The organism is Microbulbifer sp. CAU 1566 (assembly GCF_023156515.1).
Lineage (GTDB): Bacteria > Pseudomonadota > Gammaproteobacteria > Pseudomonadales > Cellvibrionaceae > Microbulbifer.
Genome location: NZ_JALNMG010000010.1, coordinates 1 through 46,221, shown reverse-complemented (window position 1 = coordinate 46,221; position 46,221 = coordinate 1). Strand labels below are relative to the sequence as shown.

General features: G+C 56.9%; 41 protein-coding genes and 1 tRNA gene. 9 read left to right on the top strand and 33 right to left on the bottom strand.

Translation table 11 applies throughout. From position 1 onward, the window contains the following. Nucleotides 1–261 precede the first annotated feature (261 nt). From M0G74_RS18070 to M0G74_RS18060, 3 genes are all read right to left on the bottom strand, one after another. On the bottom strand, nucleotides 262–531 hold the full coding sequence (locus M0G74_RS18070; RefSeq protein ID WP_248220173.1) for a hypothetical protein: 270 nt from the start codon (nucleotides 529–531) through the stop codon (nucleotides 262–264). 175 nt (nucleotides 532–706) lie between these two features. Next, on the bottom strand, nucleotides 707–1,105 hold the full coding sequence (locus tag M0G74_RS18065; RefSeq protein WP_248220172.1) for a GFA family protein: 399 nt from the start codon (nucleotides 1,103–1,105) through the stop codon (nucleotides 707–709). A gap of 142 nt (nucleotides 1,106–1,247) precedes the next feature. Next, the gene (locus M0G74_RS18060) at nucleotides 1,248–1,529 is read right to left on the bottom strand and encodes a hypothetical protein (protein WP_248220170.1); all 282 of its coding nucleotides are present in this window, start codon (nucleotides 1,527–1,529) and stop codon (nucleotides 1,248–1,250) included. Between the two features lie 350 nt (nucleotides 1,530–1,879). On the opposite strand from M0G74_RS18060, the gene M0G74_RS18055 reads away from it, so the two are divergent. Beyond that, on the top strand, nucleotides 1,880–2,923 hold the full coding sequence (locus tag M0G74_RS18055) for an integron integrase (protein WP_282450333.1): 1,044 nt from the start codon (nucleotides 1,880–1,882) through the stop codon (nucleotides 2,921–2,923). Nucleotides 2,924–2,996: 73 nt separating this feature from the next. Here the strand turns inward: M0G74_RS18055 and groL are convergent, their stop codons facing one another. The 3 genes from groL to M0G74_RS18040 form a co-directional block, all read right to left on the bottom strand. Beyond that, complete coding sequence (gene groL, locus M0G74_RS18050) at nucleotides 2,997–4,637, bottom strand: chaperonin GroEL (protein ID WP_160153102.1); 1,641 nt, start codon at nucleotides 4,635–4,637, stop codon at nucleotides 2,997–2,999. A 58-nt stretch (nucleotides 4,638–4,695) separates the two neighbouring features. Continuing rightward, nucleotides 4,696–4,989, bottom strand: a complete 294-nt coding sequence (locus M0G74_RS18045) for a co-chaperone GroES (protein ID WP_160153101.1) — start codon at nucleotides 4,987–4,989, stop codon at nucleotides 4,696–4,698. Between the two features lie 219 nt (nucleotides 4,990–5,208). Next, entirely contained in the window at nucleotides 5,209–5,781 is a 573-nt protein-coding gene (locus M0G74_RS18040) for an FxsA family protein (protein WP_248220168.1), read from the bottom strand. 189 nt (nucleotides 5,782–5,970) lie between these two features. Here M0G74_RS18040 and cfa point away from each other — a divergent pair, with 189 nt between their 5' ends. Continuing rightward, nucleotides 5,971–7,113 carry a cyclopropane fatty acyl phospholipid synthase gene (gene cfa / locus M0G74_RS18035; protein ID WP_248220166.1) on the top strand — a complete coding sequence of 381 codons (1,143 nt, stop codon included), beginning with the start codon at nucleotides 5,971–5,973 and terminating at the stop codon, nucleotides 7,111–7,113. A 63-nt stretch (nucleotides 7,114–7,176) separates the two neighbouring features. On the opposite strand, the gene M0G74_RS18030 is transcribed toward cfa, so the two are convergent. After that, entirely contained in the window at nucleotides 7,177–7,938 is a 762-nt protein-coding gene (locus tag M0G74_RS18030) for an SDR family oxidoreductase (protein ID WP_248220163.1), read from the bottom strand. A gap of 56 nt (nucleotides 7,939–7,994) precedes the next feature. Continuing rightward, nucleotides 7,995–8,981 carry a DUF481 domain-containing protein gene (locus M0G74_RS18025; RefSeq protein WP_248220162.1) on the bottom strand — a complete coding sequence of 329 codons (987 nt, stop codon included), beginning with the start codon at nucleotides 8,979–8,981 and terminating at the stop codon, nucleotides 7,995–7,997. A 116-nt stretch (nucleotides 8,982–9,097) separates the two neighbouring features. Between M0G74_RS18025 and M0G74_RS18020 the strand changes: the two genes are divergently transcribed. Next, on the top strand, nucleotides 9,098–9,484 hold the full coding sequence (locus M0G74_RS18020; protein WP_348983722.1) for an MGMT family protein: 387 nt from the start codon (nucleotides 9,098–9,100) through the stop codon (nucleotides 9,482–9,484). Nucleotides 9,485–9,601: 117 nt separating this feature from the next. Here the strand turns inward: M0G74_RS18020 and M0G74_RS18015 are convergent, their stop codons facing one another. The 7 genes from M0G74_RS18015 to M0G74_RS17985 all read right to left on the bottom strand — a co-directional run bounded on the left by M0G74_RS18015 (nucleotide 9,602) and on the right by M0G74_RS17985 (nucleotide 19,892). Further along, nucleotides 9,602–10,963, bottom strand: a complete 1,362-nt coding sequence (locus M0G74_RS18015; protein ID WP_248220161.1) for an MFS transporter — start codon at nucleotides 10,961–10,963, stop codon at nucleotides 9,602–9,604. Between the two features lie 69 nt (nucleotides 10,964–11,032). Continuing rightward, on the bottom strand, nucleotides 11,033–11,563 hold the full coding sequence (locus M0G74_RS18010; RefSeq protein WP_248220158.1) for a YbhB/YbcL family Raf kinase inhibitor-like protein: 531 nt from the start codon (nucleotides 11,561–11,563) through the stop codon (nucleotides 11,033–11,035). Nucleotides 11,564–11,724: 161 nt separating this feature from the next. Further along, nucleotides 11,725–12,732 carry a threonine/serine dehydratase gene (locus M0G74_RS18005; protein ID WP_248220157.1) on the bottom strand — a complete coding sequence of 336 codons (1,008 nt, stop codon included), beginning with the start codon at nucleotides 12,730–12,732 and terminating at the stop codon, nucleotides 11,725–11,727. A 15-nt stretch (nucleotides 12,733–12,747) separates the two neighbouring features. Further along, the gene (ampE, locus tag M0G74_RS18000; protein ID WP_248220154.1) at nucleotides 12,748–13,668 is read right to left on the bottom strand and encodes a regulatory signaling modulator protein AmpE; all 921 of its coding nucleotides are present in this window, start codon (nucleotides 13,666–13,668) and stop codon (nucleotides 12,748–12,750) included. A gap of 92 nt (nucleotides 13,669–13,760) precedes the next feature. Beyond that, nucleotides 13,761–14,336, bottom strand: a complete 576-nt coding sequence (gene ampD, locus M0G74_RS17995) for a 1,6-anhydro-N-acetylmuramyl-L-alanine amidase AmpD (protein WP_248220152.1) — start codon at nucleotides 14,334–14,336, stop codon at nucleotides 13,761–13,763. Between the two features lie 236 nt (nucleotides 14,337–14,572). Then, nucleotides 14,573–17,008 (bottom strand): DUF1631 domain-containing protein, encoded by a 2,436-nt coding sequence (locus tag M0G74_RS17990; protein ID WP_248220149.1) that lies wholly within the window; start codon nucleotides 17,006–17,008, stop codon nucleotides 14,573–14,575. A gap of 565 nt (nucleotides 17,009–17,573) precedes the next feature. Beyond that, nucleotides 17,574–19,892 carry a DUF1631 domain-containing protein gene (locus M0G74_RS17985; protein WP_248220148.1) on the bottom strand — a complete coding sequence of 773 codons (2,319 nt, stop codon included), beginning with the start codon at nucleotides 19,890–19,892 and terminating at the stop codon, nucleotides 17,574–17,576. 413 nt (nucleotides 19,893–20,305) lie between these two features. Between M0G74_RS17985 and nadC the strand changes: the two genes are divergently transcribed. Then, nucleotides 20,306–21,163: a carboxylating nicotinate-nucleotide diphosphorylase gene (nadC, locus tag M0G74_RS17980; RefSeq protein WP_248220147.1), complete on the top strand. Its 858-nt coding sequence runs from the start codon at nucleotides 20,306–20,308 to the stop codon at nucleotides 21,161–21,163. A 51-nt stretch (nucleotides 21,164–21,214) separates the two neighbouring features. On the opposite strand, the gene M0G74_RS17975 is transcribed toward nadC, so the two are convergent. The 14 genes from M0G74_RS17975 to M0G74_RS17910 form a co-directional block, all read right to left on the bottom strand. Next, the gene (locus M0G74_RS17975) at nucleotides 21,215–22,330 is read right to left on the bottom strand and encodes a glycosyltransferase family 2 protein (protein ID WP_248220146.1); all 1,116 of its coding nucleotides are present in this window, start codon (nucleotides 22,328–22,330) and stop codon (nucleotides 21,215–21,217) included. Further along, nucleotides 22,318–22,734, bottom strand: coding sequence for a GtrA family protein (locus tag M0G74_RS17970; RefSeq protein WP_248220144.1), 417 nt, complete (start codon nucleotides 22,732–22,734; stop codon nucleotides 22,318–22,320). The genes M0G74_RS17975 and M0G74_RS17970 overlap by 13 nt, the downstream gene beginning before the upstream one ends. Beyond that, entirely contained in the window at nucleotides 22,721–24,253 is a 1,533-nt protein-coding gene (locus M0G74_RS17965) for a hypothetical protein (RefSeq protein WP_248220143.1), read from the bottom strand. Before M0G74_RS17965 ends, M0G74_RS17970 begins: the two co-directional genes overlap by 14 nt. A gap of 38 nt (nucleotides 24,254–24,291) precedes the next feature. Beyond that, nucleotides 24,292–25,779, bottom strand: coding sequence for an isoprenylcysteine carboxylmethyltransferase family protein (locus tag M0G74_RS17960; protein WP_248220141.1), 1,488 nt, complete (start codon nucleotides 25,777–25,779; stop codon nucleotides 24,292–24,294). Between the two features lie 183 nt (nucleotides 25,780–25,962). After that, the gene (locus M0G74_RS17955; protein WP_248220177.1) at nucleotides 25,963–26,856 is read right to left on the bottom strand and encodes a sulfite exporter TauE/SafE family protein; all 894 of its coding nucleotides are present in this window, start codon (nucleotides 26,854–26,856) and stop codon (nucleotides 25,963–25,965) included. Continuing rightward, nucleotides 26,856–27,110, bottom strand: coding sequence for a cbb3-type cytochrome oxidase assembly protein CcoS (gene ccoS, locus M0G74_RS17950; RefSeq protein WP_248220139.1), 255 nt, complete (start codon nucleotides 27,108–27,110; stop codon nucleotides 26,856–26,858). The genes M0G74_RS17955 and ccoS overlap by 1 nt, the downstream gene beginning before the upstream one ends. Nucleotides 27,111–27,194: 84 nt before the next feature. After that, nucleotides 27,195–29,714 (bottom strand): heavy metal translocating P-type ATPase, encoded by a 2,520-nt coding sequence (locus M0G74_RS17945; protein ID WP_248220136.1) that lies wholly within the window; start codon nucleotides 29,712–29,714, stop codon nucleotides 27,195–27,197. Nucleotides 29,715–29,719: 5 nt separating this feature from the next. Continuing rightward, nucleotides 29,720–30,277, bottom strand: coding sequence for a FixH family protein (locus M0G74_RS17940; protein WP_248220135.1), 558 nt, complete (start codon nucleotides 30,275–30,277; stop codon nucleotides 29,720–29,722). 55 nt (nucleotides 30,278–30,332) lie between these two features. Next, nucleotides 30,333–31,748: a cytochrome c oxidase accessory protein CcoG gene (gene ccoG / locus M0G74_RS17935; RefSeq protein ID WP_248220133.1), complete on the bottom strand. Its 1,416-nt coding sequence runs from the start codon at nucleotides 31,746–31,748 to the stop codon at nucleotides 30,333–30,335. A 170-nt stretch (nucleotides 31,749–31,918) separates the two neighbouring features. Continuing rightward, nucleotides 31,919–32,827 (bottom strand): cytochrome-c oxidase, cbb3-type subunit III, encoded by a 909-nt coding sequence (ccoP, locus tag M0G74_RS17930; RefSeq protein ID WP_201276948.1) that lies wholly within the window; start codon nucleotides 32,825–32,827, stop codon nucleotides 31,919–31,921. Beyond that, on the bottom strand, nucleotides 32,824–33,048 hold the full coding sequence (locus tag M0G74_RS17925) for a cbb3-type cytochrome c oxidase subunit 3 (protein ID WP_160153083.1): 225 nt from the start codon (nucleotides 33,046–33,048) through the stop codon (nucleotides 32,824–32,826). The genes ccoP and M0G74_RS17925 overlap by 4 nt, the downstream gene beginning before the upstream one ends. A 13-nt stretch (nucleotides 33,049–33,061) precedes the next feature. Beyond that, nucleotides 33,062–33,679 (bottom strand): cytochrome-c oxidase, cbb3-type subunit II, encoded by a 618-nt coding sequence (gene ccoO, locus M0G74_RS17920; RefSeq protein WP_248220130.1) that lies wholly within the window; start codon nucleotides 33,677–33,679, stop codon nucleotides 33,062–33,064. A gap of 12 nt (nucleotides 33,680–33,691) precedes the next feature. Then, the gene (gene ccoN, locus M0G74_RS17915; protein ID WP_160153081.1) at nucleotides 33,692–35,152 is read right to left on the bottom strand and encodes a cytochrome-c oxidase, cbb3-type subunit I; all 1,461 of its coding nucleotides are present in this window, start codon (nucleotides 35,150–35,152) and stop codon (nucleotides 33,692–33,694) included. A gap of 144 nt (nucleotides 35,153–35,296) precedes the next feature. Beyond that, a complete protein-coding gene (locus tag M0G74_RS17910; protein ID WP_248220128.1) occupies nucleotides 35,297–36,517 on the bottom strand; it encodes an argininosuccinate synthase in 1,221 nt (406 codons plus the stop codon). Nucleotides 36,518–36,877: 360 nt separating this feature from the next. Here M0G74_RS17910 and pyrC point away from each other — a divergent pair, with 360 nt between their 5' ends. From pyrC to M0G74_RS17890, 4 genes are all read left to right on the top strand, one after another. Next, nucleotides 36,878–37,906, top strand: coding sequence for a dihydroorotase (gene pyrC, locus M0G74_RS17905; RefSeq protein WP_248220174.1), 1,029 nt, complete (start codon nucleotides 36,878–36,880; stop codon nucleotides 37,904–37,906). A gap of 98 nt (nucleotides 37,907–38,004) precedes the next feature. Further along, a complete protein-coding gene (gene rnt, locus M0G74_RS17900) occupies nucleotides 38,005–38,670 on the top strand; it encodes a ribonuclease T (RefSeq protein WP_160153078.1) in 666 nt (221 codons plus the stop codon). A gap of 106 nt (nucleotides 38,671–38,776) precedes the next feature. Next, complete coding sequence (locus M0G74_RS17895) at nucleotides 38,777–39,727, top strand: PHB depolymerase family esterase (protein ID WP_248220126.1); 951 nt, start codon at nucleotides 38,777–38,779, stop codon at nucleotides 39,725–39,727. A gap of 221 nt (nucleotides 39,728–39,948) precedes the next feature. Next, nucleotides 39,949–40,146 (top strand): hypothetical protein, encoded by a 198-nt coding sequence (locus M0G74_RS17890; protein ID WP_160153076.1) that lies wholly within the window; start codon nucleotides 39,949–39,951, stop codon nucleotides 40,144–40,146. Between the two features lie 254 nt (nucleotides 40,147–40,400). On the opposite strand, the gene secF is transcribed toward M0G74_RS17890, so the two are convergent. The 4 genes from secF to queA form a co-directional block, all read right to left on the bottom strand. Further along, complete coding sequence (gene secF / locus M0G74_RS17885) at nucleotides 40,401–41,402, bottom strand: protein translocase subunit SecF (RefSeq protein ID WP_248220125.1); 1,002 nt, start codon at nucleotides 41,400–41,402, stop codon at nucleotides 40,401–40,403. A 10-nt stretch (nucleotides 41,403–41,412) separates the two neighbouring features. Continuing rightward, nucleotides 41,413–43,281: a protein translocase subunit SecD gene (secD, locus tag M0G74_RS17880; protein ID WP_248220123.1), complete on the bottom strand. Its 1,869-nt coding sequence runs from the start codon at nucleotides 43,279–43,281 to the stop codon at nucleotides 41,413–41,415. A gap of 167 nt (nucleotides 43,282–43,448) precedes the next feature. Further along, the gene (gene tgt / locus M0G74_RS17875) at nucleotides 43,449–44,582 is read right to left on the bottom strand and encodes a tRNA guanosine(34) transglycosylase Tgt (protein WP_248220121.1); all 1,134 of its coding nucleotides are present in this window, start codon (nucleotides 44,580–44,582) and stop codon (nucleotides 43,449–43,451) included. Between the two features lie 43 nt (nucleotides 44,583–44,625). After that, nucleotides 44,626–45,681, bottom strand: coding sequence for a tRNA preQ1(34) S-adenosylmethionine ribosyltransferase-isomerase QueA (gene queA, locus M0G74_RS17870; RefSeq protein WP_248220120.1), 1,056 nt, complete (start codon nucleotides 45,679–45,681; stop codon nucleotides 44,626–44,628). A gap of 140 nt (nucleotides 45,682–45,821) precedes the next feature. Here queA and M0G74_RS17865 point away from each other — a divergent pair. Beyond that, a tRNA-Leu gene (locus tag M0G74_RS17865) sits at nucleotides 45,822–45,908 on the top strand. Nucleotides 45,909–46,221: the final 313 nt, after the last annotated feature.

Here is a 46,221-nt window from a genome sequence, read left to right as displayed (position 1 = left end):
CGAACCGCCTCCCGGCGGAATTCCTCCGTATATGCCGCAACCTTCTTCTTACTCATGATGCACCTCCGTGTTAGGCCGAAACCTAACTATACAGGGTGTCTACTTTTTGTGGGTAACTCGGACGCATAACGCCCGCAACAGGGGCGGCCAACGCTATGCACATTTTGTGCGAAGTTGGGAGCGTAGCGACCCGCACAAAATGTGCATAGCGTTGGGCGTCCCGCGGAGGGCCGAAGGCTCGGAGCATTCTGCTTGCGTTTGTTATGTGTATTTTCTGCCAATTTTGGCCAACTCCTCAAGAACTAGAGGCTTAATACTTGAATTTACTTGTTCATCAATTTCAAATGCTTCACTTAATTTTTTATGAAGACTCAATAACTCTTCCTTCTCACAGCGCAAGCGCCACATATCAGCTTTTACTGGCGCCGAAGCTATTTGGGACTTTAGGAGATACGAAATTTTTACATGCTTCTCCAAAATAAGCGCTGTCATTTGGGAAATATAGAACTCAATCAATTTGGTACTCGCCATCTAAATATTCACTTCAAGTCGAGCAACGATAACCCCGGACTGAAGACACATAACGCCCAGCGCAGGCGCAGCCAGCGCGGAGCTCCTTTTGTGTTAATGTTTGAGCGACAGCGAGTAACACAAAAGGTGCGTAGCGTTGGCTGTCGCTCTGCCGCTGTTTGTTATGTGCTACGGGCTACCGGCCTGGCTGCCACTCTGGGTGCGCGTGAATATGCTCACCGTATTCCAACCAAGAAACCTCATGAGATTTCCAGATACCAAACTCGGCTTTAACCCCAGGATCATCATCTAAAGTAGCCACACGAAGAACGTAATTTGGACTACCTTCTTTCTCAGCGATTAGCTGAGATCCGCAATTTGAGCAAAAGTACCGAACTTTTCCAGGCGAAGATTCATAACCTGATATTTTATCCTCACCCTTTGCCCACTTAAAATTCTTCTTTGAAACTGCAGCAGCTGTATTAAATGCAGCTGAATGCGCTTTTCTACAGGTTTTGCAGGAGCAGTGTTGAATTGGGCTTTCTAGCTTTTCTATTTGATACTGAACCTGACCACACAAACAGCTTCCTTTCATACGAATAATGTTCCTTCAGTGCTCTGGCACATAACGCCCAGCGCAGGCGTAGCCAGCGCGGAGCGCATTTTGTGTTAATGTTTGAGCGCCAGCGAGTAACACAAAAGGTGCGTAGCGTTGGCTGTCGCTCTGCCGCTGCTTGTTATGGATTGCGGGCCTCGCGTTGATCCAATAGGAATGATGCATAGGCTGCTCTAGCTTCACCATTGACCTTTTTCCCGTGCTGGTTGCACCATTCTGCAAGGTCTTTAGCTTTTACTGAGACCTTTTTAACCGACATACCCTTCTCTCTTAGAGAGGTGATTGTCTCATGTGCATTTTTCTTCCAACTCTCATAATCATCATCTAGTTTCTCAGGATCTACAGATAGGGATCTCATTTTCTCCCACTCATCTTTCTGATACCAACAAACACCAATATTCATTTTCTAGAACTTATTAAGTTGAAATACTTAAGATCCATAACAGTTTATTCAAAAGCCCGGGTCATATATCACGCTGCCACATATCCAAGTTGGCATCATTGTTTATGTTTTACAGAAAAACCCAGTTAATTCAGCAGGTTATATCACAATAAACTCTTTGGGTAGCGTAAATATATGGCAGCCGTGCTATATATCTTTCTCAGGTGGCCTGACGCGCCAGAAATTAATCTTTTAAAAATCAATCAGTTAGCACCTTAATCCTATCGACGTGAGCTGAAGCTATTGATCTACGCCTTGACACCGGGGACGCCTCAAAAATACTGTATGTATGCACAGTTAAAAGCGAGAACATGACAATGGATGATGTGCGCCACACGATACCAGACACACCCGTGCGATTTATGGACCAACTGCGGTTCCACATTCGCCAGAAGGGTCTTTCCTATCGTACCGAGCAGACTTATGTTCACTGGATAAAGCGGTTTATCCATTTCCATAAACTGACGCACCCCAAGGACATGGGTAGATCTGAAGTTCAGGCGTTCCTGACGCATATTTCTGTCAATAGACGCTGCTCGGTAAACACCCAGCGAGTTGCGCTCAATGCGCTTGTTTACCTGTATAGGCAGTTTTTTGGGCTAGACACAGCGGACCTGGATTTCAAGACGGCAAGACAGCCTCGTCGGCTACCGGTAGTGTATAGCCGGGACGAAGTTGCCAGGATTCTCGCTCAGTTAGACGGCACCTATCGACTACAAGTCGCGCTAATGTACGGTAGCGGTTTGCGTATTGCCGAATTACTTTCCCTCAGGGTGAAAGATATTGATTTTGACAGCAACAATATTGTGGTGCGGAGCGGGAAAGGTAATAAAGATCGAACAACCCTGCTGCCGCAAGATCTGAAGGAGGAGCTAAAACTACAAGTTCGTAAAGTACTGAAGCTCCACCAAAGAGATATTGAAGACGGTTTTGGCGAAGTCTATTTGCCTGATGCACTTGAGCGAAAATATCCGAAGGGGGGCCGACAGGCGGCCTGGCAGTACCTGTTTCCTGCGGGAGGATTTAGCAAAGACCCGAGGAGCGGTGTGGAACGCAGGCATCATATGCATCCATCCACCGTTTCCCGGCATATTCGTGAGGCGGTAAAGTTGGCCAAGGTACTGAAACCGGCGAAGGCGCACGCCTTCCGACACAGCTTTGCAACCCACTTATTAGAGGCAGGATACGACCTTCGCACCATTCAAGAGCTACTCGGGCACTCAGATATCAGTATCACTGAGATATACACCCACGTGGTGAACCGGGGTAACAAGGGGGTGCTCAGCCCCATGGACCGACTCATACCCGGTACCCAGATAAATGAGCCTACGCCCAGATACCTCTTTGCCGCCTGAGATATCGGAACAGGCGGACATAAAAAAACCCCGCATAAGCGGGGTTTTTTATAGGTTTGGCTGGAAGGCCGGCTTACATCATGCCGCCCATACCACCCATACCGCCCATGCCGCCCATATCAGGCATTGCAGGCTTGTCTTCCGGGATGTCAGCAACCATGGCTTCGGTGGTGATCATCAGGCCGGCGATAGAGGCAGCCGCTTGCAGTGCAGAGCGGGTTACCTTGGCCGGGTCGAGGATACCCATTTCCAGCATGTCGCCGTATACACCGGTACCAGCGTTGTAGCCGAAGTTGCCTTCGCCCTGCTTAACTTTATCAACTACGACGGAAGCTTCGTCACCAGCATTGGTTACGATCTGACGCAGCGGCATTTCCATAGCGCGCAGTGCAGCAGCGATACCGTGGTTCTGGTCTTCGTTGTCGCCTTGAACAGAGATCGCCTGGATAGCGCGAACCAGAGCGGTACCACCGCCAGGAACAACACCCTCTTCTACTGCAGCGCGGGTTGCGTGCAGGGCGTCTTCAACGCGGGCTTTCTTCTCTTTCATTTCGACTTCGGTGGCAGCGCCAACCTTGATCACCGCAACGCCGCCAGCCAGTTTGGCTACGCGCTCTTGCAGCTTCTCTTTGTCGTAATCGGAAGAAGATTCTTCGATCTGGGCACGAATTTGCTTCACACGCGCTTCGATGTCGCCAACATTGCCGGCGCCGTCAACGATCACGGTGTTTTCTTTGGACAGGGTTACGCGCTTGGCGGTGCCCAGGTGCTCCAGAGTGGCGCTTTCCAGCTCCAGACCAACTTCTTCAGAAATCACGGTGCCGCCAGTCAGGATGGCAATGTCTTGCAGCATGGCTTTGCGACGGTCGCCGAAGCCCGGTGCTTTCACCGCTGCAACTTTAACGATACCGCGCATGCTGTTTACAACCAGAGTCGCCAGCGCTTCGCCTTCTACGTCTTCGGCGATGATCAGCAGCGGCTTGGAAGCCTTGGCTACTTGCTCCAGCAGCGGCAGCAGGTCGCGGATGTTGGAGATTTTCTTGTCAACCAGCAGGATGAACGGGCTGTCCAGCTCGGCAGTCATGTTTTCCTGGTTGGTGATGAAGTAAGGAGACAGGTAGCCGCGGTCGAACTGCATACCTTCTACCACGTCCAGCTCGTTCTCGAGACCGGAGCCTTCTTCAACGGTGATTACACCTTCTTTGCCCACTTTTTCCATCGCTTCCGCGATGATGGTGCCCACGTGCTCGTCGCTGTTGGCGGAGATGGTACCTACCTGAGCGATGGACTTGCTGTCTTCACAGGGAGTGGCCAGGCTGGCGATGTGCTCAACGGCTGCCGCAACGGCTTTGTCGATACCGCGCTTCAGGTCCATCGGGTTGAAGCCTGCAGCTACGGACTTGAGGCCTTCGGTCACGATGGCTTGGGCCAGTACGGTAGCGGTAGTGGTGCCGTCACCAGCGGTGTCGGAGGCTTTGGAAGCAACTTCCTTCACCATCTGCGCGCCCATGTTTTCGAACTTGTCTTTCAGTTCGATTTCTTTGGCTACGGATACACCGTCTTTGGTTACGGTAGGAGCGCCGAAGGACTTGTCCAGTACCACGTTGCGGCCTTTCGGGCCCAGGGTGGTTTTTACGGCGTCAGCCAGGATGTTTACGCCGTTCAGCATTTTCTGGCGAGCGTCATCACCAAATTTAACGTCTTTTGCTGCCATGGTCTTAATTCCTCAATTCTGTTCGTGGTTTTCCGGTACCGGGGCTATTAACCGAGTCTTAGCCTTCCAGTACGCCGTAGATGTCGCCTTCGCTCATGATGATCAGCTCTTCGCCGTCCACCTTGAGGGTGTTGCTGTCGGCATAACGGCCGAATACTACGGTGTCACCCACTTTTACAGACAGAGCGCGCACGTCGCCGTTATCCAGCAGCTTGCCTTCGCCTACTGCGACCACTTCGCCCTGGTTCGGCTTTTCTTTCGCGGCACCCGGCAGCACGATACCACCGGCAGATTTGGCTTCTTCTTCCTTACGGCGTACGACGACGCGATCGTGCAAAGGACGAATTTTCATGGATTTGCTCTCCATTGAGTTATTTAGGGTTGCAATGTCAAGTGCCCTGGGCACGTTTGGCCCCGGGCAGGTCCGCCCCCTTTGGGGTGCAGGACAAAAACTTGGGGTGGAGCCTATCTGAGGGCTGGGAGGAGGATTTCAACAGTGGCAGAGAAAAAAAATGACGGGGCCCGGAAATCCGGGCAAAACACAGGAAATGCGCGCAATTTTTGACCAGATCTAGCGAGATTCACCCCGGTCATTGTGATCTTTGCCCTGATCTTCTCGCTGATCTTCTCGCTGATCTTCTCGCTGATCTTCTCGCTGGTCTTCTCGTTGGTCTTCTCGTTGGTCTTCCCGCCGATAGTCCCCCTCGATCACATCGTGAGAACCCTGCCCTCTCGGCCCATTGCCGGCGCCCGGGCCTGGCCGGGAGTATGGACCGTAGCTGCTGCTCTGAACGACCACGATTCGACTGAGCAACTTGCCCAGTACCAGCTGCCGCAATCCAGGCACCAGGCAGGCGAAGCCGATCGCATCGGTAATAAAACCCGGGGTCAGCAATAAAGCCCCGCCCACCGCCAGGAAAATCCCCTCCGCCATTTCCCGTGCGGGCATCTCCCCCGCCTGCATCTTCTGCTGGGCGCGCATAACCGTGGAAATTCCCTGATGGCGCAATAAAGCCAGGCCCACCACCGCCGTCAGTAACACCAGGCCGATGGTAGGCAGTGCCCCTATCTCCTGGCCGACGCTGATCAGCACCCACATTTCCAGAATCGGCATCACAATAAACAGGATCAACAATGGACGCATGGGGCTCTCCGCGGCTGGGAACAAGTCAGGTTCCTGTGGCACAGGCGAACTTGGGCTTTTCCGATATGCTTAAGGGTCTAGTAGTCGACTTTCCTGGGGCGGGAATGACCGTCATCAGGATACAGGCTCGCAGTTTAGCCACTGACCCTTGTGACGCGCAAATCGCCTCCAGCGACTATGGAGTCCACCATGGAAAGCGAAAGTAATCCAATGGCCCCAACGATCGACCGCCGCCGCCATTTTCTCGATGAGCTGCTCGCCCTGGCCGATATCCGGATTAACGGTGACCGGCCCTGGGACATGCAGCTTCACCGCAGTGCCGCACTGGATGAAATCGTTGCCAGGCACAGCCTCGGTCTCGGTGAGACCTATATGCGCGGCGACTGGAGCAGTCCAGCGCTGGACCAGTTTTTCCACAAGCTCCTGCGCGCCGACCTGCACAGAAAAGCCAAGCCGTTCCGCAATTTGTGGCGAATCGCCCGCGCCTATCTGGTCAATCTGCAAAGCCGCGGTCGCGCTTTCCAGGTCGGTGAGCGGCACTACGATCTCGGCAATGATTTCTACCAGGCAATGCTCGACAGCCGCATGACCTACAGCTGTGGCTACTGGCGGGAAGCGCAGAATCTGGAAGACGCGCAGACAGCCAAACTGGACCTGATCTGCCGGAAACTGGGGTTACAACCCGGCATGCGCCTGCTGGATATCGGTTGTGGCTGGGGCAGTCTCCTCGGGTATGCCGCGGAGAAATACGGCGTCGAATGTGTCGGGGTCAGCGTTTCACGGGAACAATGTCATTACATTGAGCAAACCTACGCCGAGCTCCCCATTGAGGTACACCTGCAGGACTACCGATCGCTCAACCGGCAATTTGACCGCGTTGCCAGCGTCGGTATGTTCGAGCATGTCGGTCGCAAGAATCATCGGGCCTTTATGCAGGTTGCCCGGCGCTGCCTGAACAAAGACGGGTTGCTGCTGTTACACACCATTGGCAAAAATCAGCGTTTTTCCACCACCGATGCCTGGATCGATAAATATATCTTCCCCAATGGCGACCTGCCCTCTTCCGGCCAGATCTGCGACAGCGCGGAAGACCTTTTTATTGAGGAGGATCTGCACAACTTTGGGAGTGACTACGACAAAACCCTGATGGCCTGGCACCGGAATTTTGAAGCCCGCTGGGACAACTTTGCAGATACCTTCGACCAGACGTTTTACCGCATGTGGCGCTATTACCTGCTGTCTTGCGCCGGCGCTTTTCGAGCGCGCCACATACAGCTCTGGCAGTGGATATTTTCCAACAAGCGGGAGGGTGGTGTGCCTCGCGTTGTCTAACGTTCAAAAACAAAAAAAGGCGAGCTGAAAGACTCGCCTTTTCCACTGACATCCAGTATGCATTTACATGCGTGCACCGCCATCAATCTCGATCACGCGACCGGTCAGGTAGTCATTTTCAACAATGAACGACACGGTGCTCGCAATTTCATCCGGCTCGCCGATACGACGCAGGGGCACCTGCTTGACCAGGCCTTCGAGAATTTCCGGTCGCATCTGCGCCACCATATCGGTACCGATGAAACCGGGCGCAATAGCTGCAACCCGCACCCCATAGCGTGCCAACTCTCTTGCCCAGGTGACGGTCATGGTGGCGACACCCGCTTTCGACGCGGAATAGTTGGTCTGCCCCATATTCCCCGCGCGGGACACGCTGGAAATATTGACAATCACACCCCCATTTCCGCTTTCCGCCATAATCGCGCCGGCAGCGCGGGTACAGAGAAAAACCCCGGTCAGGTTGACATCAATGACGGACTGCCACTGCGCCAGCGACATACGCTCGATCACTTTGCCATCTTTTACCTTGAGCAACATGCCATCGCGCATGATGCCGGCATTGTTCACCAGCACATCCAGTCCGCCAAAGTCCGCGGCGATGGCAGCAAAGCACTGATCAACCGCCGTCTCATCGGCGACATTGACCACATAGCTCCGCACCTCGACATCATGGGCCTGGCACGCCGCCACACTCTCATCCAGCCCCTGCTGGTTAACATCCAGCAACGCCAGGCGCGCACCGCGCTCTGCCAGATAAACCGCCATGGAACGGCCGAGCCCCTGCCCGGCGCCAGTAATGGCAATAATGCTATTTGCTACTTGCATGTGTACCTCAAAATTCAATCTTCATTGGCGATACGAGCCAATAAAAGCGTTACCCTTTACCAGGAATAGCCCACGCCAACGGTCATCTTGGTGTCTTCTTTTGCACTTTCGAGCGACGGGGTATTGTCGTACTGCCAAGCGTACTTCACTTCCATCAGAATGCCCTTCACCAGCGGTGTACGCACGCCAATTTCCGCATTGCTCTGGTAGTCCTCACTGCTATCCAGAGACTGCAGTAGCTCCTGGTTGTAATAAACTTCCGGACCCAGGTCGAACTTGTAACGGAAATCCCAGGCCGTACGACCCGCGGCATAGCGCTTGCCGGATTTATCATTCAGGCTCGGGTCAATAAAGTCTTCCCGCAGGCTGTTCACACCACCCTGAATGGAAAATGCAGATTTATCTGTATCAAAAAACAGAAAACCGAGACCGAGACCCATCGTTGAGCTGAGGTCAATGTTTCGCGCTTCTTCATGCAGGAAAGCGCTGTTACCCGCGGCAAACCATTTTTCGGCAAAGATCCAGCGCAGATCGTAGCTGAGCCGGTACTTCTCCAGGTTGGTCACATCCGCACTGTTCTGATTCTGGTACTGGGTACCGATCAGGTGATGGAAGTCACCATTGCGCACATCGAAATTGGCACTCACATCCCAGTCTTCACGCTCCCGGTTACCATCTTCGAAGACACCGGAAGCCGCCACGTTACCGCGAAAGATAATCGGGTCACCGACAAAATTGATATAGGGTTCCGCGTGATCGATCGCCGGGAAGTCCATCACCCAGCCCGAGCCTTCATCACAGTACAGTTCCCACTGCTGACGACGGTGGCCGGCCAGTGCACAGGGCTCCTCGCGGCCGGCAATCTTCAAGTCTTTATCGGTTTCCAGAGACAGGATTTTGCCTTTTTCTACGGTAATATCACCGAAGGTTTCGGACTTCCAGACCACATGGTCCCGCTCCACCACCACCAGCTCGCCGTGTACCCGGTCCCCGTTGGTCAGGCTGAGAACACCGGCATCAGCCAGCGGCGCAACCAATGCCACTACTGCGCACAGTGCGTTTCGGGCAGGAGGTGCGGTAAAGCAGAAAGAGGAAACAAGTCGGGATACAACAGAAAACACGAAACAACCTTTCGATAGCCTGGAGTTATTAAGTAAAAGTGCGCAATAAGACCAAAAAAAATGGAAATAGTGCAACTTCAGGGCCTGACAAGGCGCAGGAGACCGTAACAGGCGGCCATGATGCCACAAGTCGCATCTGCCTTGCACTGGCACAGGTCCCGTCTGGGCGGGTAGTCACCTATGGTGGACTGGCGGAATTGGCCGGGCTACCGCGAGCGGCAAGGCTGGTGGGCCAGACATTGCGCAAGCTGCCCAAAGACACCCGCCTGCCCTGGCACCGGGTGCTGAACGCACAGGGGCGAATTTCATTGCCGGAACCCGGCGCCCAACGGCAGATACGGCGGCTTGAATCTGAGGGTATTGTGCTGATTAAAGGAAGAGTGGATCTGGTTCACTATCGCTGGCCGCAGCCGGGAGAGCTCTGACAACCTCGACCAAGTAACCCCGCCAAAGCAGCCCCGACGAGTCCCCCGATAAACTGGAACAGTCGGAGCCCAACGGCGCCCCCCGACAATTTGCCGGCCAGGGCTTGAAAAGCATGATCAGGAAGTGGACGCAGCCCCCGCCTCCTCAGCCTCCTCCTTGCGGCTTCGCAACCACAGGTATACCGCCAGGATGATGGCTGGCAGTCCCAGTATCGCGGCATAGACAAAGAAGTGGGTGTATCCCTGCGCATCGACCACAACACCAGAAAAACCGGCCACAATTTTCCCCGGCAACTTCATGATTGAGCTGAACAAAGCGTACTGTGTAGCGGTATAGGACTGATTCACCAGGCTCGAGAGGTAGGCAATAAAGACCGAGTTCGCAAGGCCACCACTAATGTTGTCGGCGCTAATGACAAATGCCAACCACATTTTGTCGGGTCCTTGCTGCGCCATATAGGCAAACAGGAGGTTGGTGACCGTGAGCATGCAGGCCCCCAGGATCAGCGGGCGCATGATTCCGTAACGGACCACTAGCGCCCCGCCGAGAAAGGCGCCAGCGATGGTACAGAAGAAGCCAAATACCTTGGTAATCTGCGCGATATCGGTCTTGGAAAAGCCCAGATCCAGATAGAAAGGATTGGCCATGATCCCCATGACGATATCGCTCAGAAGGTAAATACTGACAAAAAACAGCAGCAGTATCGAAAAGCGGCCATTGCGCTGAAAAAATTCCAGGAAAGGACTGGCGACAGCGCGCACAAACCACTCTTTTACCCGGCTGTGTTGACCACTACCCAACACCTTCTCGACCCATTCGTGCTCGAACGTTTCGGCCTCCTCCTGCATCTTCCGGTGATCCGGCTCCTTGATGATGAATGTGGTAATAATGCCCACACACATGAATGCCGCCATGGTGGTATAGGAAACGTACCAGTTGAGCTGGTCGGCGATCACCAGGGCACCGGCACCGGAGATAAGCACGGCCACCCGATAGCCGAACACATAATTCGCCGCCATAGCTCCCTGGAATTCCTGCTCAACCGCTTCAATCCGGTAGGCATCCACCACCACATCTTGTGATGCGGAGAAAAATGCGACCGCCAGTGAAACAAGTGCCACTTGCAGGATCGCCAGCTGCGGATTCAGATTCGCCATCCCGTAAAGCCCAATCGCCAGGCCTATTTGAGAAACCAGCATCCAACTACGACGTTTACCCATCTTCCGGGTAAGCCAGGGGATCGGCACCGCATCGATAAAGGGAGCGATGACAAATTTGAACGCAAAAATGACCCCAACCCAGGCAAAAAAACCGATGGCGGTACGGCTGATACCGAAATCGCGCAGCCAGGCGGCAAGTGTGGAAAACACCAGGGCATAAGGCAGGCCGGAGGAAAACCCGAGGAAAAACATCGCCAACACCCGGGGCTTAAAGTACACCAGGAATGCTTCCAGCCAACCGACTTGTTGCTTCACCATCTAGAGCGATTCCTTATTGTCCGTTTTTGAGTGAGCGATTCTAAAAGAGCAGGACAGCAATGCCGCTTGTCAGCGGCCAAACTTCGCTTCCAGTGTTGCTTCCGCCAGTTTACTGCTGTTGATGAGAGCAATGACCTCTGCAACCGAGCTGTCATTGCCCAATGGCAATTGCTCGATATTGAGCGCATACACCTTGAACTGGTAGCGGTGGTCGCCGTGACCTTCCGGTGGGCAGGCACCACCGTATCCGGGACTGCCAAAGTCTGTGCGGCTCTGCGTAGCCTCGGGAATCAGGCCGGCCTTGAGTTCCCCGGCACCCTCGGGCAAATCAGTAACACCCGCTGGAATGTTGAATACAATCCAGTGCCACCAGCCGCCCTCTTTGGGCGCATCCGGGTCATGCATCACCAGCGCATAACTTCGGGTTCCTTCCGGTGCCCCCCGCCAGCTCAGTTGCGGCGAAATATTCTCACCGCCACAATCAGGGCCGGAGTAAAGCTGGGCCCGACGCAAGCGTTCGCCTTCGGCGATGGTCGTCGATGACAAGGTAAATTCACCTGCGACGACCAATTCCGAGCCCCCGAACAGCGCAATCATCATCAAGGCTTGCAAGAGTTTAGCAGTCCCATTACTGCGAATAAGCCCGCCTCTGAATCCGGATTTGGTACTACTGAACATAGAGATAAATCCCTGGTGCTAAATACGGAGGTAAAGCCGGAGATAAACCCTCGAAGTAAGCCCCCCCGGGCCGAGAGCGGTGCTCACCGCATAAGATCGCCAACGGTCGCCAGATCCATATTCCCGCCGGTCAGTACCAACACCACCCGCTTGTTTTTGAAGCGTGCCGGATGCGCCAGTACCGCCGCCAGGCTTACTGCGGCCGAAGGTTCCACCAGCTGCTTGGTACGACGCCAAATCAACTTCATCGCCGCCAGGATATCCGCCTCGGAAACCGTCACCACATCGTTTATGGTTCTGCGAATCAGGACAAAGTTCCGCAGCCCCAGAGTGGTACGCAGGCCATCGGCCATGGTATCCGGGCTCTGCTCCGTGACCCGCTGCCCGCTGCGAAACGAACGCTGGGCGTCATCTGCCCCCGCTGGTTCCGCACCCAGTACTTTGACTTCCGGCGCCAGCGCAGAAATAGCCAGGCCTACCCCCGCCAGCAGCCCGCCGCCGCCCACTGGCGCCACGACCAGATCCGGCGTAAAACACTGCTCCCGGCACTGCCCGATGATTTCCTGCGCTACCGTTCCCTGGCCAGCGATAATACGGCGGTCGTCGAACGGAGGTACCACGTGGGCCCCCGTGCGCGCCACTACATCGGCCAGGGTGCTTTCCCGCGCTTCCAGTGTCGGCGCACAATAAATGATCTCCGCACCATAAGCCGCGACGGCCTCGCGCTTCGCGAGCGGGGCATTGTCCGGCATAACGACCGTACACTTCATCCCTCGCTCCGCCGCAGCCCAAGCTAGCGCCGCGCCATGATTACCTGAACTATGGGTCGCGACCAGCGCAGTGCCCGCCGGTAAAAGCGCAACCGCATTGGCAGCCCCGCGCGCCTTAAAGGCGCCTACTTTTTGCAGGTGCTCACATTTAAAAAAGATTTCCGCGCCGGCCGCCGCATTAATAGCGCGACTGGTCATCAGGGGCGTACGATGTATTATCCCCGTCAGCCGCTGCGCAGCGGCAAACACTTCCGCCGCTTCGGGAATATCGGCCACGATAGAAGTATTCGTGTCGGCATCGAAAGCTGGAATCTCTGACATCAATCAATACCACTCTCAGCTAACAAAAATCACGTAAAGCGCAATCACCGTCAGCCACATCAGTAGCGCCCGGGATAACAGGCTTTGCAGCGCTTCCAGTTCCGCGCCACAGAGTCGCTGCCCCTCACTGACCGCCACTCCGGCGCTGCACTCACTACTTTCAATTCCGCCCAACGCGCCTTCGAGATAGTATTCGAGCACGTCCGCCGAACCGCTCTCTTTACAGGTCAGGTGCTCCCGCCAGGCCCGGTAGCAACCGGCAAAATTGCCCACGATCGCCAGCGTAAAGCCCAGTACCCGCACCGGAAGCCACTCAAGTAACCACAGCCACTTTTGTGCCAGCTGGCCATCAACCCCGACGCCGGCCACAGCCTCATCCGGTTCCGCTGGGGACGGTGCAGCGGTTGTGTCCACATAGAGCTGACTCACCCGGTACAACACGGCCCCGGGAACACCCAGTAGCAGGAACCAGAACAACACCGCAAACAGCCGCTCGAAGGCCCGGTAGGCTGCGGCGCGAAACACAATCCGGTGCAGCGACTGAGCGTCGCTGGGCGCCTCTTTCTGCACCCCTTTCAACAGGGGCTCCGCTTCGATATACGCGCCTTCCAGATCATTCCGGTACCAGGCACGCAGATAGCTGGAAAGTGCATCGTTGAAGTTACCGCGACCAAAGCTATACAGCAGCAGTGGCACACTCACCAGTAACACCCCCAGACCACCGAGCATGGATTCAGCAAACGCCAAAACGACCGCCGCCAGTAATACAGGCAGAAGGACGACAATACCGAACTCAAGTCCCTGCTTTTGGGCAAAGGTCTGCTGCCGCGCCACCGCTTGTCGCCAGCGCAAAAACCAGCCATCCCGATGGAGTGGGCCTCCAGAGCCCCAGATCTGCACCAGCCCCAATGCAAACAGCACAATCAAAAGCGCCATAGCACTCCCCAAATGTAGTTTTAATTTTCAAATAAACACAGGCAAACGCAGGTTTCGCCCTAATGCCTCACCGGACGCTCAAACCGCAGGTCTCAGACAAGTGGCGTATCGCCCGTCAACTGATCCAACTGCTCAAAATACAACGTCCAGTCAAATCCAGGCCCCGGATCCAGCTTGCGGCCCGGGGCAATTTCCGAGTGACCAGTAATGCGCGACTTATCGATGGTCGGGTAGGCTTCCATGATCGCGATCGACACCTCCGCCAGTGACGCATACTGCGCGGGTGTATAAATATCGGTGTCCAAGCCCTCCAGCTCGATACCGATGGAGAAATCATTGCAGTTTTCCCGGCCACAAAACGTCGATTGCCCCGCATGCCAGGCGCGATCATCAAACGGGACATATTGCGTGACCCGTCCATTGCGATCGATCAACAGATGCGCAGAAACCTGCAGGGTGCCAATTTCCGAGAAATAAGGATGCGCATCTATATCCAGATGGCCGAGGAAAAACTCATCGATGTAGGAGCCGCCGTACTGTCCCGGCGGCAAGCTGATACTGTGAATTACCAACAGGTCTATTTCTGCATTGTCCGGGCGACTATTGCAGTGCGGACTCGGCACCCGGCGAACACCGGACAACCAACCTGACTGGACCTGATATTTCACAAACGCGACTCCGCTGAGCTAAAGCAGAGGGTTATTCTATGGAAGCGACGAAGTAACTGCCAATAGCTGACACCCATTCCCGGCAACAAGGTGGGTATTCCCAAGCTTAGCTGAGAAAAACGAACAAAAATCAAACAAAAAAACCGGGGAAGCCCCGGTTCTTTCGTGAATCGATCCCTTGCACCGTACTTTGCAAGCGAAGTCGCCGCACGCTGCGCTAACTAGCCCTGCGAGTATCACACGGTAATGGCTATTTTACTCTCGCCGAAATTGCCCACCACATACTCGAGCGCTCGCTCAAACAGTGGTCCCTGCTCCAGCGGCAACAACTCTTCACTGCGCAGCGCGTGGGCCAGTTCCAGCCGGGAGTAGACGCCAACCTTGGCCCCCTGGCGATTAACAAACATGAACTGATCCAGGTCGCTGATGATCGCCGCAAGTCGACAGCGCACCGGTAACTTTTCCGGATGACGCAGCAAAAACCAGCTGTCTTTCAGGTGGTACGTCTGCTGCCAGTGGCTGTCTCCCTGAGGTAGTGGCTGCAGTTTCTCTGGCTTCGGCACCACGGCGGCGGTTACCACCTGTTGAATTTGCTCCACTTCGGGCAGCGCAGGCTGTGAGGCATACAGCTCGCGAGACTCATCTGCTGCTGTATCAACAACGTCGGTATCAACAGCCCCGGTATCAACAACCTCGGTCACAGGTGCGGCGGTTGCAGCCACTTCCGCCTCGGGAATCGCCAGGACACTGTCCGCCTCCCGTCGCAACTCCTGAACCAGACGCTCACGAGTGCGACGCTCGCGTTCACACTCCACCCGTTCTCCGAGCCTCTGCCGCTCACGGTACAACACTTCCAATCCACCCAGTAGGCGCTGGCAGTCACCGTTACTCAAAGACAGGGATTGCGCCCCCTCTTCCAGTCGTTTTTTCAGTACCGGAAGCAGGCGCTGCATTTTGACGCTGCTTTCGGGCATAGGAGCCACCACGCTCCAGATCAGATCCCGTGCGGTCAGCACGTGTTGGCGCCAGACGCCGCTGTCAGTCCCCTCTTTCAGGCAGGTCCTGAAAAGCACGCTGCTCCACACGCGGTTCAACCACTCGTACACAATTTTTGGCAACTTCCGCTCAGCGGTAAGCGCATCAAATACCGCGGCTACCCGTGCCTTCGCCGCTTCCACGCGCGCAGTGCCCTGCGCCTCATCAATGGTCCGCCGCTCCATCACCGCGGCACGCTTGCGCTCCCGTACGGAGAATTCCCGGAACGTTTCCAGCAGGCGCACAAATACCGATTCGTCTTCATTGTATTCCGCAAGCACACCTTCAACGATGGTGCAGACTTCACGATACAGCGGATCGTTCAGGAAATTTTCCCCGGGCTGCCAGCCGATGGCCGCATCGGCCAGTTCATTCAGCAATCGCCGCGCTGGGTGCCCGCCCTTGCTGAAAAAGGCTTTGTCTGCCACCGCCAATTTCAACATCGGCAACTGCAATCGGATCAACTGTACCTTGATGGGCTCAGCCAGGTTGCGGTCTTCCAGCATGAAGGAAAACAGCATATCCACCAGCCGAATGACTTCACTGTCCAGCTCGTGCAGTGAAGCGCTCTGCTTGGCCGCAACCAGGCGCTCTTCCAGCATGCTGGACACATCAACCAGTTGCCCGGTTACCCCCGATTGGGCAGGCAGCGCCATTTGTAGCTGTCCCAGGTGTTGCAACAGGGTTGGCGTGGCCATTGGGGCAACCCCCATACCCGCGGGCATCAGCCCCGGTGCAAAGTGGCCGCCGGTGGTACCGCGATCCAATGGGTTACCAGTCAATCCGCTGCCTGCAAACCCCGACATGGCTCCGGCAAACCCCATACCCGCCTGAGGTGGCACCGCGGCCGAGGTCGCTGGGGTTGCAGAGGTCGCTGAGATCATAGGCGCGAACGGAGTATCGGAGCCGGCCAGCGACTCTTCGCCCGGCGCGCCAGACGGTGTACCTGGCACGCGACCAGCAGCCTGAATGGGCGAATTATTGCGGCCCTTGTGGTGGCGCAGTGGGTCCTCAATGGTCGGCAGCACACCCTGCTCAATCAGGAGGGCGTTGCACGCCTCATACAACTCACCCAGCCGGCCCACCAGGTGCTGTTCAAATTTCTTGAACACCGTCATGCGTACCCGCAGTGACACGTCCAGATCCGCCAGCACCTCAGCAAAGGCCGCGCACACGGTGCCCGGTCCGAGCGGCAGGTTTTCATCGTAAATTTTGTGCGGCAGCAGGGTATCCAGGCGCAAAGAAAGCGCGGCAATGGCTTCCGCATGATCCCGTTTGACATTGGAGATCATGGTGCGGATAACCACCTGCTGCTCCAGCTCATCATTATTGAGCAACGACAGGCTTTTCAGCGACGCGGGTGACTGGGTTGGATCTTCACCGGGGGCATCATTGCGCGGGGTGTGAAATCGGTCTTCAACGCCATCGCAAAAACCGTCGATCAAATCGCCAAGCTCAACCCGCAGTACTCGAATTGCCTGAAAAAGGCGATCCTGTTCCTCTTGCTGGTGTGCCTTTTCGGCCATAGCAAACAGTGAGTCATCGACTTGCGCAAAAACCTCTTGAGCGCGCGACTCCAGCCATTGTGCAGTTTTCTGATTAACAAGACTTACGGTCTTGGAAAGCTGCCGGGGCATGCTATTTCGGCTATCCGCTCGAAACCTGGTGCCGGTACTTGGGCCTGACTCACCGCCACCGCCAGTGATGACAAATAATTCGTTATTCTTTCTATCCATATCGTCCATGCTCACTCGAATATGCCCTCCTGGCAGCAGCTCAGAGTGCACCTATTGCAGAGTCAGCCCCTCTTAATCTCAATACTCCGCAACAAAGTACTTTCTTGGTTTGCTGAAATTTGGCGTTCGCCTATCACCACAACAACCTCTACCCACCACTGCAAATCCATCAGCAACTGGCACTCGAACGTATACATCGGGAAATTCAGGCGCCATTTGGCAGGTAAGCCCAATAGAATTGGAACTATTTCTCAATATCCTGCAAACCTAAGCGACACGCAAGTGCCAAATAGGGCCAATTTTCGTGTTTTTCCTTGAAAATAGCAGGGATTTAACAGCAAGACAGGAGAGTCATGGTAGGAAATGTGGCGGCCAAAGGAAAAGGCCGCCAGCGGTGGTCTGAGCGCAAGGTTTTGCTACAAAATCATGACACTGTGCAATTCGTCATCCGCCGGTTGCACAGCGTTTATTTCATTTCACCCCGGGACTTGCGCACGGTACCGATTACAGACTGCAGCGCCCGCTCGAACAACATGCCGTCGTCCAGAGGCATCAACTGGGCATTGCGCAAGGCGTGTGCCAGCTCCAGGCGGGTAAATTCTGCCACCTTGGCACCATTGCGATTAACAAAAATAAATTGATCAATATCCTTGATCACCGCCGCCAGGCGACAGCGGAACTGCTCTTCATCGCCGCGCTTGAGTTCAAACCAGCTGCCCTGAGCCAGCCGGTAAGTCTGCTGCCAGTAAGAGTCGGACTCTGGCATGGCTTCAATACCGGCTTTCTCCTCAGCGTGAAGCTCTGCCGCTGCAACCACCTGTTCCAGCTCTTCCATTTGTGGAAGCTCGACGACCGGCTCAACGACTTCAGGGGCTGCCACAGCAGCAACCTCCGGCGCCTCCTCTACAGGCGTCGCCAACGGGGTGTGCGTTTCGGCTTCTTTGCGCGCCTGCTCAAGGGCTTTCTGACTGCGCTCCTCGGCGATACGCTGCGCCAACGCGAAGCGCTCCCGGTAAACCTCTTTCAGGCCAGTGAACATGCGTCGCGCATCAAAGGTATTCAGGGAAACCGCTTCGACGCCCGCTTTCAGGCGCTCCTGCAGGGTCGGCAACAGACCCAGCAACTGTTTGCGACTGTCCGGCATGGGCGCATGTACACTCCAGACCAGGTCGCGCGCGGTGCGTACATCGCGGCTCCAGCTCTCGCTGTCGGTACCTTCTTTGATACAGGTCAGGAACAGCATGTTGGCCCAGACTTTTTCCAACCACTCCGATACGACTGGCGGCAAATCCCGCTCGGCCATCAGGGCGTCCATCACCGCGGCCACGCGTGCGCGCGCTGCCTGGGTTTTCGCCTTGCCGTCGGCCTCGTCGACGATGCGCTGCTCAAGTCGCTCCGCGCGCTTGCGCTCCCGCTGGATAAATTCGCGGAAGGATTCCAGTAACAGGGAAAAAATATTGATATCGCGGTCGAACTCGGCCAATACCCGGGCCACCACTTCGCTGATTTTTTTGAACAGCGGATCGGATTCGTAATTGTCTTTTGCCTGCCAACCGGTGCTGGCGTCCGCCAGTTCATTCAGCAGTTTGCGCGCGGGGTGTCCCCCCTTGCTGAAAAACGAGCGATCGCCAATCGCCACCTTCAGCAGGGGCAATTGCAGGCGTCCCAGCTGGGACTTGATCGGCTCAGCAAGATTGCGATCTTCCAGAATAAAGGAGAACAGCATTTCCACCAGCTTGATGACGTCGCTATCCATCTTCGCCAGCGCCGCTGATTGACGCACCTCCACGAGGCGCTCCTGCAGCAGGCTGTTCACATTCAACAGCTGGATTTCACCATCCGTGTAACCCTGGGGCACATGAGACTGCAGCGCACCCAGGTGAGAAAGCAGGTCCTGTGCGCCCATTGGCGCAACCCCGGAGCCCAGTGGCACCAGGCCATGGCCGCCGGAAACGCCGGCCGCGTGACCGGCACCGACGTGTCCTTCGACGTACTGCCCAGCGGTCGGGCTGGTGGTACTTTGATACTGACCCTGCCCGGGTACGCCCCCGGACAGCGGACGCGAGGCCGGCGCTACCGGGCGCTGACGTGCCGCTCGGCGCTGTTGTTTCAGGGAAGGCAGCACGCCCTGCTCTACAAACAGGTCATTGCACTGCTCGTACAGCTTGCCAAGATTCACCATCACCAGCTGCTCAAATTTTTTCAGCAGGGTGAGGCGGGCGCGAATATGCAGATCCAGGCCACGAGACGCTTCGACAAATGCGTCGCAGATGCTGTCAGGACCCAGGGGGTTGTTCTTGTCGTAGATTTTTACGGAAAGCAGGGTATTCAGGCGCAGGGAAATTTCGGTCAGCGGCTCGGCAAAGTCGCGCTTGGCACTGGCAACCATGGTATCGATCGCCACCAGTTGCTCCAGGTCGTCGTTGTGCACCAGCGACAGGCTATCTGCCGAATAGGGATCATCCCCATCAATAGAGGACTCCCGTACGTGGAAAGCCTGGGCAACATTATCCGCAAACTGCTCCACCACTTTGCGCCGTTCTACACGCAACAGGCGCAGCGCCTGGAAGAGACCGTCCTGCTCATTCTGCCCATGCGCTTTTTCGGCCATGGCAAACAGGGAGTCATCCACTTTGGCAAACACCAACTTGGCCTGCTCTAGCAGCAGTGCCCGCGACCGGTCTCGCACCGCAACAACCGCTGCTGGCAGTTGAGAGCTTCGTTTCATCTCCCGCTGCTCACGCTGCGCACCTTGCATGGATACCACGTTGTTGGAATCTTTCATTGCCACATAGCCCTGGCCGGCGGCCTCGCGAGATCGCCGTATGATGCAACCGCAACGGCCCTGGGAAGCCGCCTGCGAACCTGATTGTATTTCTTTTATAAGTGCGCCTATATAGATATAGGTCGACCGCCGATTCTACGGACTTAGGCGCCAGTAGCACAACTGAGGCCGAAGTGGCACGGGCGTTTTTGCGACCATTGTCACAGGGATCTTCCACTGGACCCGAGAAAAATGCGCTGTCTTGCCTGATTGGCCCTGCCGAGAGGTGCCCACGGCCGCACAGAAAGCCGATTCCAGCTGACACACGCCATTGATTTGCTAGTATTGGCGCCCCTGATTGAGCTCCCCGCCCTCAACTACGCGAAAACTACGCGAGAGCTAAGCGAGGAGCACCACACAAACCGAGATTTACCATGACGCCAGCCAGCACCCGCATCCCCAATTTGATTCAGGATATCGAGCGCGCCGTCGCGAATGCCCTGGCGGAAGATGTCGGTGACGGCGACATTACCGCCCAGCTGATCCCGGCAGAGCGCCAGGCCAGGGCGCGGGTAATTACCCGGGAAGACTGCGTCTTCTGCGGCAAAGCCTGGGTTGAAGAAGTGTTTCGCCAGCTGGATCCCGGCATGACAATCCACTGGCTGGTTGAAGACGGGCAGCAGGTAACGGCAGACAGTACGCTGTTCGAACTGAGCGGCAATGCGAGATCCATCCTGACCGGTGAGCGCTGCGCACTCAATTTTGTGCAGACGCTGTCCGGTACCGCTACCACCGCCGCCCGCTACGCCGCCCTGGCCGCAGGCACGGAAATCAAAATCCTGGACACCCGCAAAACCATTCCCGGCCTGCGTACTGCGCAGAAATACGCGGTGCTTTGCGGCGGCTGCAAAAACCACCGCATCGGTCTCTACGACGCCTTCCTGATCAAGGAAAACCATATTGCCGCTGCCGGTGGCATTGCCAATGCCATTGCGCAGGCCCACAAAATCAAACCCGGTGCGCTGGTAGAAGTGGAAGTGGAGAGCCTCGAGGAACTGCAACAGGCACTGGACGCCAATGCCGACGTCATCATGCTGGATGAGTTCACCGATGAGCAGACTGCAGAGGCACTCGAACTTGCCCGCGGTCGCGCAAAAATCGAGATCTCCGGCAGTGTGGATAGCGAGCGACTTGCACAACTGTCCGGGCTGGCAGTGGACTACATTTCATCCGGCAGCCTGACCAAGCACTTGCGAGCGATCGACCTGTCATTGCGCCTACTGTCCGAATAACACCAGCCAAACCACGCCTGCCAGTCGACCGGTGAAATCCGGGGCAGCGGCTTACTCCGCAAGCTGCCCCGAAACCTTCGATTGCCGCATATCTGTTGTATCTGCGCTCGCCTCACCTTCAGCAATGCGCTCGCCCCTTGCCTGCAACTCACCGGTCTCGCCACCGACTACCTCGCGCAAATGGAAACGGGGACGCCGCTTGACCTCTTCATAAATTTTCCCGAGATACTCGCCGATCACCCCCAGGCACAGTAACTGCACGCTGCCAATAAACAGCACCGGCACCATGATCGAGGCCCAACCCGGCACCACGCTGTCGGAAAACATTTTTACGATCAGTACCCAGGCGATCAACCCCAGGGATACTCCACCGGAAATCAGCCCCAGCAATGTAATCGCCCGCAGCGGGGCGATGGAAAACGCGGTCACGCCTTTCCAGGCCAGAGACAGCATACGCCGCAGTGGATACTTACTCTCCCCTGCCAGGCGAGGCCGGCGCGCGTAGGCAACAGAGGCTGAACGGAAACCCAGCTCCCGCACCATGCCACGTAAAAACAGATTGGTTTCCGGGTATTGCAGCAAGGTATCCACTGCGCGGCGCGACATCAGGCGAAAATCCGCATGGTTGAACACCAGATCCACGCCCAGGCTCTGCATAACGCGGTAATAGCCTTCCGCCGTCATGCGCTTGAACCAGGTATCGCTGTCGCGCTCGTTGCGCACCCCGTAAACCACCTCATTGCCCTCGCAGTAGGCCGCGATCATCGGGGCAATATTCTCAGGACCATCCTGCAGGTCTGCGTCGATACTCACCACCATATCTTCTACGGTATGGGCGAGTCCGGCGTAAAGTGCATTCTGATGGCCGCGATTGCGTGAGAGCGCCAGCGAGACAATGCGCGCATTGTCGCGGGCGAGCTGCTCCAGCATTGGCCAGGTGGCATCGCGACTGCCGTCGTCCACAAAATAGATTTTGGATAAACGCCCAATGTGCCCCTCGCGCTCCAACCTATCCAGCGTCTCCAACAGTTCGGCTACCGTATCTGCCAACACCGCTTCTTCGTTGTAACAGGGTACGACGATGGCCAGCGTGGGCGCCCCTGCAGAGCTTCCCGATGCTACCGGTTCGTTATCGGTGGGCGCTGGTTGCGTGTTTACGAATTCCATTGCGGCTCCCGGTAAATCCAGAATTGATGCAGGAGAAAATTGCCGATAAGCGTCACCAGGGTGGCGCAAACCTGCGCCAGCAGATACGGCAATATCGACAGGGTCAGGGAGAAGATCAGGGTATTCATGGCAAGCCCGATAACAGCCACCAGCACAAACCTGGGCAGTGCTTCGCGGTGGCGGGCGCGGCCAGCGAAAGTGAGATAAAAGTTCAGCCAGTAATTCACCGCCGCCGACAGCAAAAACGCCAGAACAGAGGACGGCACCTCGGCGACACCAATAAATTCCACCAGCGCCACCAACAACAGGTATTGCACCCCCGTTGCCACACCACCCACCGCGGCAAACCGACCGGCGCGGCCGAGCAGCGGTTTTAAAAACGTTGGAGCATCAGGCAGTCGCATTGTGATCTTCCCGATCGGGCAATGACGTTTGCGTATCCCGCGACTGGGTCGACGAAGCCGTCGACGGCGCAGATGAAATATTCGATGTAAGGAAAGCGGGCAACCCCTGCTCGATCTCCGACACTTGCTGGTCGCGGCCAGCTCGCCGGCGACGCGCCACCGCAGCCAGTAACATCACCTGTACCAACAATAATCCTTCAGCCGGTTTGCGGTAACGCCCTTCATTGACCGCAATGGGCAACAGCCCCTGCACCAGAATCCAGGTCATCAGCAGCACACTGAACAGTCGCGCGCCCTGCATTCGCCGCCAGTAAAGCGCGGAGGCAATCACCAGCAAAAATGTCAGCGGTGCCCACATCCAGCGGCTGTGATGATTCACGGTTTCCAGCCAGCGTTCGCGGTTGTTGTCCGGCCAGGAGGAACCAAAAAATAGATACACTAGGTTTTCTTTGGTCAGCGCCAGATAGCGCTCTGCGGTCAGCGGATAATTGGCCAGGGCCTTGTGCCAATCTTCCGCACCTTTTTCGATATGAATACGCGCGTGCACCTGGCCGTCGCGGGCCGTCGTCCAGTCGCTCAGGGGGGCCAGCGGCTTTTCCCCGGTGGAGGGAGACCCAAACCAGTAATTCCACTGCGCCCCTTCGCGGCTGTAATGCACATGGATTTCGCGCTTCCCGGAGCGTAGATACAATGCAACCAGTTGCCCGATCCCGTGAGGAGAAACCATGCTCATGGCGGCATAGCTGCGATACGCCAGTGGCCCCATTACCAGCCCGAGTATTAGCAGACTGAAACCGGCCTTCGCTATTTTCTGTGACTGCACCAGCCACAGCCAGCTTGTCACCACCGCTGCCAGTGGAATCGCTATCCCCCGGGTCAATCCCGCCAGCATCCAAAGTGCCACCATCAGCAGAAAACTGGCCAGCGTCTGCTTGCGCCGGCAGCGCCAGCTGGCATACAGCGCCGCTCCCAGCAGAGGCAACAGCAAGGTTTCCTGCATGAAATAGCTGTAAATCGCGATCCATCCCGGCAGCAGGGATATCGCAGCCCAAACTGCTGTGGCCTGCAGACGACCGGGCAGCAGTTCACGGGCAAACCGGTACCAGATCCAGGGCGTCAGGCAGGCAAGCAGAGCGGTATACAGAGCAACCAGGAAGGGTTCACCAAGGGTCAACTTGGCCAATACACCGATATACACCTGATACATCACCGGATCGGTCATGGTCATGGGGTCCCGGCGCAAGGTTTCGGTGCCCTGCTCCCAGTGCCGCTGGGGATCACTCCAGATATGGTCCATCGGGTTAAAGGTGAAGATGTGTTCCACCCGCAGCCAGATACCCAGTGCAATCAGCAGGTACAGGCCCGCATAAGCCCACCAGCGGCAGTCGATACGATATGCGCCGGGCGGTATCCAGGCCATCATGACCTCGCCGATACGGGCCCTATCCCAGCCGTTGATTTCAGACTTGGCACGCTGCCACCAGTAACCCGGCAGCAGCCGATGACTCCCCCAATCCATGTCGCACTACCTCTTTATTTTTGATTTTTTTGTAGCTGTCAGGCGCCGGCCGAGCCGGCCTCAGCCTGATGAGCAGGCGCCGCTGGTGAAGTTGCCGGGGGCTTGCCGGCCGCCTCACCAGTAGAGTGGAACAGGCGACCATTACCGAACCGCAGTGCCGGGAACCAACGCCCGAGGAACGCAAACATACCCTGCTCGGCAATGTAATTGGCGTAGGTCACATAGGTCGGATCCCAGGACAGGTGCCGCTCCTCGGTGCGCGCACGCATGAAGTAAATGAAGTTCACCATCAATAGCAGCAATGAGTGGCGCAGGGCCTCCGGCACCGTGGCACTCACCATGAACGGCATGGAGATCATCCACCAGGACAGGTTTTTACTGATATAGGCCGGGTGCTTGGTATAGCGGTATGGGCCATTGGTCAGAATGCCGCGGTGGGTCAGGTTTGAGAAACGAATGCCGAACGGAATGCTGGCCCAGACATATATGGCGATCAACAGCAGGATGCCGCTGCCCCAGATGCCATACACCAGCGGCGTGTCCCAGAACCAGTAACCCCAGGCTGGGGCATCGTCGTACTTCAGGTAGGTACCGGAAAACAGGCTCCAGAACGGCTGGTAACCAATCAACGCCACGCCCCACCCGAGAAAACTGGGTTCGGCAGTACGGATATGCGCGTCGAACAGTCGCAGTGTGCATACATAACCCACGGTGACGAACAGCAGGTCGATGTAAAACAGGAAGTTGAACGTGAAGTCGAATACCGCCTTGAAGCTGCCCAGCAGGCGGACGAAGTCGAAGTTCAACAGGGTATTCAGGTTATTGCCCAGGTAGACAAACATCAGTGGCAGGAAGAACAGCTTCACCAGCCAGCCGAGGTAGAGCTGACCAATCGCCTTGCCGGACACACCTTCGCGCTGCCCGAGGATCCAGCGCCCCAGTTGCCAGTAACTGTCTTTGGGTTGCGCCATGGCGCCATCGAGCAGGTAAAAGTACGGTACTGCCAGCAGCATCCACCAGGGCAAGACGGCGCGCACCACGGAAAAGTAGTTGTCGTAGAAGGAACCGTGATACTCCGGGAACAGCCAGTAGACGAACGCCACTGAGCCCACACTCACATAGAAACCCAGCAGTTTTACTGCCGTTCTGGGCACGCTGTGATTTGTCCGGCGAAAGTCCAGCCCCGCAGAGGGGTTGCGATAGGGCTTGAGGAAGAACCACTCAAGCATAATGATGGGCAAAGCCAACGCTACGGCAACCACCACCAGGGACTGGGTTTTGACGTCCAGATCCCGGCCGTATTCCCGCAGCCAGTAAACCGCGGCCAGGGAAACTGCCAGTGCGACCAAATTGATCCAGATACTGGTAGGCGCGCTCGGGCAGGCGGGAGCCTGGAGTGCATTCGAGGTGGGAGCGCCCTTGTCATGGCGATGATCGCCACTCTGGCTGCTACCCTGGCTGCTACCCTGACCGCTATTGCGGACAGACTTGTGTCTCACACCGGTTTTGTTTTTTATTTTTTTCATCGTTAATCCAACTGGCACTCACAATGGCACACCACATTGCCGCTTGAACCAGCAGCAGGGCCCTCTTCGCGACCAGGAGGTACCAACCAAAGTGGCCAGACCACAGGTCATAATTGCGCCAGTTTACCCAGTTCCTGCGCCCATCGCCACGGTCGCGGTCAGGGCAGTGCCCGGGGAAGGAAGTCAGTCGCCAGTCGCGCTGCCGGTATTCTCACTTTCACCGCCGCTGCTGCCGATATCCGGAGCATCATGCGTGCTACTTGAGTGACCGTGATGATGTTCGCCAGGCTGAGCCTCATGGCTGTGCGCCTCAGGTTCTGGAGACTCGCTGTGGGTACCGTGATGCATATGTTGATGACTACCATGCCCGGTTTCGTGCCCCGCCTCATGCCCAGACGCATGCGCCCCATGTCCATGGCCCAGAGCACCCCACAGGGTCCAGAGGCCAAACAGCAAAACCAGCAACGCCATCGCCAGTCGCACTCCCGACTTCTGCACCAGGGTTCTAAGGCGGGCCGCAGCTACACCGGTGGCCATAACCGCAGGCACAGTCCCGAGTCCGAAGGCGAGCATGGCCAGTGCAGCCTGGTAGCTATTGCCCTGAGCCAGTGCGAACGCTAAAGCGCTGTAAACCAGGCCACAGGGTAGCCACCCCCAGAGCGCTCCCAGTGCCACGGCCTGGGGAGTGGAGTTGACTGGCAGCAACTGTCGGGACAGGGGTTGTACCAGCTTCCAGAGCAGTGAACCGCCCCGCTCCAGCCACACCAGACCGCGCCACCAATCCGCCAGATAGAGGGCCATGGCAATCAACATCAACCCAGCGAGGACCCGCAATGGCGCCAGCCCGGTCGCAATATCCGTCGCCAGATAGGCGCCCAGAGTACCCACCAATAGCCCCATCAAGGTATAGCTGGCCACGCGCCCAGTAGAGTATCCCAGCAGGCGGGGCCAGGCGGTCCGCTGCCCGGGCACCGCAAGGCCCAGCGCACCGGAAATACCACCGCACATACCGATACAGTGACTGCTACCAAAAAAACCAATCGCCAGGGCTGCGCCCAGGTAGCTCCAGTCCACCATCACGGCTGCTCCGGAGAGTCTTGCGCTGGGGCTTTCGCATGTTCAGCTTGCAGGGCCGAAGGCGTTAACGGTGGAGTGGAATTGTGCGGTGAAGTGGGATTGTGCGGGCGTTTGGGCTCATCATCGAAGAGTATCCGGCGCGCTTCGGTTTCCAGGTCATCGTACTGACCACTATTGACCGCCCAGAAAAACAGCTTCACCGCGATGGCGACAAAGACAACAACAATGGGGACCAGTAGAAAAATACTGTCCACGACTTACCTCAATAAGATTAAAAGCGTTTCGCGGCCATCGCCTTTACGGTGGCGCCTTTACGATGGTGCCTTTACGACGACGGGTTAGCCCTGCGGCTGCCAGCGCGACAGCCGCAGTGCGTTGACCACCACAATCAGTGAACTCAGCGACATGCCAATCGCGGCGGCCCAGGGAGGCACCAGTCCGAGGAACGCCAGTGGCAACGCCAGGGCGTTATACGCAACGGCCCAGGTCAGGTTCTGGCGAATAATTGTGCGACACTTGCGTGCCAATGCAAAGGCTCTTGGCAAAGCCCGCAGGTCACCCTGCAATAAAATGGCGTCCGCACGGGATTGCGCCAGGTCCGCCGCCGACATCATCGCCACCGACACGTCGGCCCCAGACAGTACCGGCACATCGTTGATACCGTCCCCCACCATCAGCAGCCGTTCGCCACGACCCTGTAGCTGCTGCAGGTGCGACAGTTTTTCTTCCGGAGAAGCGCCAGCGCGGTAATGGTCAATACCAGTAAGCGTTGCCAGGCGGGGCACTTCTGCGGATTGATCACCGCTCAGCAGTTCCGTTGCCAATCCTCCAGCCTGTAGCTGGGCGACCGACGCCGGGGCACTGGGGCGCATTTCATCGCCCAACCCCAGCCAGGCGATCGCCCCCGCGGAATCCCCCAGCAGCAGCCACTGCCCCTCCCCCTTCGGGGTTTCAGGCAGCACCGCGCCTTGCGGGTCGGCCGCGCACTCTTCCAGCACAAAATCCGCCCGCCCCAGCCGGTAAGGTATCTGGTTACAGACCCCGGCCACGCCGCATCCGGTAACGGAGCGCAACTCCTGCGCCACTCGATTGCCACGCCAGGAACGGAAAGCCCGCGCCAGCGGGTGGTTATTCTCGGCTTCCAGGGCAGCTGCGATATCCCTGACATCCTCCTCAGTCCAGCCGGGGCGCAGCAGCTGAATACTGCGCAATCCCGGCTCCCCTTCGGTAAGGGTTCCGGTTTTGTCAAAGATAACCCGGGTAAGCTGGGGCAAGGTTTCCAGCACATGCCCACGAGCCACCAGCAACCCCAGCTGCTGCAGGCGCAAGGTTGCTGCCGCCAGCGCCGCGGGCGTAGCCAGTGACAGGGCACAGGGACAGGTCACCACCAACACCGACAGGGCAATCCAGAAGGCGCGATCCGGCGCCTGCTGCCACCAGAAGACAAAAGCGGCGACGGCAATACACAAGACGGCGGCAATAAAACGCCCCGCTATACGGTCTGCCAACGCTACCTGTGTCGGCTTGTCCAGTTGCGCCCGCTCTACCAGCTTTTCGATCGCAGACAGGCGGGTGCTTTTACCCGCGGCAGTAATCCGCACGGTGAGTGAGGAATCACCATTGACACTTCCGGCAAACACCTGACTGCCAGCCGATTTCTGCTGTAGTGCGGACTCCCCGGTGAGTATGGACTCATCCACCCCGCTGGCACCCTCAACCACCATGCCATCCGCGGGCACCGTATCGCCGGGGCGCAGCAGTATCCGGTCTCCCGCGACAAGAGCGGTCACCGGAACCGAGTCCACCGCGCCGCTGCCCGCGTGCAAACGCAGCGCGGCCAGGGGCAACAATTGCGCTAAGCCGCCACTGGCCAGGCCCGCCCGGTGGCGCGCACGCATCTCGACCGATCGCCCCAGCAATAAAAAGAAGGTGAACATGGACACCGACTCGAAATAAACCTCGCCGGTCTCGAATACGGTGGCGTAGACACTGGCACCGTAAGCCAGGCCGATCGCCAGCGAGACAGGTACATCCATGACCAGTTGGCCGCTGCGCAGAGCGCGCCAGGCAGCGGCAAAAAACGGCTGCGCGGCATAGCAAACCACCGGCGTTGCGACGATCAGGGATACCCAGCGGAAAAACTGCTCAAACTGGCTGTCGATGCCCTTGCTCGCCCCGAAATACAGCGCGATGGCGAACATCATTACCTGCATGGTACCCAGCCCCGCGACACCAAGGCGACGCATAGCCGCACGGCGTTCCTGCAATATCAGGCGCTCGCCGTTGGCGGCCGTGGCGGGTGCCGGGCGGTAACCGATACTGGCAAGGGCTGCAAACAACTGACTAACAGCGATCAATGCCGGGTTGAATACCACCTGCGCGCGGTGGGTACTGGCATTGACCGAAACCCGCTCCACCCCCGGGAGTGCCAGCAGGTGTTTTTCGATCAACCAAACGCAGGCGGCGCAGGTAATGCCGCCGACGAGCAAACTGGCAATGCGCAGAGGAGAATCGGCAGAATGGGAGGACGGCAAGGCGTCGAAATCGCGCACAAACTCACCCTGCACCTCAGGTAGATCGTAAGCGCTCCAGTTGCCGATTGGGGAGGTGTCCTGTTGTGCCGTAGTGTCCGGACGCTCACTGTTCTGTTCGCGGTAGCGATAGAAGTTATCAAGGCCACCGGCAACAATCGCACCCGCCACGGCCTCACAGCCGGGACAGCACATAGGGCGCTCGCGGCCATCGATCAAAACGGAGTAGTGGCTCCCCTCGGCGACAGGCAGGCCGCAGTGATAACAACCCGCTGGAGAAATTGAGGGTGTGGAATTCGCAGAGGCACTGGCAAGCTGTTCGGTCATCGGACTCACTGCTCGACGGGCTTCAGGGGCACTCCGTTGCCAAGTTCAAAGTTGATTTCACCGCGGAGGCGCCACTGGGCATCCCGGAATTGCTCCGGATTCAGCTCTGGCAACAATTGCAGGTACCAGCGGTGCTGCAACGGCGCCTGCACCTTGCCCTGGTAACGCCCAATCGACACCTGCTCCAGCACGATATGCTCATCCAGGTCGGCTTCAACCGGGTGGCTCAGGGTCAACAACAGCTTTTCCGGATACTCGATCTGGCCGCGCAGATCCAGGGAGACCACCCTGTCGGCCGGTGAAAACAACACCATGGCAGCCAGGTTCAGCGCTCTTGCGCGCTGATCCTGCTCCGCACTGAAGTGGTACATGCGACTGTCTTTGTAGTATGTGTCACTCACCACATCGTCGCTGTAACGCACCGCAATGGAAACCATAACCGCCGAAACAATCACGACCAGAATAAGTGGCGCCATCACCGCCCAAAACCAGGGTTCGCGGTACCAGGGCGCCGGCGCCCGCTCTACGTTGTCCACTCTCTGTCGCTCTCGCTTATCAACCACTATTTATCTACTCGGCGCGCGGATAGCACGCATTTACTCTGGACCTACTTGGGACCTACTTGGGACTGATAAATACCGTTTTGTGCCGATCTTCCAGTTCCGGGGCGTCTTTGGCCTGAATAACAATCACGATATCGTGCTTGGTATCTTTCAGCTGTTCCCGGGGCACACTGACCCGAATGGGCACGGAATATACCTCACCCGGGCTTACCGGAATCCCCCGCTGCATACGCAGCGAGTAGTCATAACCGGCCTTCCCTTCGATCCGCACGCTAAACTCATGCGGTTTCTGATCCATATTGTTGATTTTGACGGTATAGACGTTCTGGACCATCCCCTGGGAAATGCGATACATCCTCGCACCGCGATCCCGCAGTACCTCAGCCTGGACCGGGGAGCGGGTGACGACCTGCTGCGCAAACAGCCCAACCATCAGCAACAGCACCAGACCGTACCCAAACAATCTCGGGCGTGCAAAATTAGTCTTGCCGGTCTCCAGTTCATCTTCAGAGGTGAAGCGGATCAACCCCTTGGGGTATTCCATTTTGTCCATGACGCTGTTGCAGGCATCTACACACAAGCCACAGTTGATGCACTCGTATTGCATGCCATCACGGATATCGATATCGACGGGGCAAACCTGGACACACCAGTAGCAATCAATACAGTCGCCCATGCCCTGGGCTTTGTAATCGATGCCTTTTTTCCGCGGGCCGCGCGCTTCACCGCGCTGGGCGTCATAGTAAACCGCGAGGGTGTCCTTGTCGTACATCACCGACTGGAAGCGTGCATAGGGGCACATGTACTTGCACACCTGCTCGCGTAAAAAGCCCGCGTTCATGTAGGTCGCAAAGGTAAAAAAGGCGACCCAGAATGCGCCCTGCGGATGGGCCTTTAAGGTAGCCAGATCCACTACCAGGTCGCGGATACCGTAAAAATACCCGACAAATGCCAGGGCGGTGGCAAGGGAGATCAGCAACCAGATGGTGTGGGTACCGGTCTTGCGCAGTACCTTTTCCGCACCCCAGGGGGCCGCATCCAGCTTCATGCGCTTGCTGCGATCACCCTCACACACCCGCTCGGCCCAGATAAACATCAGGGTCCAGACCGTCTGCGGGCAAGTAAAACCGCACCACACGCGCCCCAACCAGGTAGTCACCGCAAACAGCGCAAAGGCCGCAATGATCAATAACCAGGCGAGCAGGAAACCGTCCTGAGGGCCGAAGGTGGTCCAGAGAATATGAAACTGGCGCGCGGGGAGGTCAAAATGTACCGCCTGATGCCCATCGATATTGAGCCAGGGGATAAAGAAAAACGCCAGCAGCAGCGGCAAGCCCGTGTACTTGCGAATACGGGTGAAAACACCGCGAATATGGCGGATATAAACTTTGTCATCAGACTCGTAGAGCATGCGATAGCGGACTTCACCATCGCCATCCTGCTCTTCCCGGGTGGGTATTCTATCGCTCACAAAACCTCGCTTCCCGACATTAAGCGGTTCGGGCGTGACTGCAGTTGATGCAATGAGGCTTGTTCTTCTTCCCTGCGGCGCCCTTCCCGGCGAATTGAGTGGTGGCACCGGGCAATCGCTTGCCGGTGATCAACCACCACTCAACGCTACTTCCTATTCAGCGCAAATCCTTACTGCTGAACTTCATCCTGACGAGACAGGCTGTAGACATAGGCTGCTACCAGACGAATTTTGTCTTCGCGCAGTTTTTCTTTCTGAGCCGGCATATGGTTGCTACGACCACCGCGAATGGTGTGCTGGATTTCCTCGCGAGTACCACCATAGAGCCAGATATTGTCGGTCAGGTTCGGCGCACCCAGCGCTTGATTACCTTTGCCGTCCGCGCCGTGACAAGCCATACACACAGTACCGAAGACCTGCTTGCCCTGCTCTGCCATCGCCGCATCATGCTCCAGTCCGTTCATTGCCAGAACGTATTCCGCAGCATTTTTCACGCCCTCTTCACCGATAATCGGGCCTTGCGGAGGCATCAGGCCCTGACGGCCGTTATGCAGGGTTTCGAGGATCTTCTCCGGAGTACCACCATAAAGCCAGTCGCTGTCGGTCAGATTCGGGAAGCCGTAATTGCCACCACCGTCCGCGCCATGACAAACCGAGCAGTTGTTGGCAAAAATCCGCGCACCCATTTTCAGGGCCTCACGACTTTCAGCAATTTTCTCCAGCGGCATGTCTACGTACTGGCCGAAAGACTCTTTGAATTCTGCCTGGGCCTTGGCCTGATCGGCTTTCAGTGCACCCACGGAGGTCCAGCCAGCGACCCCTTTGAAGTTACCCATACCCGGGTAAATCACCAGGTAAATGGCGGAGAATACCAGCGTCAGCACGAACAACAGGAACCACCACTTGGGCAGTGGGTTGTCGTACTCCTCAATGCCGTCGTACACATGGCCTGTGGTGCGGTTTTCCGGATCGTCCTGGTCGTTTACCGCAACTTTGCGGTTTGCGAAAAGAACCCAAGTTACCAATCCAAGATTGGCGAGGGTGAGCACAATTACCCAAACACTCCAAAATGTACTCATTTGTCCTGCCCCTGTTCCTGTTTCTCACCGGCCGCATCGCCGGTACTGGTTTCGCTCTTGTGAGCGGCCTTGTCAGAAGTTTGTTGTTCATCCGCGAACGGCAGCTTGGCATCTTCCTCAAAGCGCTGTTTGCGCTTTGGGGAAAAGGCCCACCAGCAGATAGCAAGGAACGCCAGGGCCCCGAGTACTACTGCAATCTGCCGCAGAATATTGATATCCACTGGTTACCCCCGATTAGCGTTTCTGCTGTACCAGGATACCCAGCTGCTGCAGGTAAGCGACCAGCGCATCGATTTCGGTGACCCGACCACCGACGAACGGCTTGCCTGCATTGGCAATATCTTCATCGGTATACGGCACCCCGACAGAGCGCAGCGCTCGCATCTTTCTCGCGGTGTGTTCACCGGTTACCACGTTGTCAAACAACCAGGGGTAAGACGGCATGATGGATTCCGGGACCACATTGCGGGGATCATAAAGGTGTGCGCGGTGCCACTCGTCCGAGTAACGACCACCCACACGCGCCAGATCCGGACCGGTCCGCTTGGAGCCCCACAGGAATGGGTGCTCATATACATGCTCTTGAGCCATGGAGTAGTGGCCGTAGCGCTCTACTTCTGCGCGCAGCGGACGCACCATTTGCGTATGGCAAACGTGGCAGCCTTCGCGGATGTAGATGTCGCGACCTTCCAGCTCAACCGCGCCAAGCGGCTTCAGACCGGCAAGTGGCTCGTTATTGTTGGAGGTAAAAAACTGGGGAACAATTTCCACCAGGGCACCAAAGCTGATCGCGATGACGGTCAGCACGATCATCAGCCCGATGTTCTTTTCAACAATGTCATGATTCTTCACGATCGATTCCCCTTATACATTCTTCGCGACGGGCAGGTTTTCGTCGTGACGCACTTCAGACTCTTTCGGCTCGTCGGTAATGGTGCGGAACACGTTGTACGCCATCAGGAACATACCGGTCAGGAAGAAAGCACCACCCAGCCAACGTACGATGTAGCCCGGATGACTCGCGATCACGCTTTCCACGAAGCTATAAGTCAGGGTGCCGTCGGCGTTAAAGGCGCGCCACATCAGACCCTGGGTAATACCGTTCACCCACATGGCGGCGATGTAGAGCACAGTACCGACAGTAGCCAGCCAGAAGTGCGCATTGATCAGGCTCACGCTGTACATCTGCTTGCGATTCCACAGTACCGGAACCAGGTGGTACAGGGCACCAATGGAGATCATCGCAACCCAACCCAGGGCGCCGGAGTGTACGTGGCCCACAGTCCAGTCGGTGTTGTGTGACAGCGCATTTACGGTCTTGATGGACATCATCGGGCCTTCAAAGGTAGACATACCGTAGAAGGACAGAGACACCACCAGGAAGCGCAGGGTCGGGTCGGTGCGCAGTTTGTGCCAGGCACCGGACAGGGTCATGATGCCGTTGATCATGCCGCCCCAGGAAGGTGCCAGCAGAATCACGGACATGATCATTGCCAGGCTCTGGGTCCAGTCCGGCAGCGCGGAGTAATGCAGGTGGTGGCCACCGGCCCATACGTAGATGGAGATCAGCGCCCAGAAGTGCACGATGGACAGCTGGTAGGAATAAACCGGGCGGCCCGCCTGCTTGGGCACGAAGTAATACATGATGCCGAGGAAGGCGGCCGTCAGGAAGAAGCCTACCGCGTTGTGGCCGTACCACCACTGGATCATCGCATCCTTGGTACCGGAATAGATGGAGTAGGACTTGAACAGGGAAACCGGAACTTCCAGGTTATTGACGATATGCAGCGCCGCAATGGTGATGATGTAGGCACCAAAGAACCAGTTGGCTACATAAATGTGCGAGGTTCTGCGCTTGGCGATAGTACCGAAAAACACTATTGCGTAAGCGACCCAAACCAGAGCAATCAGAATATCAATCGGCCATTCCAGCTCGGCGTACTCCTTACTGGAGGTGTAACCCAGCGGCAGAGTAATCGCAGCCGCCAGGATCACTACCTGCCAACCCCAGAAGGTGAACGGGATCAGCCAGCCACCCCACAGGCGGGTTTGACAGGTCCGCTGCACGACATAATAAGAAGTCGCAAACAGCACGCTGCCGCCAAACGCAAAAATTACCGCGTTGGTATGCAATGGACGCAGACGACCAAAGTGCGTAAAGGGCTGCCAGATATCGTTGAGGGCTGGCCACGCCAACTGTGCGGCGATCAATACGCCGACACCCATTCCAACAATGCCCCAGACCACCGACATGATGGTGAACTGGCGCACAATGTTGTAGTCATAGTCCGGCAACTTGCCGGCCTCTGCCACCGTTGTCGTCATTGTGTAACTTCCGTTGCTTTTTAAGATTCGTTTCCGTCAAACGCGAGGGAACTCGCCAATAAAGTAGCGGCTATACCCTTCACGGTAGACCGGGCGGGCACAGAAACGACGATTTAAACGCTTCAATCGCCGCTTCTGGCTGATTTAGATCAAGTCTCTGCCTTTACCTGCGGCAATTCGCAGCCGCAGGGCATTCAATTTGATGAAACCTTCGGCATCTTTCTGGTTATAGGCGCCAGCATCGTCTTCAAAGGTGGCAATGCGCTCATCAAACAGGCTGTCTTCAGAACGACGGCCCACTGCAGTGACGCTGCCTTTGTACAGTTTCAGGCGCACTTCACCATTGACGACCGATTGTGACTCGTCGATGGCGGCCTGCAGCATGCGGCGCTCGGGAGACCACCAGTAGCCGTTGTAAATGAGTTTCGCGTAGCGCGGCATCAGCTCATCTTTGAGGTGCGCTACTTCACGATCCAGAGTGATGGACTCGATGGCGCGGTGTGCCTTCATCAGAATGGTGCCGCCGGGGGTTTCGTAGCAGCCGCGAGACTTCATGCCCACATAGCGGTTTTCCACGATATCCAGGCGACCAACACCGTTGGCACCGCCGAGCTTGTTGAGTTTTTCCAGCAAGGTCGCCGGGCTCAGGCGTTCGCCATCAATGGCAACCGGGTCACCCTTCTCAAACTGCAGAGTGATATAGGTAGGCGCATCCGGTGCCGCCTCCGGACTGACACTCCAGCGCCACATATCCTCTTCCGCTTCAGCCCACGGCTCTTCGAGCACACCGCCTTCATAGGAGATATGAAGCAGGTTTGCATCCATGGAGTAAGGCGACTTTTTCTTTTTGTTGGAAAAATCGACCGGGATCTTGTGCTGCTCGCAGTACTGCATGAGCTTTTCGCGAGAATTCAGGTCCCACTCGCGCCAGGGGGCGATAACCTGAATACCCGGCTTCAGTGCGTAGGCACCCAGCTCGAAGCGCACTTGGTCGTTACCTTTACCGGTAGCACCGTGGGAAATGGCATCGGCACCGGTCTCGTTGGCGATTTCGATCAGGCGCTTGGCAATGAGCGGACGGGCGATGGAAGTACCGAGCAGGTACTCACCCTCGTAGATGGTGTTGGCGCGGAACATCGGGAACACGTAATCCCGTACAAACTCCTCGCGCAGGTCATCGATGTAGATTTCTTTGACACCCAACGCTTCCGCCTTGGCGCGCGCGGGCTCCACCTCTTCGCCCTGACCGATATCGGCAGTAAAGGTAACCACCTCACATCCGTAGGTGTCCTGTAGCCAGCGCACGATCACCGAGGTGTCGAGCCCGCCAGAATACGCCAATACCACCTTATCGATCTTGCTCATTACTATCCTCTGTATAGTGGCCCCTGCTGGAGGGGGAAGCCAACATCCACAGATACACGCAGGCCCACAGGGGCGGTGCACCGGTGAAAATCTCGTTCTGGGGGATTTATTTTTGGATGTGTGCCCAGGAATAGCGGATAGCCCGCTTTTTTCGGGGCGCGATTGTAGCGCCTAGAAACGTCTACGACTAGCACCAGAAATGGGGTCGTCAGGTTGGCTACTAAGCAACCAGCAACCCTTGTTTACTTTATATTCAATCTGTCGATCTATGAGGCGTTTGCCGCAGTTTTCGCAATTTTTTGGCGCTTCGGGTAGCATCGGCGCCGCGTTCAATCCGGGAGGAGATATTCGGTGGAGTCCTTGCAGCAAATTACCCTGCGCGCGCCTGACGACTGGCACATTCATTTACGCGATGGCGCAGCCCTGCCACGCACGGTTGGCGACGCCGCCAAGCAGTTTCGTCGCGCCATCATTATGCCCAACCTGGTACCACCAGTGGTGACGGCGCAAGAGGCCCTGGCCTACAAATCCCGCATTGAGGCGGCAGTGCCTGAGGGCGGCAACTTTACCCCGCTGATGGTGATCTACCTGACCGACAACACCACCCCCGAAATGGTGCAGCAGGCACACGCCGCCGGGGTCGTCGCAGCCAAGCTCTACCCTGCTGGTGCCACCACCAATTCCGATTCCGGTGTTACCGATATCCGCAACATCTATCCCGCACTGGAAGCCATGCAGTCCTGCGGTATGAAGCTGCTGCTGCACGGAGAGGTCACCACCAGCGATATCGACATTTTCGATCGCGAGCGGGTATTCATTGAGAATATCCTTGGCCCGGTAGTGAATGACTTCCCCACCCTGAAGATTGTGCTCGAACATATCACCACCGCCCAGGCCGCCGAATTTGTCGGTAAGGCCCGTGACGGGGTGGCCGCCACCATTACCGCGCACCATTTGCTGTACAATCGCAACCATATGCTGGTGGGCGGCATCCGCCCCCACTATTACTGCCTGCCCATCCTGAAGCGCGGCTTTCACCAAAATGCCCTGATCGAAGCGGCCACCAGCGGCAGCCCGAAGTTTTTCCTCGGCACTGACTCGGCCCCTCATGCTCAGGGGAAAAAAGAAGCCGCATGCGGCTGTGCTGGCTGCTATACCGCCTTCAGCGCCATAGAGCTTTACGCGGAAGCCTTTGAGCGCGCCGGCAAACTGGAAAGACTGGAAGGCTTTGCCAGCGAATTTGGCCCCGACTTTTACGGACTGCCGCGCAATAGCGACACCATCACCCTGGTGCGGGAATCCTGGACACTGCCCAGCGGCCTGCCCATGGGATCGGAATCCCTGATTCCCCTGGCCGCCGGCGAAACCCTGAATTGGCGCCTTGCCTGACGCCGATACAGAAATCCCAGGGGCTAGCGACCTAGCGACAATGGAATAGCCCCTGCTCATAACCCGACCGATTTAACGACTGACCCTCAGGAACCCCCGTGACACCAGCAGAAGAGCCCACCGGCCCCAAAAGTCCTTTAGCACAGCGATTTCGCGGCTTCCTGCCCGTCGTGCTCGACCTGGAGACTGGCGGCTTTAACGCGCGCACCGATGCCCTGCTGGAAGTTTCGGCGGTGATCCTGAATATGGACGATGAGGGCACCCTCTACCCGGAGGAAACCCACAGTTTCCATATCGAGCCCTTCGAAGGCGCCAATATCGAGCAGTCGGCGCTGGACTTTATCGGCATTGACCTGGAGTCCCCGGAACGTGACGCCTGGCCGGAGGAGATTGCGCTGCCGGAAATGTTCCGCCAGATCCGCCGCGCCATCAAAAACCACAGCTGCACCCGGGCCATCATGGTGGCCCACAATGCCCACTTCGACCTGGGTTTCATCAATGCGGCCGTGGAGCGCTGTGGCGTGAAACGCAACCCCTTCCACCCCTTCTCCTGCATGGACACCGCCACCCTTGCCGGCCTCGCTTATGGCCAGACCGTTCTGGCCAAAGCCTGCCAGGTTGCGGGCATCCCCTTCGATAACAGCAGTGCCCACTCCGCGGAATACGATGCGGAGAAGACGGCCGAGCTGTTCTGCGGCATCGTCAACCGTTGGCGCGACCTTGGCGGCTGGCCACTACCAGCCCCGGAAAACCCCGCCAGTTAAACCGGTTTTCCCCGACCGGGGCCTTTTGCGACCTTGGTCGCATAGGCACCGCTATTCCGCCCCGCTAGGCTGGGGCGACGTCCAATAAAAATCAGCGGGGAAAGCGATGCTTCAATTTAACCCGCGCGGAATCCTCCGCGCCTCACTCGCACTGTCGTTCGGGCTGTCCCTGGTCGTAGGCGCGACCGCAGCCAGCGCTGGCAGTTGGCAACACAACGTTTCCGTCGGTGGCTTCGACAAGGTCCACATCTACACCCCAGATACCAACTCCCCCATCGGCGATGGCAAGTCACTACTGGTGGTCTTGCACGGGTGTACCCAATCTATCGACGCGTATCTCTCTGCCAACCTCGAAGTCGCGGCCGACGAATTCGGTATGGTAGTCGCAGTACCCGATGCCATGAACAAGGCAGGCTACAACTGCTGGGCTTACTGGCAGGACGATAGATCCCGCACCGCTGGCGACTACAAGAACCTGATCAGCCTGGCGCACTCAATGAGCGGTGACAGCGACCGGGGCATCGATCCCAATCAGGTCTATATCGCAGGACTTTCGTCTGGTGCGGTCTTCGCCAACACCGCGGCCTGTATCGCCCCGGACGTTTTCGCCGGCATGGGAATCAGCGCCGGACCCAGCATAGGCACCAGCCCCGCCGGAGCCATTCGCAGTTGCGAAAAGGCAGATGTTGCAAGTCGCTGCAACAGCTATGCGAGAAGCTATGCCAGCCACTTCAAGACCCAAGTGGCATCCATCGCCCATGGCACCAACGACAACGTGGTCGATGACTGCTACAACACCCAGAATGCTGAGGGTATGGCGGGCGTCTACGGGGTGGAGCGGGTCACTGACACCAAAACGCTCAGTGAGGGCGAGCGCACGGCAACGGAAACCCTGTGGCGGGACGGCCGCGTTTCCATGCTATGGCTAGACGGTGTCGATCACTCCTGGTCTGGCGGCGAAGGGGCCAGTGGTAGCTATATCAACAATGCGGACATCAATTACGCCCGCTATCTGGCGCAGTACTTCATCGCTCACAACCAGCGCGTCGAGCGCTGAGCCCAGGGCGCTCCCGCCCAACCCACCGGGGCCACATGCGAAGCCCCTCTCAACCGGCAAGTCCCAACCCGCAAATCCCAACCCGCAAACGCCTGATTTTTCAGGCTTTTGCGGTCGCTCCCGGGCACCGCCAGTCACCCCGGGAACGGCCAGTCCGGACGGGTGATTTTTTGCACAACTTGTGGTAATATCTGCCGTTCATACATAAATTGGACTGAATTGTGGCTAAAAAAGCATCCAGCACAAGCAAGCGCGGTAAGGAAACTGTATCTCCTGAGTCACGTGAATCAATCGAAGCACAGGTTCAGGCTTTCCTCCAAAACGGCGGGAAAATCGAGCAGGTACCCAAAGGGGTGAGCGGCCAGACAAACACTTCCGGTCCCAAGCACATCACGCTCGGCAAAAAACCTCGCGCCTGATAGCGCTCGTCGCGGCAGCGAGCTGCCGCCGCGCTCTTTTCCTCTCCTCGCGGCCTTTCAGGCACCAGGCCCCGCTTCACGACTTGTCTACCGCGCAAGCAACGGGCTTTATACTCGTACTTCGCCGCCCCCCCCCAATTACACCCCAGTTACGCCCCTTTTTTCGCGCTTTTTCTGGTGCTTTTCCCAGACATAAAAAAAGCGGGGAAACCCCCGCTTCTTAGTGAATGCATCCTAGTTAATGCACCATGCCCTTATGGCATCTCATCCTGCTCTGCACCTTCTTTCACCGGCGGCATCAGATCTTCTTTGGTCGTATTCATTGCCATCAGAATATTGGCGGCAACGTACACCGATGAGAAAGTACCGATCACAACACCCACAATCAGTGCCAGGGAGAAGTTATGGATCAGCTCTCCGCCGAAGAACTGCAACGCCCAGAGCACCAGCAAGGTGGTAAATGAGGTCATGAAGGTACGGCTCAGGGTCTGACTCATGGAAATATTGATGATTTCAGCGGGCTCAGCCTGGCGCACCTTGCGGAAGTTTTCCCGCACCCGGTCATAGACCACGATGGTGTCGTTGATCGAGTAGCCGATAACCGCCAATACGGCAGCCAGTACTGTCAGGTCAAAGTCCAGGCGGAAAATGGCAAAGAATCCAAGAACAATTATCACGTCGTGAATCAAGGCCACTACAGCGCCAACTGCGAACTTGTACTGAAACCGCAGAGCGACGTAAGCCATGACTACCGCCAGGGCAAACAGCATTCCCAGTCCGCCATCGTCACGCAGCTCTTCACCGATCTGCGGGCCGACCATTTCGACGCGGCGCAGGTCAATTCGACCATCGCTATGCTGGCGCAAAGCGCTTACCACTTCGTCACCAATGGAATCGGTTGCCTCAGCGTCGCGGGCATTTTGCTTTGCCTGCTTCTCTGCGACTTCCGGGGGCAGCTTGATCAACAGCTCGCTGTCAGAACCAAATCGCACCACCGCGGCACCGCTGAAGCCCGCTTGTTCCAACTGACTGCGCACATCTTCAATTTTCGGGGCCTTTTCATAGCCCACCTCGATCTGGGTACCGCCGGTGAAGTCCAGCCCCAGCTTGAGGCCGTTCATTCCCAAGGCCACGATCGAGGCAATGACCAGCAGCAGCGAGGCCGCCGCCGCCAGCTTGCGCCAGCGCATGAAGTCGTACACGCGCTTGCCCATATATTCGGTGATTTTTCCGTTCTCTTCTGTAGTTTTACTCATCACCGTCCCCTTAAATCCAGAGTTTCTGTACGCGGCGACCGCCGTAGAACAAGTTGATCAATGCTCGGGTTCCCATGATCGCACTGAACATGGAGGTCAGGATCCCGATGGAAAGTGTCACGGCAAAGCCCTGCACCGGCCCGGAGCCAATCGCGTACAAAATCACCGCCACGATCAACGTGGTGATGTTCGCGTCCACGATCGCACTGTAGGCGTTGTCGAAACCGGCACTAATTGCTGACTGCGGCGATAGCCCGTTGCGTAACTCTTCCCTTATTCGGGAGAAGATAAGCACGTTGGCATCCACCGCCATACCGATCGTCAGCACCATACCGGCGATACCGGGGAGCGTCAGTGTAGCCCCCAGAATGGACATCACCGCGACCAGCAATACCAGGTTGACCGCTAGTGCGATATTCGCCGCCAAGCCAAACACGCGGTAGAAGATCAACATACACAGCACAACAGCCAGCAGGCCGATCTGTACAGAAGTCACACCAACCTTGATGTTGTCGGCCCCCAGGGATGGGCCGATGACCCGCTCTTCCACGAAGTACATGGGTGCCGCCAGAGCACCGGAGCGGAGCAACAGCGCCAACTCCTGCGCTTCAGCGGGGCTACCCAGGCCTGTGGTACGGAACTGGCGCCCCAGAGGGCTCTGGACCGTCGCCAGGCTGATGATTTTCTTGTCGTCGGTGCGCTTCTGGACAATCACTTCATTGCCTTCCGCATCCACCTGTTTCTCGGGCGTGAAACGGCTCTCGACAAATAGGGTACCCATACGGCGGCCGACGTTTTTCCAGGTTGCCCGGTGCATCATTTCACCGCCGCGGGAGTCCAGGGTGATATTCACCTGAGGAAAACCACTCTCGTCATAGCCAACTCGCGCATCGGTCACACGCTCGCCGGAAATGATGATCTTGCGCTCCAGCCACGCACCGCCGTAGGCCGCACGCTCCTGCTCGTCACGATACTCGAAGTACTCTTTATTGGTCACCAGCGCATCGGGCTTGGCTTCCATGCGGTACTCGAGGTTTGCGGTCTTACCGATAATCCGTTTGGCTTCTGCCGTGTCCTGTACACCGGGCAGTTCAACCACAATACGGTTGCGCCCCTGGCGCTGGACAATCGGTTCAGCGACACCCAGCTCATTCACCCGGTTGCGCAACGTCGTCAAGTTCTGGGTAACGGCGTAATCTTCCAGCTGCTTGATTTCCTGCTCAGACAGCGTGGCGCGAATCTCCAGGTTGCCACCACTGCCGGCTTCAGTCAGCTGCAGGGTTGGGAACTCCTTGCGCAAAGTCCGCATACCCAGGCTGCGAAGATCTTCACTGCGGAAACGGGCTACGATTTCGCGGTCGTCTTCCAACTCGACACTGCGGTAACGCGCTTTAGCCCCACGGAGCTTGGATTTAACGTCAGAAACGTAACCTTCCATATTGGTCTTAACGATAGAGTTGGTGTCCACTTCCATCAGGAAGTGCACACCGCCAGCCAGGTCCAGACCGAGCTTCATGGGGCTAGCCCCCAGATCGGAAAGCCACGTCGGCGTGGTCGGCGCCAGGTTCAGAGCCACAACATAGTCGCCATGCCCCAGGAATTCCTGAATAGCACGCTTGGCTGGCAGCTGCTCTTCCATTGATTTCAGTCGCAATAGGACTGACTTGTCCTGGACCTCGCCCCCAAAATAGGAAATGCCAGCCTCGTCCAACGCTTTCTGCGCTTTATTGAGCACATTTTGATCAACCTTAAGAAGGCTGGACTGACCGGAAATCTGCACCGCAGGGTCGGGGCGATAAAGGTTAGGTGCCGCATACAGCAGCCCCAGTCCGGCAATAATCAGGATCAGGAGATATTTCCAGAGGGGATAGCGATTCATGCTTTTCTCATTTTTGGACCGGCCCGCCTGGCGAGCGCATTTTATTGCAATAACTGACCATATGCGGGCGGCACATACCGATTGCAAGCCGGAGCGGAGCCGCCGGTCAGAATTGGGAGCTGATTATACGGGGATAGGAAGTTGGCACAAATCCACACAACCTCCACTTACCCCAGAGGAGGAACTTCCCGACCCAGTCCCTTGTAGAAAGTCTCAACGTACGCATCCAGCTTCTGCTCGGAGATGGCATCACGCAAATTCTGCATCAGACGCTGATAGTGGCGCAGGTTGTGAATCGTATTCAGTTGAGAGCCGAGGATTTCGCCGCATTTGTCCAAATGGTGCAAATAGCTGCGCGAGAAGTTTTCGCAGGTATAGCAATCGCACCCCTCTTCCAACGGTCCGGTATCGTGGCGATGCTTGGCATTGCGGATCTTCACCACCCCGGAAAATGTGAACAGATGGCCATTGCGGGCATTGCGGGTGGGCATAACACAGTCAAACATATCGACGCCCCGGCGCACCGCCTCCACGATGTCCTCCGGCTTGCCCACACCCATCAGGTAGCGCGGTTTATCTGCCGGCATTTTGTAGGCAAGGTGATCGAGCACCTTGATCATTTCATCTTTGGGCTCACCAACCGACAGGCCGCCGATCGCATAGCCATCAAACTCCAACTCGGTGAGCCCGGCCAGGGAAACATCACGCAACTCCGGATACATACCTCCCTGCACGATGCCGAACAGCGCCGAAGGGCTATCCCCGTGTGCGTCTTTGGAGCGTTTGGCCCAGCGTAGTGAAAGCTCCATGGACTTGCGCGCTTCATCCGGGGTGGCGGGATAAGGCGTGCACTCATCGAAAATCATCACGACATCGGATCCCAGATCCTTCTGAACCTGCATCGACTCTTCCGGGCCTACAAACACCGGACTGCCATCTACCGGAGACTTGAAGGATACCCCTTCCTCACTGATCTTCCGCATCTGCCCCAGGCTAAACACCTGGAAGCCACCGGAGTCTGTGAGGATCGGACCCTGCCACTGCATGAAATCATGAAGATCACCATGGGCTTTAATCACCTCCGTGCCCGGTCGCAACATCAGGTGAAAAGTATTGCCCAAAATAATATGCGCACCGATTGCCTCCACATCCCGCGGTAGCATTCCCTTTACCGTGCCATAAGTACCTACCGGCATGAATGCCGGAGTTTCTACCACTCCGCGAGGAAACTGCAGCCGCCCGCGACGAGCTTTGCCGTCCGTCGTATCCAGCTCAAACTTCATAAAACACTGGCGGCTCACGATGACCTCCTCAATAGAACTTTTTGTGTATTTAGTTTACGGGTCACACGTGCCCCACTTCACTCGGGTCCACCGCTGGATTCCGCTCAATCAGCATCGCATCCCCATAGCTGAAGAATCGGTACTTCTGATCAACCGCTTTTTTATATGCCTGCATCGTGTTGCCATAACCAGCAAATGCGCTGACCAGCATCAGCAAGGTCGATTCAGGAAGGTGGAAGTTGGTAATCAGGCGATCAACCACTTTGAATTCATAACCAGGGTAAATGAAGATATCCGTTTCACCCTGTGTCGGTATCAGTTCACCCGAGCGGGCGGCGCTTTCCAGTGCACGCACACTGGTAGTACCCACAGCGATAACCCGGCCTCCGCGGGCTTTGCAGTCTGCAACAGCGGTGCAGACGTCCTCGGACACATCCAGAATTTCCGTATGCATCTTGTGAGTGTGGATATTATCTACCCGCACCGGCTGAAAAGTCCCCGCTCCCACATGGAGGGTTACAAAGGTCGTCTCAACGCCCTGAGCCTTTAGCCCTTCAATCATCGCTTCATCGAAGTGCAGTCCGGCCGTGGGCGCAGCCACCGCGCCGGCATTGCGACTGTACACAGTCTGGTAGCGCTCTTTATCGGTATCATCATCCGCGCGGTCAATATAGGGAGGCAGCGGCATATGCCCAAGGGTTTCCAGAATTTCCAGCACGCCGGGCTCTGGGAACAGCAACTCAAACAGTGCATCGTGGCGCGCGGTCATTTGCAGAGCCAGGTCATTCTCCAAAAGAATTTCACTGCCCGGCTTGGGTGACTTGCTTGAACGAATATGCGCCAGGGCACGTCGTTCGTCGAGCACCCGCTCAATCAGAATCTCGAGTTTTCCACCACTGGCCTTCCGGCCGAAAAGACGCGCTGGAATGACCCGGGTATCGTTAAAGACCAACAGGTCCCCTGGCTGTATCAGCCCGGGCAAGTCAGCAAACTGTCGATGGCTGACCTCCCCACTAGCCCCATCGAGGCACAGCAATCGGCTGCCACGGCGCTCAGCAGTTGGCGCTTTGGCAATGAGCGATTCTGGCAAATCAAAATGAAAGTCCTGGCGTTGCATTACATCAGTCTAGGTGCTTATTGATTGGCCGCGAAGAGTAACGGAAACCGCTCCCGCCGCCAAATCCTGTTGACCGCCACTCGCGCATCGCTATAATCATCGTCCTCTCGGAGCCGAGCTGAAAGCCGGTTACCGACAATGCCAGAGTGGTGAAATTGGTAGACACAGGGGATTCAAAATCCCCCGCCCTTAAAAGCGTGCCGGTTCGAGTCCGGCCTCTGGTACCAAACAAAAAAGCCCTGATTGCGCGAGCACCGGCACTCGGTTCGACCAACCGCGCCAGCGATTGGGACGCCGAAGGCCCTCGCAGGGGCACATCGGCTACGCCAATGTGATCAGTCCGGCCTCGGGCAGCTGGCACCGAAGCTACTTACCCCAACCACGCGGCCGTTATCTGCCAATAAAAAGCCCCGAGTGCTTGCGCGCCCGGGGCTTTTTTATGCTCGATCGGTGGAGCAAACCACAATGAAAAAAGCCCTGACCGCGAAGCGATCAGGGCTTTTGAATAGAAACCTGACGATGACCTACTCTCACATGGGG

Excerpts from the sequence above, each read along its gene's own strand:
- M0G74_RS18070 (WP_248220173.1), bottom strand. The coding sequence starts at position 531 with ATGGCGAGTACCAAATTGATTGAGTTCTATATTTCCCAAATGACAGCG.
- M0G74_RS18065 (WP_248220172.1), bottom strand. The coding sequence starts at position 1,105 with ATGAAAGGAAGCTGTTTGTGTGGTCAGGTTCAGTATCAAATAGAAAAG.
- M0G74_RS18060 (WP_248220170.1), bottom strand. The coding sequence starts at position 1,529 with ATGAATATTGGTGTTTGTTGGTATCAGAAAGATGAGTGGGAGAAAATG.
- M0G74_RS18055 (WP_282450333.1), top strand. The coding sequence starts at position 1,880 with ATGACAATGGATGATGTGCGCCACACGATACCAGACACACCCGTGCGA.
- groL (WP_160153102.1), bottom strand. The coding sequence starts at position 4,637 with ATGGCAGCAAAAGACGTTAAATTTGGTGATGACGCTCGCCAGAAAATG.
- M0G74_RS18045 (WP_160153101.1), bottom strand. The coding sequence starts at position 4,989 with ATGAAAATTCGTCCTTTGCACGATCGCGTCGTCGTACGCCGTAAGGAA.
- M0G74_RS18040 (WP_248220168.1), bottom strand. The coding sequence starts at position 5,781 with ATGCGTCCATTGTTGATCCTGTTTATTGTGATGCCGATTCTGGAAATG.
- cfa (WP_248220166.1), top strand. The coding sequence starts at position 5,971 with ATGGAAAGCGAAAGTAATCCAATGGCCCCAACGATCGACCGCCGCCGC.
- M0G74_RS18030 (WP_248220163.1), bottom strand. The coding sequence starts at position 7,938 with ATGCAAGTAGCAAATAGCATTATTGCCATTACTGGCGCCGGGCAGGGG.
- M0G74_RS18015 (WP_248220161.1), bottom strand. The coding sequence starts at position 10,963 with ATGGTGAAGCAACAAGTCGGTTGGCTGGAAGCATTCCTGGTGTACTTT.
- M0G74_RS18010 (WP_248220158.1), bottom strand. The coding sequence starts at position 11,563 with ATGATGATTGCGCTGTTCGGGGGCTCGGAATTGGTCGTCGCAGGTGAA.
- M0G74_RS18005 (WP_248220157.1), bottom strand. The coding sequence starts at position 12,732 with ATGTCAGAGATTCCAGCTTTCGATGCCGACACGAATACTTCTATCGTG.
- ampE (WP_248220154.1), bottom strand. The coding sequence starts at position 13,668 with ATGGCGCTTTTGATTGTGCTGTTTGCATTGGGGCTGGTGCAGATCTGG.
- M0G74_RS17990 (WP_248220149.1), bottom strand. The coding sequence starts at position 17,008 with ATGCCCCGGCAGCTTTCCAAGACCGTAAGTCTTGTTAATCAGAAAACT.
- M0G74_RS17985 (WP_248220148.1), bottom strand. The coding sequence starts at position 19,892 with ATGAAAGATTCCAACAACGTGGTATCCATGCAAGGTGCGCAGCGTGAG.
- nadC (WP_248220147.1), top strand. The coding sequence starts at position 20,306 with ATGACGCCAGCCAGCACCCGCATCCCCAATTTGATTCAGGATATCGAG.
- M0G74_RS17975 (WP_248220146.1), bottom strand. The coding sequence starts at position 22,330 with ATGGAATTCGTAAACACGCAACCAGCGCCCACCGATAACGAACCGGTA.
- M0G74_RS17970 (WP_248220144.1), bottom strand. The coding sequence starts at position 22,734 with ATGCGACTGCCTGATGCTCCAACGTTTTTAAAACCGCTGCTCGGCCGC.
- M0G74_RS17965 (WP_248220143.1), bottom strand. The coding sequence starts at position 24,253 with ATGGATTGGGGGAGTCATCGGCTGCTGCCGGGTTACTGGTGGCAGCGT.
- M0G74_RS17960 (WP_248220141.1), bottom strand. The coding sequence starts at position 25,779 with ATGAAAAAAATAAAAAACAAAACCGGTGTGAGACACAAGTCTGTCCGC.
- M0G74_RS17955 (WP_248220177.1), bottom strand. The coding sequence starts at position 26,856 with ATGGTGGACTGGAGCTACCTGGGCGCAGCCCTGGCGATTGGTTTTTTT.
- M0G74_RS17945 (WP_248220136.1), bottom strand. The coding sequence starts at position 29,714 with ATGACCGAACAGCTTGCCAGTGCCTCTGCGAATTCCACACCCTCAATT.
- ccoP (WP_201276948.1), bottom strand. The coding sequence starts at position 32,827 with ATGAGTACATTTTGGAGTGTTTGGGTAATTGTGCTCACCCTCGCCAAT.
- ccoN (WP_160153081.1), bottom strand. The coding sequence starts at position 35,152 with ATGACGACAACGGTGGCAGAGGCCGGCAAGTTGCCGGACTATGACTAC.
- M0G74_RS17910 (WP_248220128.1), bottom strand. The coding sequence starts at position 36,517 with ATGAGCAAGATCGATAAGGTGGTATTGGCGTATTCTGGCGGGCTCGAC.
- M0G74_RS17895 (WP_248220126.1), top strand. The coding sequence starts at position 38,777 with ATGCTTCAATTTAACCCGCGCGGAATCCTCCGCGCCTCACTCGCACTG.
- secF (WP_248220125.1), bottom strand. The coding sequence starts at position 41,402 with ATGAGTAAAACTACAGAAGAGAACGGAAAAATCACCGAATATATGGGC.
- secD (WP_248220123.1), bottom strand. The coding sequence starts at position 43,281 with ATGAATCGCTATCCCCTCTGGAAATATCTCCTGATCCTGATTATTGCC.
- queA (WP_248220120.1), bottom strand. The coding sequence starts at position 45,681 with ATGCAACGCCAGGACTTTCATTTTGATTTGCCAGAATCGCTCATTGCC.